The 53,631-nt window shown below is 70.9% G+C and carries 61 protein-coding genes, 1 tRNA gene and 1 pseudogene (1 of these 63 only partly in view); 42 read left to right on the top strand and 21 right to left on the bottom strand.

Annotated features, from left to right (window positions below; genetic code table 11):
• A protein-coding gene (locus HHX30_RS34010) for a response regulator transcription factor (protein ID WP_169987378.1) crosses the window boundary here: on the bottom strand, positions 1 to 166 show its start. Its footprint begins 548 nt before the window's first position; 166 of the gene's 714 nt are visible here — the first part of the coding sequence; its start codon is at positions 164 to 166; its stop codon lies beyond the left edge, outside the window.
• A gap of 249 nt (positions 167 to 415) precedes the next feature.
• Between HHX30_RS34010 and HHX30_RS34005 the strand changes: the two genes are divergently transcribed.
• From HHX30_RS34005 to HHX30_RS33955, 12 genes are all read left to right on the top strand, one after another.
• A complete protein-coding gene (locus HHX30_RS34005) occupies positions 416 to 664 on the top strand; it encodes a MoaD/ThiS family protein (RefSeq protein ID WP_169987494.1) in 249 nt (82 codons plus the stop codon).
• A gap of 201 nt (positions 665 to 865) precedes the next feature.
• Positions 866 to 1,546, top strand: a complete 681-nt coding sequence (locus HHX30_RS34000) for a DUF2993 domain-containing protein (protein WP_169987376.1) — start codon at positions 866 to 868, stop codon at positions 1,544 to 1,546.
• Positions 1,547 to 1,607: 61 nt separating this feature from the next.
• Positions 1,608 to 2,120: a sigma-70 family RNA polymerase sigma factor gene (locus tag HHX30_RS33995; protein WP_256862628.1), complete on the top strand. Its 513-nt coding sequence runs from the start codon at positions 1,608 to 1,610 to the stop codon at positions 2,118 to 2,120.
• Positions 2,117 to 3,022 (top strand): anti-sigma factor, encoded by a 906-nt coding sequence (locus HHX30_RS40955; protein ID WP_211593033.1) that lies wholly within the window; start codon positions 2,117 to 2,119, stop codon positions 3,020 to 3,022. The genes HHX30_RS33995 and HHX30_RS40955 overlap by 4 nt, the downstream gene beginning before the upstream one ends.
• 138 nt (positions 3,023 to 3,160) lie before the next feature.
• A complete protein-coding gene (locus HHX30_RS33985) occupies positions 3,161 to 3,526 on the top strand; it encodes a thioredoxin family protein (protein WP_249350740.1) in 366 nt (121 codons plus the stop codon).
• Between the two features lie 26 nt (positions 3,527 to 3,552).
• Positions 3,553 to 3,642, top strand: a complete 90-nt coding sequence (locus HHX30_RS43530) for a putative leader peptide (protein ID WP_310742276.1) — start codon at positions 3,553 to 3,555, stop codon at positions 3,640 to 3,642.
• 57 nt (positions 3,643 to 3,699) lie between these two features.
• Entirely contained in the window at positions 3,700 to 4,110 is a 411-nt protein-coding gene (locus tag HHX30_RS33980) for a DUF4395 domain-containing protein (RefSeq protein WP_169987372.1), read from the top strand.
• Positions 4,107 to 4,946: a sulfurtransferase gene (locus tag HHX30_RS33975; RefSeq protein WP_169987370.1), complete on the top strand. Its 840-nt coding sequence runs from the start codon at positions 4,107 to 4,109 to the stop codon at positions 4,944 to 4,946. Before HHX30_RS33980 ends, HHX30_RS33975 begins: the two co-directional genes overlap by 4 nt.
• A complete protein-coding gene (locus HHX30_RS33970) occupies positions 4,946 to 5,245 on the top strand; it encodes a DUF1416 domain-containing protein (RefSeq protein ID WP_169987368.1) in 300 nt (99 codons plus the stop codon). Before HHX30_RS33975 ends, HHX30_RS33970 begins: the two co-directional genes overlap by 1 nt.
• Positions 5,246 to 5,357: 112 nt before the next feature.
• A complete protein-coding gene (locus HHX30_RS33965; protein WP_169987366.1) occupies positions 5,358 to 5,585 on the top strand; it encodes an AbrB/MazE/SpoVT family DNA-binding domain-containing protein in 228 nt (75 codons plus the stop codon).
• Between the two features lie 4 nt (positions 5,586 to 5,589).
• Positions 5,590 to 6,009, top strand: a complete 420-nt coding sequence (locus tag HHX30_RS33960) for a type II toxin-antitoxin system VapC family toxin (RefSeq protein WP_169987364.1) — start codon at positions 5,590 to 5,592, stop codon at positions 6,007 to 6,009.
• Between the two features lie 30 nt (positions 6,010 to 6,039).
• A complete protein-coding gene (locus HHX30_RS33955) occupies positions 6,040 to 7,344 on the top strand; it encodes a hypothetical protein (RefSeq protein ID WP_169987362.1) in 1,305 nt (434 codons plus the stop codon).
• On the opposite strand, the gene HHX30_RS33950 is transcribed toward HHX30_RS33955, so the two are convergent.
• Genes HHX30_RS33950 through HHX30_RS33940 form a run of 3 tightly spaced genes read right to left on the bottom strand, consistent with a single transcriptional unit; the run spans position 7,298 to position 9,533 of the window.
• A complete protein-coding gene (locus tag HHX30_RS33950; RefSeq protein WP_169987360.1) occupies positions 7,298 to 8,200 on the bottom strand; it encodes a hypothetical protein in 903 nt (300 codons plus the stop codon). The two genes, HHX30_RS33955 and HHX30_RS33950, sit on opposite strands and share 47 nt — an antisense overlap.
• Complete coding sequence (locus HHX30_RS33945; RefSeq protein WP_169987359.1) at positions 8,197 to 8,874, bottom strand: DUF4352 domain-containing protein; 678 nt, start codon at positions 8,872 to 8,874, stop codon at positions 8,197 to 8,199. Before HHX30_RS33945 ends, HHX30_RS33950 begins: the two co-directional genes overlap by 4 nt.
• Entirely contained in the window at positions 8,874 to 9,533 is a 660-nt protein-coding gene (locus HHX30_RS33940) for a hypothetical protein (RefSeq protein WP_169987357.1), read from the bottom strand. The genes HHX30_RS33945 and HHX30_RS33940 overlap by 1 nt, the downstream gene beginning before the upstream one ends.
• A 145-nt stretch (positions 9,534 to 9,678) precedes the next feature.
• Between HHX30_RS33940 and HHX30_RS33935 the strand changes: the two genes are divergently transcribed.
• The 4 genes from HHX30_RS33935 to HHX30_RS33920 all read left to right on the top strand — a co-directional run bounded on the left by HHX30_RS33935 (position 9,679) and on the right by HHX30_RS33920 (position 17,046).
• Positions 9,679 to 11,607: a hypothetical protein gene (locus HHX30_RS33935; protein ID WP_169987355.1), complete on the top strand. Its 1,929-nt coding sequence runs from the start codon at positions 9,679 to 9,681 to the stop codon at positions 11,605 to 11,607.
• A gap of 219 nt (positions 11,608 to 11,826) precedes the next feature.
• Positions 11,827 to 14,916 (top strand): ATP-binding protein, encoded by a 3,090-nt coding sequence (locus tag HHX30_RS33930; protein ID WP_169987353.1) that lies wholly within the window; start codon positions 11,827 to 11,829, stop codon positions 14,914 to 14,916.
• Positions 14,917 to 15,074: 158 nt separating this feature from the next.
• Positions 15,075 to 16,349 (top strand): MurT ligase domain-containing protein, encoded by a 1,275-nt coding sequence (locus tag HHX30_RS33925; protein WP_169987351.1) that lies wholly within the window; start codon positions 15,075 to 15,077, stop codon positions 16,347 to 16,349.
• Positions 16,339 to 17,046: a type 1 glutamine amidotransferase gene (locus HHX30_RS33920; protein WP_169987349.1), complete on the top strand. Its 708-nt coding sequence runs from the start codon at positions 16,339 to 16,341 to the stop codon at positions 17,044 to 17,046. Before HHX30_RS33925 ends, HHX30_RS33920 begins: the two co-directional genes overlap by 11 nt.
• A 40-nt stretch (positions 17,047 to 17,086) precedes the next feature.
• Here the strand turns inward: HHX30_RS33920 and HHX30_RS33915 are convergent, their stop codons facing one another.
• On the bottom strand, positions 17,087 to 17,449 hold the full coding sequence (locus HHX30_RS33915; protein ID WP_169987347.1) for a DsrE family protein: 363 nt from the start codon (positions 17,447 to 17,449) through the stop codon (positions 17,087 to 17,089).
• A gap of 119 nt (positions 17,450 to 17,568) precedes the next feature.
• On the opposite strand from HHX30_RS33915, the gene HHX30_RS33910 reads away from it, so the two are divergent.
• The 9 genes from HHX30_RS33910 to HHX30_RS33870 all read left to right on the top strand — a co-directional run bounded on the left by HHX30_RS33910 (position 17,569) and on the right by HHX30_RS33870 (position 25,976).
• Positions 17,569 to 18,060 carry an FABP family protein gene (locus HHX30_RS33910; protein WP_169987345.1) on the top strand — a complete coding sequence of 164 codons (492 nt, stop codon included), beginning with the start codon at positions 17,569 to 17,571 and terminating at the stop codon, positions 18,058 to 18,060.
• Positions 18,061 to 18,457: 397 nt separating this feature from the next.
• The gene (locus tag HHX30_RS33905; protein WP_169987343.1) at positions 18,458 to 18,871 is read left to right on the top strand and encodes a Fur family transcriptional regulator; all 414 of its coding nucleotides are present in this window, start codon (positions 18,458 to 18,460) and stop codon (positions 18,869 to 18,871) included.
• Between the two features lie 84 nt (positions 18,872 to 18,955).
• Positions 18,956 to 19,792 carry an STAS domain-containing protein gene (locus HHX30_RS33900; RefSeq protein ID WP_311922978.1) on the top strand — a complete coding sequence of 279 codons (837 nt, stop codon included), beginning with the start codon at positions 18,956 to 18,958 and terminating at the stop codon, positions 19,790 to 19,792.
• The gene (locus tag HHX30_RS33895) at positions 19,792 to 20,157 is read left to right on the top strand and encodes an STAS domain-containing protein (RefSeq protein WP_169987339.1); all 366 of its coding nucleotides are present in this window, start codon (positions 19,792 to 19,794) and stop codon (positions 20,155 to 20,157) included. The genes HHX30_RS33900 and HHX30_RS33895 overlap by 1 nt, the downstream gene beginning before the upstream one ends.
• On the top strand, positions 20,154 to 20,555 hold the full coding sequence (locus HHX30_RS33890) for an anti-sigma regulatory factor (RefSeq protein ID WP_169987337.1): 402 nt from the start codon (positions 20,154 to 20,156) through the stop codon (positions 20,553 to 20,555). The genes HHX30_RS33895 and HHX30_RS33890 overlap by 4 nt, the downstream gene beginning before the upstream one ends.
• A 7-nt stretch (positions 20,556 to 20,562) precedes the next feature.
• Positions 20,563 to 21,558 (top strand): ATP-binding SpoIIE family protein phosphatase, encoded by a 996-nt coding sequence (locus HHX30_RS33885; RefSeq protein ID WP_169987336.1) that lies wholly within the window; start codon positions 20,563 to 20,565, stop codon positions 21,556 to 21,558.
• The gene (locus HHX30_RS33880) at positions 21,558 to 23,276 is read left to right on the top strand and encodes an ATP-binding protein (protein ID WP_169987334.1); all 1,719 of its coding nucleotides are present in this window, start codon (positions 21,558 to 21,560) and stop codon (positions 23,274 to 23,276) included. Before HHX30_RS33885 ends, HHX30_RS33880 begins: the two co-directional genes overlap by 1 nt.
• Positions 23,269 to 24,843, top strand: a complete 1,575-nt coding sequence (locus tag HHX30_RS33875; protein ID WP_169987332.1) for a fused response regulator/phosphatase — start codon at positions 23,269 to 23,271, stop codon at positions 24,841 to 24,843. The genes HHX30_RS33880 and HHX30_RS33875 overlap by 8 nt, the downstream gene beginning before the upstream one ends.
• A 65-nt stretch (positions 24,844 to 24,908) precedes the next feature.
• Positions 24,909 to 25,976, top strand: a complete 1,068-nt coding sequence (locus tag HHX30_RS33870) for a folate-binding protein YgfZ (RefSeq protein ID WP_169987330.1) — start codon at positions 24,909 to 24,911, stop codon at positions 25,974 to 25,976.
• Positions 25,977 to 26,048: 72 nt separating this feature from the next.
• Here the strand turns inward: HHX30_RS33870 and HHX30_RS33865 are convergent, their stop codons facing one another.
• Both HHX30_RS33865 and dtd read right to left on the bottom strand, forming a co-directional pair.
• Positions 26,049 to 26,567, bottom strand: a complete 519-nt coding sequence (locus tag HHX30_RS33865) for a VanZ family protein (RefSeq protein ID WP_169987328.1) — start codon at positions 26,565 to 26,567, stop codon at positions 26,049 to 26,051.
• A 37-nt stretch (positions 26,568 to 26,604) separates the two neighbouring features.
• Positions 26,605 to 27,030, bottom strand: coding sequence for a D-aminoacyl-tRNA deacylase (gene dtd, locus HHX30_RS33860; protein ID WP_169987326.1), 426 nt, complete (start codon positions 27,028 to 27,030; stop codon positions 26,605 to 26,607).
• Between the two features lie 45 nt (positions 27,031 to 27,075).
• Between dtd and HHX30_RS33855 the strand changes: the two genes are divergently transcribed.
• Positions 27,076 to 28,017, top strand: coding sequence for an asparaginase (locus tag HHX30_RS33855; protein ID WP_169987324.1), 942 nt, complete (start codon positions 27,076 to 27,078; stop codon positions 28,015 to 28,017).
• Between the two features lie 14 nt (positions 28,018 to 28,031).
• Here HHX30_RS33855 and HHX30_RS33850 read toward each other — a convergent pair whose 3' ends face one another.
• Complete coding sequence (locus HHX30_RS33850) at positions 28,032 to 29,636, bottom strand: DUF2207 domain-containing protein (RefSeq protein WP_249350735.1); 1,605 nt, start codon at positions 29,634 to 29,636, stop codon at positions 28,032 to 28,034.
• A gap of 110 nt (positions 29,637 to 29,746) precedes the next feature.
• On the opposite strand from HHX30_RS33850, the gene HHX30_RS33845 reads away from it, so the two are divergent.
• Both HHX30_RS33845 and HHX30_RS33840 read left to right on the top strand, forming a co-directional pair.
• Positions 29,747 to 30,163 (top strand): VOC family protein, encoded by a 417-nt coding sequence (locus HHX30_RS33845; protein WP_169987322.1) that lies wholly within the window; start codon positions 29,747 to 29,749, stop codon positions 30,161 to 30,163.
• Between the two features lie 51 nt (positions 30,164 to 30,214).
• On the top strand, positions 30,215 to 31,186 hold the full coding sequence (locus HHX30_RS33840) for a magnesium transporter CorA family protein (RefSeq protein WP_169987320.1): 972 nt from the start codon (positions 30,215 to 30,217) through the stop codon (positions 31,184 to 31,186).
• A 7-nt stretch (positions 31,187 to 31,193) separates the two neighbouring features.
• On the opposite strand, the gene HHX30_RS33835 is transcribed toward HHX30_RS33840, so the two are convergent.
• The 5 genes from HHX30_RS33835 to HHX30_RS33815 form a co-directional block, all read right to left on the bottom strand.
• Positions 31,194 to 31,553: a DUF2516 family protein gene (locus HHX30_RS33835; protein WP_310742274.1), complete on the bottom strand. Its 360-nt coding sequence runs from the start codon at positions 31,551 to 31,553 to the stop codon at positions 31,194 to 31,196.
• Positions 31,554 to 31,721: 168 nt separating this feature from the next.
• Positions 31,722 to 32,090 carry a hypothetical protein gene (locus HHX30_RS33830; protein WP_169987318.1) on the bottom strand — a complete coding sequence of 123 codons (369 nt, stop codon included), beginning with the start codon at positions 32,088 to 32,090 and terminating at the stop codon, positions 31,722 to 31,724.
• A 3-nt stretch (positions 32,091 to 32,093) separates the two neighbouring features.
• Entirely contained in the window at positions 32,094 to 32,528 is a 435-nt protein-coding gene (locus HHX30_RS33825; protein ID WP_169987316.1) for a helix-turn-helix domain-containing protein, read from the bottom strand.
• Positions 32,529 to 32,596: 68 nt separating this feature from the next.
• Entirely contained in the window at positions 32,597 to 33,511 is a 915-nt protein-coding gene (locus tag HHX30_RS33820; RefSeq protein WP_169987314.1) for a M56 family metallopeptidase, read from the bottom strand.
• Entirely contained in the window at positions 33,508 to 33,864 is a 357-nt protein-coding gene (locus HHX30_RS33815) for a BlaI/MecI/CopY family transcriptional regulator (RefSeq protein ID WP_169987312.1), read from the bottom strand. Before HHX30_RS33815 ends, HHX30_RS33820 begins: the two co-directional genes overlap by 4 nt.
• A 51-nt stretch (positions 33,865 to 33,915) precedes the next feature.
• Here HHX30_RS33815 and HHX30_RS33810 point away from each other — a divergent pair, with 51 nt between their 5' ends.
• The gene (locus HHX30_RS33810; RefSeq protein WP_169987310.1) at positions 33,916 to 34,434 is read left to right on the top strand and encodes an O-acetyl-ADP-ribose deacetylase; all 519 of its coding nucleotides are present in this window, start codon (positions 33,916 to 33,918) and stop codon (positions 34,432 to 34,434) included.
• A 17-nt stretch (positions 34,435 to 34,451) separates the two neighbouring features.
• Here the strand turns inward: HHX30_RS33810 and HHX30_RS33805 are convergent, their stop codons facing one another.
• From HHX30_RS33805 to HHX30_RS33795, 3 genes are read right to left on the bottom strand one after another with little or no spacing between them, the layout of a single operon-like run.
• Positions 34,452 to 34,976 (bottom strand): GNAT family N-acetyltransferase, encoded by a 525-nt coding sequence (locus HHX30_RS33805; RefSeq protein ID WP_169987308.1) that lies wholly within the window; start codon positions 34,974 to 34,976, stop codon positions 34,452 to 34,454.
• Positions 34,977 to 35,003: 27 nt separating this feature from the next.
• Positions 35,004 to 35,813, bottom strand: coding sequence for a class I SAM-dependent methyltransferase (locus HHX30_RS33800; RefSeq protein WP_169987306.1), 810 nt, complete (start codon positions 35,811 to 35,813; stop codon positions 35,004 to 35,006).
• Positions 35,810 to 36,559 carry an SDR family NAD(P)-dependent oxidoreductase gene (locus HHX30_RS33795; protein WP_311922980.1) on the bottom strand — a complete coding sequence of 250 codons (750 nt, stop codon included), beginning with the start codon at positions 36,557 to 36,559 and terminating at the stop codon, positions 35,810 to 35,812. The genes HHX30_RS33800 and HHX30_RS33795 overlap by 4 nt, the downstream gene beginning before the upstream one ends.
• 126 nt (positions 36,560 to 36,685) lie before the next feature.
• Between HHX30_RS33795 and mshA the strand changes: the two genes are divergently transcribed.
• From mshA to HHX30_RS33780, 3 genes are all read left to right on the top strand, one after another.
• Positions 36,686 to 37,999: a D-inositol-3-phosphate glycosyltransferase gene (mshA, locus tag HHX30_RS33790; protein ID WP_169987304.1), complete on the top strand. Its 1,314-nt coding sequence runs from the start codon at positions 36,686 to 36,688 to the stop codon at positions 37,997 to 37,999.
• 65 nt (positions 38,000 to 38,064) lie between these two features.
• On the top strand, positions 38,065 to 38,550 hold the full coding sequence (locus tag HHX30_RS33785; protein WP_169987302.1) for a YbjN domain-containing protein: 486 nt from the start codon (positions 38,065 to 38,067) through the stop codon (positions 38,548 to 38,550).
• Between the two features lie 39 nt (positions 38,551 to 38,589).
• Positions 38,590 to 39,333, top strand: a complete 744-nt coding sequence (locus tag HHX30_RS33780) for a phosphoglyceromutase (RefSeq protein ID WP_169987300.1) — start codon at positions 38,590 to 38,592, stop codon at positions 39,331 to 39,333.
• A gap of 200 nt (positions 39,334 to 39,533) precedes the next feature.
• Here HHX30_RS33780 and HHX30_RS33775 read toward each other — a convergent pair whose 3' ends face one another.
• Together HHX30_RS33775 and phoU are read right to left on the bottom strand one after the other, a co-directional pair.
• A complete protein-coding gene (locus HHX30_RS33775) occupies positions 39,534 to 40,088 on the bottom strand; it encodes a hypothetical protein (protein ID WP_169987298.1) in 555 nt (184 codons plus the stop codon).
• A gap of 57 nt (positions 40,089 to 40,145) precedes the next feature.
• Positions 40,146 to 40,805 (bottom strand): phosphate signaling complex protein PhoU, encoded by a 660-nt coding sequence (gene phoU / locus HHX30_RS33770; protein WP_169987296.1) that lies wholly within the window; start codon positions 40,803 to 40,805, stop codon positions 40,146 to 40,148.
• A gap of 103 nt (positions 40,806 to 40,908) precedes the next feature.
• On the opposite strand from phoU, the gene HHX30_RS33765 reads away from it, so the two are divergent.
• Positions 40,909 to 42,099 carry a sensor histidine kinase gene (locus HHX30_RS33765; RefSeq protein ID WP_396706236.1) on the top strand — a complete coding sequence of 397 codons (1,191 nt, stop codon included), beginning with the start codon at positions 40,909 to 40,911 and terminating at the stop codon, positions 42,097 to 42,099.
• Complete coding sequence (locus tag HHX30_RS33760; RefSeq protein WP_169987294.1) at positions 42,096 to 42,785, top strand: response regulator transcription factor; 690 nt, start codon at positions 42,096 to 42,098, stop codon at positions 42,783 to 42,785. The genes HHX30_RS33765 and HHX30_RS33760 overlap by 4 nt, the downstream gene beginning before the upstream one ends.
• A gap of 74 nt (positions 42,786 to 42,859) precedes the next feature.
• Here HHX30_RS33760 and HHX30_RS33755 read toward each other — a convergent pair whose 3' ends face one another.
• Positions 42,860 to 43,510: a copper chaperone PCu(A)C gene (locus HHX30_RS33755; protein WP_311922977.1), complete on the bottom strand. Its 651-nt coding sequence runs from the start codon at positions 43,508 to 43,510 to the stop codon at positions 42,860 to 42,862.
• Between the two features lie 257 nt (positions 43,511 to 43,767).
• Between HHX30_RS33755 and HHX30_RS33750 the strand changes: the two genes are divergently transcribed.
• From HHX30_RS33750 to HHX30_RS33740, 3 genes are all read left to right on the top strand, one after another.
• Positions 43,768 to 44,250 carry a CarD family transcriptional regulator gene (locus tag HHX30_RS33750; protein WP_030510364.1) on the top strand — a complete coding sequence of 161 codons (483 nt, stop codon included), beginning with the start codon at positions 43,768 to 43,770 and terminating at the stop codon, positions 44,248 to 44,250.
• Between the two features lie 17 nt (positions 44,251 to 44,267).
• Complete coding sequence (ispF, locus tag HHX30_RS33745) at positions 44,268 to 44,726, top strand: 2-C-methyl-D-erythritol 2,4-cyclodiphosphate synthase (RefSeq protein ID WP_169987292.1); 459 nt, start codon at positions 44,268 to 44,270, stop codon at positions 44,724 to 44,726.
• 192 nt (positions 44,727 to 44,918) lie between these two features.
• Positions 44,919 to 45,188 (top strand): GlsB/YeaQ/YmgE family stress response membrane protein, encoded by a 270-nt coding sequence (locus HHX30_RS33740; RefSeq protein WP_169987290.1) that lies wholly within the window; start codon positions 44,919 to 44,921, stop codon positions 45,186 to 45,188.
• A gap of 137 nt (positions 45,189 to 45,325) precedes the next feature.
• Here HHX30_RS33740 and HHX30_RS33735 read toward each other — a convergent pair whose 3' ends face one another.
• The gene (locus HHX30_RS33735; protein WP_169987289.1) at positions 45,326 to 46,831 is read right to left on the bottom strand and encodes a DUF2637 domain-containing protein; all 1,506 of its coding nucleotides are present in this window, start codon (positions 46,829 to 46,831) and stop codon (positions 45,326 to 45,328) included.
• Between the two features lie 423 nt (positions 46,832 to 47,254).
• On the opposite strand from HHX30_RS33735, the gene cysS reads away from it, so the two are divergent.
• The 5 genes from cysS (at position 47,255) to HHX30_RS33710 (ending at position 53,239) form a co-directional block, all read left to right on the top strand.
• Positions 47,255 to 48,649 carry a cysteine--tRNA ligase gene (gene cysS, locus HHX30_RS33730; RefSeq protein WP_169987288.1) on the top strand — a complete coding sequence of 465 codons (1,395 nt, stop codon included), beginning with the start codon at positions 47,255 to 47,257 and terminating at the stop codon, positions 48,647 to 48,649.
• Between the two features lie 22 nt (positions 48,650 to 48,671).
• On the top strand, positions 48,672 to 49,631 hold the full coding sequence (rlmB, locus tag HHX30_RS33725; RefSeq protein WP_169987285.1) for a 23S rRNA (guanosine(2251)-2'-O)-methyltransferase RlmB: 960 nt from the start codon (positions 48,672 to 48,674) through the stop codon (positions 49,629 to 49,631).
• A 51-nt stretch (positions 49,632 to 49,682) separates the two neighbouring features.
• A tRNA-Thr gene (locus tag HHX30_RS33720) sits at positions 49,683 to 49,758 on the top strand.
• Between the two features lie 473 nt (positions 49,759 to 50,231).
• On the top strand, positions 50,232 to 51,887 hold the full coding sequence (locus HHX30_RS33715) for a glycoside hydrolase family 44 protein (RefSeq protein WP_169987283.1): 1,656 nt from the start codon (positions 50,232 to 50,234) through the stop codon (positions 51,885 to 51,887).
• An 806-nt stretch (positions 51,888 to 52,693) separates the two neighbouring features.
• Positions 52,694 to 53,239: a GNAT family N-acetyltransferase gene (locus tag HHX30_RS33710; RefSeq protein ID WP_169987281.1), complete on the top strand. Its 546-nt coding sequence runs from the start codon at positions 52,694 to 52,696 to the stop codon at positions 53,237 to 53,239.
• 230 nt (positions 53,240 to 53,469) lie between these two features.
• On the opposite strand, the pseudogene HHX30_RS42165 reads toward HHX30_RS33710, so the two are convergent.
• Positions 53,470 to 53,631, bottom strand: a pseudogene (locus HHX30_RS42165) (glyoxalase/bleomycin resistance/dioxygenase family protein); the annotation flags it as partial.

Below are 53,631 nucleotides of genomic sequence, written 5' to 3'. Positions count from 1 at the left end.
CCAGCTCGCGGCGCGCGTCCACCAGGATGGCGTCGGCCGGGGGTATATCGATCAGCGCGGAGGCCTCGGCGGGCGCGACCCGCACCGAGTGAAGCAGCAGTCCGAGTGCCGGGAGCACCTCCGCCGACGGCTCCAGAGCGTTGGTCAGCAGGAGCAGATTGCTCACATGAGCCTCCTCGCACACCATGTCGGCTCGGCGCCGTTTGCAGCACTGGAAACCGCGACAGCCGTACAAACACGTAAGGACCCGGGGGCCACATCGCCCGAGTCCATTAATTCGTAGGGTAGCCCACACGAAGTTTGCGTCCAATGAGCGTCACCCGTGTGAACAACACGTCACGTGGTTTACCGCCGTAACGTGACGGTGACGGAGAGCTTCCGGCGGGTGGCGGAGAATCGAGAGGAGCGGCGCGTCATGGCCAGGGGAACGATCCGCTACTGGGCGGCGGCGAAGGACGCCGCAGGCGTGCCGGAGGAGGCGTTCGACGCCGAGACACTGGGGGACCTGCTCGCGCAGGTCTCACGCGACCCGGCCGTCGAGCGCGTGCTGCGCCGTTGCTCCTTCCTCGTCGACGGCGCCCCGGCGGGTACGCGCGATCCGGCGGCGATCGACCTGCCCGAGGGTGCCGTGGTCGAGGTTTTACCCCCCTTCGCCGGGGGATGAGCAGCACGTGCCTCTCCCGTCAATCTTCGCCCCTCGCGTCGCCCAGAGCGGCACCTCGCCGCGTTGTCATCGTCGCCCGTAGCCTCCGCTACGGCCTCCCCCTCCGCCTTGCGATGCACCACTCTGGACACCGCTCGTTCCGGGCGAATCTTGCCGGTCAAGGCACTACTCTGATCACAAAGGCGCCTTCGGAGGAGTCGGATGCGCAAATTGGTCGTGGCCGTGGCTCTGCTGGCCATCGTGCTCGTCGTGCTCGACCGGGTCGCCGTGGTCGGGGTGCAGCGTGAGATCGCCCGGCAGATCGAGGCGAAGTACGACCTGGCGCAGGCGCCGTCGGTGCAGGTGAAGGGCATACCGTTCCTCACCCAGGCCGTCTCGGGCCGCTACGAGGAGATCGCCATCGGTATCGACAAGGTGGAGCGGGAGGGCATCCAGCTCGAGCGCATCGACGCCACGCTGTACGGCGTCACCGCCCCGCTCTCCGATCTGATCCAGAACGCCGCGACCACCGAGATCCGGGCCGAGCGCGTGACGGGGACCGTGGTCATCTCCCGGGAGACCCTGTCGGCCCGCGCCCCCCGCGGCATCAAGGTCGAGGGCGCCGGAGACGACGCGCTCCGCGTCTCGGGCAACGTGACCGTGCTCGGCAACCAGGTGCCGGTCACCGCCGACCTGAAGATCCAGGTGGTGCAGGGCGGGATACGGCTCACGCCCACCGACGTGAAGATCGCGGGTGGCATCCCCGTGCCGAACGCCGAGCGGCTCATCTCGTTCACGGTGCCGGTGAAGAACCTGCCGCTCAACCTCAGGATCACCCGCGTGACATCGACGAGCGAAGGGCTCGCGGTGCAGGGCACCGCGTCCGATGTCCCCCTCCGCTGAGGGCCCGCGTGACGGCCGTCACACCGCTGAACCGTCAGGTCCCGGCGTACGTGATGAGGATGTGAGTCCAGCCGGAACCGCCGACGAGGAGCTCATACGCGCACTTTGGGAGGATCACGGAGGGCCGCTGTACGGCTACGTACTGCGGTTGACCGGTGATCCGGGCAGGGCGGAGGACGTGGTGCAGGAGACGTTGCTTCGGGCCTGGCGGCATCCCTCCGGGCTCCAGGGGCGCCCGGTTCGCGCGTGGCTGTTCACCGTCGCCCGCAACCTCGTCGTCGACCAGCACCGGGCCCGCAAGTCCAGGCCGCAGGAGACGGGCGACGAGGCGCTCGCCGTGCTGCCCGCCGACGACGAGCTCGAACGGGCCGTCGAGTCGTGGGGGGTCGCCGAGGCGCTGGCCTCGCTCAGGGCCGAGCACCGCGAGGTGCTCCTGGAGACGTACTACCGGGGGAGATCGGTGAAGGAGGCGTCGGAGATCCTCGGCATCCCGCCGGGAACGGTGAAGTCGCGGACCTACTACGCCCTCCGGGCGCTGAAACTCGCCCTGGAGGAACGGGGGCTGGCGCCATGACCTGCGAGGAGGTGCGGATCTCGCTCGGCGTGTACGTGCTGGGGGCGCTCGACGCCGAGGAGACCGCCGAGGTCGAGGCCCACCTGGAGACCTGCCCGGCGTGCCGGGCGGAGCTGGCCGAGTTGTCCGGCCTGCCGCCGCTGCTGGCCCTCGTGTCGGCCGAGGACATCGAGCGCGCCGCCGCGCCGCCGCGCGCCGTGCTCGACGGTGTCGTCGCGGGTGTTTCCAAGGGGGTTCCCGGGGGCGTGGTCGCGGCGGCGCTCCCGCCGGTCCGCGGCAAGCGTCCGTTCCGCGTGCTGCTGGCGCTCGCCGCGTCCGTCGTCGTCGCGGCGGTGGGCGGCACGGCGTGGTTGTCCGCGGCGCAGGACGCGTCGGACGGCACGACGTCGGTCGCCGCGGCGCCGGCCACGCAGAGCGACGTGGACGGGGCCGCTGACTCGGCGGCCGCCGGCCAGGCGCCCGCGGCGGAGCAGGACGTGCCGCAGGAGCAGCGGCTTTTCGACCTGAAGGAGTCGGCCGCGTCGTCGCCGGGACCCGAGCGGTCGCCGGGCGCCGTGGCGAAGAAGGTGGAGGATCCGCCCGCGGAGGCCACCGTCACCGCGCCGGCCGAGGCGCGCGGGCGCAGCGGCGACGCGCGCATCGCCGTACGGCTCGTCCCGTACGACGGCGGGACGCAGGTCGTCGCCAGGGTCGCGGGAGTGCCCGCGGGCACGGTCTGCACCTTGCGCGTGGTCGCGAAGGACGGCACGGTCTCGGCCCTCGGCAGCCGGACCGTGGGAGCGGGCGAATACCGCGGGCAGAAGATGGTCCTCGAAGGCTCGACGGCGTTGCGGCCAGGCCAGATCGCCCGCATCGAGCTCGCCGACTCGGGCGGCCACGTCCTGGTGACCGCCACGCCGTGACCTTCCCGTGATCTGGTACGGGAATCAGCCTTACCGGGCGTACGGTTGCACACCGTGATGGCAGGTGTCTTGACCCTCGTGGCCACGCTCGTCCTGGGCGTGGTCATCGGACTGGTCCTGAGACGGCGTGACGGGAGGATGCGGGCCGTGGAACACGCCCCGGTGACGAGCGCGGATCTCGGCGCCGACCTCGGCGAGCGCGCCACGCTGGTGCAGTTCTCGACCGCGTTCTGCCAGCCGTGCCGGGCGACCCGCCGGATTCTGGGCGAGGTGGCCGCCATGGTGCCCGGCGTCCGGCACGTGGAGATCGACGCGGAGTCGCGCCTCGACCTGGTCAGGCGCTTCGAGGTGCTGCGCACCCCCACCGTGCTCGTCCTCGACGAAGCGGGCAACGTCGTGAAGAAGGCGTCCGGTCAGCCGCGCAGGGCCGACGTGATCGCCGCCCTCGGCGCGGCCGTGGACAGCGCGTCTCATGGGCCGTCTCATCCATCGGACAAGGTGTGACAGATGCCGAGACGGAAGGTACTGTCATGACCATGACTCCCACGACAGAGCTGCTCACGAAGCGGCGCGCGGTGGACTTCTGCCGCGTCGCGACCTCGCTCTGTCGCATGGCCTGAGGGTGATTCCTGCGGCTTCGTGCCGCGTTCCAAGAATCCTTCAGGAGCATCCCCACGATGCAGATCGACCCTCGTGGCCCGCGTTTCGGCGCGGCCGTGACCAGCCTGGTCCTCGCGGCCGTACTGGTCACGCAGAATCCCTGGCTCCTCGCCGTGCAGGCGGTCGTCTTCGCGCTCGGCGCCGTTGACGCGTCGCCGTACGGGCTGGTCTTCCGCCGGTTCGTACGGCCGAGGCTGGGGCCGCCGGCCGAGACGGAGGACGCGGCGCCGCCGCGGTTCGCGCAGGCCGTCGGACTGGGGTTCGCGATGGTGGGACTGATCGGATTCGCGGCGGGGATCACCGCACTGGCCTTGGGTGCGACAGCAGCGGCACTGCTGGCCGCCTTCCTCAACGCAGCGTTCGGCTTCTGCCTGGGCTGCGAAACGTACCTGCTCATTCGCCGTCTACAACCTGGGAGAATCCAATGAGCCGCTCCGCCGTTCTGGTGGACGCCGACTGGGTCGAGGCCAACCTCGACACGCCGGGTGTCGTGCTCGTCGAGGTCGACGAGGACACCAGCGCCTACGACAAGGGTCACATCCGCGGTGCCGTGAAGATCGACTGGAGGACGGACCTGCAGGACCCGGTCCGCCGCGACTTCGTTGACAAGGCGGGCTTCGAGGCCCTGCTGTCGGCCAAGGGCATCGCCAACGACGACACCGTCGTCCTGTACGGCGGTAACAACAACTGGTTCGCGTCCTACGCCTACTGGTACTTCAAGGTCTACGGCCACGGCGAGGTCAAGCTGCTCGACGGCGGCCGTAAGAAGTGGGAGCTGGAGTCCCGCGAGCTGGTCGAGGACGTCGTGGAGCGGCCGGCCACCCAGTACGTGGCCTCGGAGCCGAACAACGACATCCGCGCCTTCCGCGACGACGTCGTCGCCGCGATCGGCAAGCAGAACCTGGTCGACGTGCGCTCGCCCGACGAGTTCACCGGCAAGCTGCTCGCCCCGGCCCACCTGCCGCAGGAGCAGGCGCAGCGCGGTGGCCACGTGCCCACCGCCCGCAACATCCCGTGGTCGAAGGCGGCCAACGACGACGGCACCTTCCGCTCCGACGACGAGCTCCGCGAGCTCTACTCCGGCGCCGGCGTGGACCTCGCCAAGGACACCATCGCCTATTGCCGCATCGGCGAGCGCTCCGCGCACACCTGGTTCGTGCTGCACGAGCTGCTCGACCAGCCCAACGTCAAGAACTACGACGGTTCGTGGACCGAGTACGGCTCGCTCGTGGGCGTGCCGATCGAGCTGGGGGAGGCCCGCTGATGACTACCCAGGGTTGCGCTGCTCCTGAGCAGACCGTCGCGCTGCCGGCCGGCATCGACCTGGCCAACCAGGCCGTGATCCAGGGCGTCGTGTCCGGCGCCGGCACGGCGTACGCCCGCCTGCTGGACCACAGCGGCGAGTTCACCGGCGAGGTCGTCGTCTCCGACGAGGGCATCTTCCGCTTCTTCGCCGCTCCCGGTCAGTGGACCGTCCGCATCATCGCCGGCGGCGGCGTCACCAAGGACGTCCCCGTCGAGGCCAAGCTCGGCGAGGTCGTCCAGCTCTCGGTCGCCGTCTGATCCACCGCCTCGCAGAAGGCCGGTGCGTTCCCGCGAACGCACCGGTCTTCTGCGTTTTCCTGGGGCGGCTAGTATTACGTGGTACATGTAATACGTGACGGGGACGAGCGCGATGCGACTGAACAGCAAGGGACAGGTAACCATTCCCGCCGAGATCCGCGAGAAGTACGGCCTGCACCCCGGCGACGAGGTCGACGTGATCGAAGTGGGCAACACCCTGCGGATCGTGCGCCGGGAGAGCAGCAGCACGCGGGGGCAGCGGGCCGCGCAGCGACTCCGGGGCAGCGCGACGACGTCCATGACCACCGACGAGATCATGGGACTGCTGCGTGACGAGTAACACCTTGCGTGTCGTTCGCGAGCAGGTCACCCTCGTGGATTCCTGCGTTCTGCTCGACGTCGCCACCGATGACCCCAAATGGGGGGCCTGGTCCGCCGACGCCTTGGCTCGGGTGCTGGACGAAGGACGGCTGGTTCTCAATCCGGTCGTGTACTCCGAGGTGTCGGTCGGCTACGCGAGCATCGAGAGCCTGGACGAGGCGTTGCCGCCCGAGGATTACGAGCGTGAGGACGTTCCCTTCGAGGCGGCCTTCCTGGCCGGCAAGGCCTTTCTCGCCTATCGCAGGCGCGGGGGCGGGAAAAGGTCGCCGCTGCCCGACTTCTTCATCGGCGCGCACGCTGCGGTGCGGAAATACCGGCTGCTCACTCGCGACACCGCCCGGTATCGGACCTACTTCCCCACAGTCGAGCTCATCACGCCTTAGGAGGAAGCGGGAGCCGATAACATGCGGCAGGTGTCCGGAACGTCCACACTGCCCGCCCCCCGCAGGTTCGCCTGGATGCTGTCGCCGTACGCGTTGCCGCTGCACGCCCTGCGGATCCTCGCGAAGTGCGCGCTCCCGCTGATCATCTGGTTCTCGCTCGGACGGCTCGTCCGGTGGTCGCTGCTCCTGCTGGCCGCGACCATCTCGCACGGCTCGTGGTACCAGGTCCGGCTGGTCCTGGTGATGTTCCTCTTCACGCTCGTCGTGATGACGTCGCTCGCCACGACTGTGGGCATGCTGTACGTCGTCCGCGAGGCGCTGGTGGAGACGCAGGCCAGGCGCGCGGGCGGCGAGGCCAAGGAGAGCCTGCTCAACGCGCTCAACCGGACCGCGCTCGTCTTCGCCGGCATCTACATGACCTGGGGGTTCGTCGCCGACGACGCTCGGGAATTCGCCGACATCGACCTGATGAGGCAGCCGGACCGCATCTTCATCGACGCGGGCACCGGTCAGGACAGCGGGGTGATGGTCGGCCTCGTCAGTCTGGACCCGAAGGTCTCCCTGGGGACGATGATCGTCGCCTACGCGGTCAAGTGGTACTTCGGCCGCCGCCACGAGGCGGGGGAGGGCCGCTTCTCCGGCATGCTCGCCACGTTCGGGGAGCTCGCGTTCGCGTTCTACGGACTCAACGCGGTCGCCGCCGCCGTGGGGGCGCGCTCCGACTGGATCGGCGACCGGTCCGCCGTCGCCGCCTGGCATGATCTCACCGCCAGGGCCGAGGAGAGCGTCCCGGGGTGGAAGCCGGCCTCGGAGTGGCTGGGCGGCGTGTGGCCGCACGTCATCGAAGCCCTCGCCATCCCGCTCGCATGGCTGACGGTCGGCATCCTCGTGTACGGCGCGTACGCGGAGGACACCCGGACCACGATCAGGGGGACCCGCCTGGAGCAGGCGGCGGCACACCTGGAGCGCACGCACGACTGGACGCGGCGGACGCTGATCAAGCTGAGCGACGGCTGGACCGCCCGCTGGATCCCGCTGCTCAACTCCCTGCGCCTGACGGCGCGCGGGGGCGCCCCGCTGTTCGGGCTGTTCGCCCTGTGCTACGTCGGGCTGCACATCGGTGGCGACTATCTCACCAGGGCGGGCCGCTATCTCACCGTGAGCGAGGAGCCGTACATGTGGTTCGTGACCGGTGAGCCGATCGTCTTCGTGACGGACCTGGTCGTGACCCTGGTGACCATGTGCCTGATCGCCGCCACGTTCGACATCGCCGCGACCCGCCACCGGCTCACCGGCGGAACCGCAGAACCTGATCCTCCCTCTCCGTCGAGCTGAAGGCGGCGTCGACGAAATCCTTGGCCGACTGATCGGGGACGTCCCGGTAGCTGCTCGGCCGCAGGAGGACCTCGGCCTCGTCCGCCACGGAACGCGGGACCACGCCCATCAGCTCCATCCGGTACGGCGTGCCGACCTTGTTCTCTTTCACGTCGGGGGGCGTCTCGTCGTTCACCGGTTCCGCCTGCCAGGTCCGGCCGCCGCGGTCGGTGAACGTGATCTTCGGGGCGCCGTGACGGATCGTGCCCTCGACGTCGAGCGCGGTGCGCGTGGCCACGATCTTCAGCCACTGACGGTCGGACGTGTCCGGCTTGCCGGTGGGATCCTTGATCTTCTCGACGGTCACCCGCCACGAGACGTGCTGCCAGACAGCCGCCTGGCCCGGCTGGACGACGTGCACGACGTCGCTGGGCCTGCCGTACTCGTACACCTCGTAGCCGAACCAGGTCGGCATCCCGACGGCCAGCACGACGGACAACGCCGTTCCCCCGATCAGGAGGCCCGTCCGCTTCGGGCGTGCCGGAGGCGCCTCGGCGACGGCGGGAGGAGGAACCACCGGCTCGGTCGCGAGAGCCGCGGGCGGTGGCTTGCGGTTCGTGCGCAGCGCGGGGAAAGGCTGCGTCGAGCGGTCCTCCCCTTGCCCCTCGCTTTCGGGCTCCGGCGGCGGCCAGACGCGCACGTCCCCCGGCGACGCCAGCGTGCCCGGAATGGGCACGGACGGAGGCGCCGTGGGTACGGGACGCGGCAGCGCGCCGGCGTAGGTGATGTCGGTGGGCTGCTCGGCCGGGGGAGCGAACCAGTCCCGGCCGTCCTGACCGTTTCTCGGCGGGGTTCCGCCCATGGGAGTCTCGGTCATCGGCTCTTGCTCACCAGTGAGTGGTACTCCTCCGCCTGCGAGACCAGGCGGGCGGCCGAGTCGTCGGACAGCCCGAGATCCACCTGGGCCTCGGGAGCGAAGGTGTCGACCACAATCGCGGAGTTGGGGGGGACGAAGACCAGGGCGGCGCCGGGCAGCGCGTCCTTGGGCACCTCGAAGACCAGGAGACCGCTGACCCAGAAGCCCGGCTGGATCCACCTGTTGAAGAGCGTGAGAGAGTTGTCCACCTTGTCGGTGGGACGGTAGCGGCGGCCGTCCTCGGTCAGCAGGAACGGCGGGCCCAGCGTGCTCAGCCGCATCGGTTCGCGGGTGCTGGTGGCGGAGACATCCACCAGGAGGAAGATGTTGCTCGTCTCCACCTTGGTCACCTTGTTGGAGTAGTCCGTGGTGTCCACGGCGCGGGCGGCCGTCACCGACTGGACCTTCACGGTGAAGCGCTTGGCCTCCACGGTCTCGCCGATGCGGCCCTTGTAGGTGATGAACGACAAGCGATCCTCGAAGGACATCGTGTGGTTCTGCTGCACGTAGACGGCCGCCGCCGCGAGCGCGATCCCCGCCACTCCGGCCGCGATCCGGCGCCCGGCGCCACGACGGGGGGGCCGGTCGGCCACGGAATGACGTGCGGCACGGCTGTCCGCCTGGGTGAGCGTCATCAGCTGTTCTCCTTCCGTACGGGAAGGGTGATCTGCGAGGTGATCTTCGGCACATACCGGCCGTCGTCGCCCTCCCAGTCGCCGACGAGCTGCCAGTAATGGGTCTGGTCGCGCGAGCCGATCTTCTCGTACACGAACGACCCCAGGTCGAGGCTGATCTCCGAGGGCGCGGTCGCGGTGGGGTCGAGTTCGTACTTCACCACGACGGTGGTGGTGATCCCTGGCTGGAGCTGCTTGCTCTCGATGCCGCGGCTCAGCACGGAGACCAGCGGGCCGTACTTGGTCTTGATCTCCGGGCGGGTCCGCAGGAGGGAACCGGCGAAGCCGGTCACCGGCAGGACCTTGTCACCGGGTTGGCGGATGATGCCGACCGAGGCGGTCTCCTTGCCCATGTTGGTGACCTTGAGGACGAGCTCCAGATAGCGCTTCGTGGTGCCGAAGTCGCCCTTCTCGGTGGTGTCGATCGCCTTGATGAACTGGGTGTGGAACTGCCCCTGGTCGATGGTGTCCCCGGGCGAGACCACGGGCGGGGGTTTCTGCGGGGCCTCCGTGAAGCCGCCGAACGCGGCGGTGACGCCGATGCCCACCACGGCCAGCGCGGAGGCGACCGGGACGAGGACCGGGCGTCGTCGGCGGGCGCCATTGGGGGATGACGTCATGGCAGTCGATCGTAGTACGACCACACTTGCCCCATTGGTCGCATTGGTTCGGTCCCCCGGGCGGAAATACGTCCGAATGGCGAGAAGCCCGCCCTGACAGGGCTTCCAGCTCCTACGCTGTGACGGAGGCGGACATGGAGGGCCCGTGGGCGACCCGCACCCCGAGCATGCCCAGTTGCAGGCGGACCGGATCTACCTGGGCTGGCAGTACGCACTGCTGTACCCGGATCCCGGGCCGCCGCCGAAGCGACCGGCCAGGGAGGACGTCACCGAGCCTCCGGTGGACACCGAGTGGGTCCACCGGGAGCGGCTGCAGAAGGACCTGCTCAACCGCCCGGTCAAGATTTTCCGTACGTTCATGGCCGTGGTGGCCGCGGGGATCCTGATCCTCGGCGTGACCGGGCTGCTCACCTGGTCGTTCGTGATGCTCGGCCTGGTCGCCGCGTGCGGCGTGGCCGCCATCTGCACCTACGCCATCCGGCAGGGCGACCGTACGGTCAACGAGCGGCTCGACGAGCGCCGCCGTAAGGCGCTGCGGGAGCAGGAGCGCCGCCAGCGGGAGATCGTCACCGCGCAGGAGGAACACGCCGCGAAATACCGCGACTGGGCCGAGAAGAAGAGCCGCTTCGACCAGCAGATCAACTGGTACGCCGTGGCGGTGCCCGACGAGATCGACCGCGTCGACGTGGCCGGGGGCACGCTGACCGGCTGGTCGGCGCTGGTGACGCTGATCGGCGCGACGCGCCTCTACAGCGGCGGGCACCTGACCGTGCTCGACCTGTCGGAGGGCGCGATCGCCAAGGACCTCATCGAGCTGGCGCGCCGGGGCGGGGACGACCCGCTCGTCTGGGTGCTCCCGGTGGACCTGCCCCGGCTCGACCTGGGCTCGACGCTCAAGCCGGAGGCGTTCGCCGACGTGCTCGCCCACGTGGTGAGCGTCAGCGAGGAGACCAGCAGGGACATCGGCTTCGACAACGCGATCCTGGAGCGCGTGCTGGAGGTCCTGGGCGAGAACGCCACGATCAGCCAGGTCACCGCCGCCCTGCGGGCCCTCGCGCAGGTGGGCGACCCGCGCGACGACATGAAGTGCGGCCTGCTCACGGCGACGCAGCTCGAACGCATCGGCACGCTGTTCGGCCGGGGCGTGGCCGACCGGGTGGTCATCGAGCGGGCCTGGGCGCTGGAATCCCAGCTGCGCAAGCTGGAGACGCTGGGCTCGGAGGCCGTACGGCTGCCGCCCGCGCGGCTGCGGGTCGTCAGCATGGACCGGCAGGCGGGGGTCTTCGGCAACCGGGTGCTCGGGACGTACGTCGCGACCGCGCTCACGCACATCCTGCGCCAGTCGCCGGCCAGCGAGCGGCCCTGGTATCACACGATCATCGTGGCGGGCGCGGACAAGCTGCGCGGCGACGTGCTCGACCGGCTCATGGACGCCTGTGAGACCTCGCGCACCGGGCTCGTGCTGACCTACCGCAGCCTCACCCCGACCGTGCGGGAGCGGCTCGGCCGGGGGCACGCGGCGGTCGCGTTCATGCGCCTGGGCAACGCCGAGGACGCCCGCGTGGCGAGCGAGCACGTCGGCACCGAGCACCGCCTGGAGCTCGCCCAGCTCACCGAGACGTTCAGCTCCACGGTCAACGGCCCGAGCGGCTTCTACACCTCCACCGTCGGCGAGAGCCGTACGGAGGGGGAGGAGAAGGGCGAGGGCGACCTGCGGGAGGACATCACCGAGTCGACCGAGTGGGGGCGGCGCGCGCCCACGGTCGCGGACGGGGTCCTGCAGCGGTCGCGGGAGTTCCTGGTCGAGCCGCACCAGCTGCAGCAGCTTCCCACGACCTCCGTGATCGTCACCTACTCGACGGCCGAAGGACGCCAGGTGCGCCTCGCGGACGCGAACCCGGCGATACTCACCTTTCCCAAGACGACGCTGGGGGAGTTCGAGGAGATCCGGCGGGCGGCCTTGGCGCCCGCGGAGCCCGAGCCCGAGCCGGAGCCGGAGGAGCCCTCGCTGCCCGACGTTCCCCCCAACCTGGGCCCTCCGCCGCCCCGCCTCGACTGGCGCAAGCGGCCATGAGCAGGCCCGCGTCCGCTGCCCGACGTGCCCCCGCTGCGCTTCTCCACGGTGGGCCCTCCGCCGCCCCGCCTCCACTGGCGCAAGCGGCCATGACCGCTCCCCAAACGTCGCATGCGGCCATGACACCGTCCGTTGCCGGTAAGGGCATCGTCAACACGGCTGTGCGCACGTGATCCTTGATGGAGTCTCTCCCCTGTTCGTCGTCAATCGAGGGGTCTCATGCACGCGTTCCCCCTGAGCGGGCCGTGGTACCGGATCCAGGCCATCACGGCGCCGTCGCGTAGTTCGTCCGCGGAGTGGGACTTCGTCACGGTGCTCCCCGCGGTCCTGTCCGCCGCGCAGCGCAACCGGCCGTTCGTCATCGGCTGGCTGTCGCGGGGTTCGGGTGCGCCGCTGGAGCTCATCACCAACGCGGGGCCGCTCACACCGCCCAAGCCGCCGCGGCGCGCGGCGACGGCGCCCGAGCCGCCGGTCACCGGTCCGCAGCCGCTGCTGTTCCCCGGCGGCGCGCGCGGCGTGGAGATCGGCGACGAGTGGCTGGCCGACCTCGCCGACCTCGTCTGGACGCCGTGCCCGGGCCGGCAGGCGCCGCCGCTCTACGGCAGGCGCGAGCCGGAGCCCGACGAGACCAAGCGGCCCACCTTGTTCGAGTCGACGCTGGTCACGCTCATGTCCCGGCCGTTCGCGTGGGTGGTGGTCGCCGAGCCGACCGACCTGCTCGACGCCGAGGTGGCCCATCTGCGCACCCAGCTCAACGTGCTGCGCCAGTACGGCGACGCCTCGGAGCGGTCGCGGTTCGACGCCGAGCGGGCCGAGCGCAGGATGCAGGAGCTGGACGCCTTCCGCGAGGCAGGGCTGTGGAACGTCCGGGTGCTCGCCGGCGCGGCCGGTCCCGACGAACTGCGCCAGATCGCGCCGGTGCTGGTCGGCTCCGTGGAGATGAGCCACCACCCCTACCGGCTGCGCAGCGCGATGTCGCTGCCCGCCCTGACCGGCGACGGCACCTGCGAGTCGGTCTACGGCTTCGGCGAGGCGCTGACCGTCGACCTCCAGGATTCGGCCGACGGCGCGGCGGCGCCGTTCGCGGCGACGGCCGGGGCCCTCGCCGCGCTCGCCGGGCTGCCGCGCCGCGAGGTGCCGGGCGTCCGGGTGCTCGACGCGGGCTTCTTCGACGTGACCAGCGAGGCCGAGGTCGAGGGCTCGGCGGAGACCGTCGACCTCGGCGCGATCGTCGACGGGCAGGACCGCGCGGTCGGAACGTTCCGGGTGCCGCTCGCCACGCTGAACCGCCACGCCTTCGTCACCGGCGCCACCGGCTCGGGCAAGTCGCAGACCGTACGTCACCTGCTGGAGCAGCTCACCAAAGCGGGCATCCCGTGGCTGGCCATCGAGCCGGCCAAGTCGGAGTACGCCGCGATGGCCGGCCGGGTCGAGCACCTCGCGCCGCTGACCGTCATCAACCCCTCGGCGCCCGACAACGTGCCGATCAGCGTCAACCCGCTCGCGCCCGAGCCGGGCTACCCGGTGCAGGCCCACATCGACATGGTCAGGGCGCTGTTCATGGCGGCCTTCGACGCCGAGGAGCCGTTCCCGCAGATCATGTCGCTGGCGCTGCAGCGCGTCTACGAGGCCAACGGCTGGGACGTGGTCACCGGCGGTGGCATCCCGGGGGCCGCCGTGCAGCCGGCCGTGCCGACCCTGGAGCAGCTCCAGCAGCACGCGCTGGAGGTCATCCAGGAGATCGGGTACGGCAACGAGGTCCAGGCCGACGTCGAGGGGTTCATCAGCCTGCGCCTGCGCAGCCTGCGGGTGGGCAGCGCGGGCCGGTTCTTCGAGGGCGGCCACCCGGCCGACATAGGCGGCCTGCTCCAGCGCAACGTCGTGCTGGCCATCGAGGACGTGGCCAACGACGAGGACAAGGCGTTCCTCATGGGCACGCTGATCATCCGCATCGTCGAGCACCTGCGGATGCGCGCCCGCTCCGAACCGCGGGGCGAGGACGGCGCGGGCGGCCTGCGGCACGTCATCGTCATCGAGGAGGCCCACCGGCTGCTGCGCGACCGGGGCTCCCAGCGGGCCTCCACGCACGCGGTCGAGCTGCTGGCCGGGATGCTCGCCGAGATCAGGGCGTACGGCGAGGGCATCATCGTGGCCGAGCAGATCCCGACCAAGCTCGTCTCCGACGTCGTCAAGAACACGGCGCTGAAGGTGGTGCACCGGCTCCCGGCCGAGGACGACCGGGCGCTCGTCGGCGCGGCGATGAACCTCAGCGAGGACCAGTCGCGCCAGGTGGTTTCGCTCCAGCCGGGCTTCGCCGCGGTGTTCGCCGACGGCATGGACCGCCCGCTGCGCGTCCAGGTGCCGCTGGGCGAGGACCGCGAGCGTGAGACGCTCGGCCCGGTGCCGCCGATCTGCGGGCGCCGCTCGGCCGCCTGCGGGCGCGAGTGCCGTACGGGGAAGGCCTGCACGCTGGTCGAGCTGCGCGAGGCCGACCTGCTCGCGGTGGCCCCGGAGTGGGCGTGGCTGCGGATCTGGACCGACACGGCCGTCCTGGCGTTCGTGACGAACCGGTCGCTGCCCGGCGTGCCGCGCGTGCTCGCCGACATCTGGGCGGAGCTGCCGGCCAAGCGGCGCGAGTGCCTGCTGGCCACGCTGGTCGAGCGGTCGGTCTCGCGCCGCGCCTGGTCGCTGCGCACGTGGTTCGACCCGGCGCTGCTCACCGAGAAGGCCGCCGAGGTCGCCGCCGGACTGCTCGCGGCCGGCCAGGCGGACGGCGCGGAGGGCGACCCGCCGATGCGGGCGGGCGACCGGCCGGGCGCCGCCTGGGTCATCCCGCAGGTCCGCTGGCTGCACGAGGTGGACCGGTTGTTCCCCTTCGGCCATCCCGCGCCCAACCTGCGCAGTCCCGCCCCGGCGATGGAGTATCCGCTGTTCGGCACCGACCCCGCCGGCCGGCCGTACCCCCACCAGGGGGTCAACGGCGCCGAGCCCGCCGAGGGCGGGGTCGCGGTCGGCGTGCGCACCGAGTTGCTCGGCCACCGCGCCAAGGCGCTGCGCCACCACCCGCTGTCGATGGAGGTGGACCGCAACCGCGCGCTGGCCTGGCGGGTCATCCTGGGCGACGACGAGCACGAGGGCATCCAGCGTGACGTGACGACGGTCGCCATCGGGGTCGAGCCGCGCGAGCGGGTCAAGTACGTGGCCCAGACGATGAGCGCGGGCTGGCTGGAGACCGTGCTGTCCTGGCCACGCCGTTTCGTCCTGCCGTTCGACGGCGACACCCCCGCCGAGCTGTCCTTCGGCGCGTGATCTCGTAGTTGGTCGCACGCACTACCCCTGACCTGGGCCCGAGCACTCCGTGATCATGTACAAACTTCGGCTGTACGCGTCCTGCCTGGGCGAAAGCCGTACGTGATCTTGCAGATCCGCGGAATCGCCCGCCTCAGGAGGGGCATTAGGATCGCGGCATGAGTCAGCTTCCGTTGCGGGCGCAGCTCGCCAGCGCCCTGGGCCGCACGGCCGCGACGCTGTCCAGGGCCACCGGGCGTGGCGACGGCTCGGTGATCGGCGGCAGGGTCGGCCTCATGCTGGAGCCCGACCTGCTGCGCAAGCTCGCGGCCGACCGCAAGCTCGTCCTGGTCAGCGCCACGAACGGCAAGACCACGACGACACGCCTGATCACCTCGGCGCTGCAGGAGCTCGGCGACGTGGCGACGAACGCCTTCGGGGCCAACATGCCCGCCGGGCACGTGTCGGCGCTCGCCTCCAACAAGGACGCGCCGTACGGCGTGCTGGAGGTCGACGAGAAGTACCTCCCCGAGGTCCTCGGCACCACAGAGGCCGGCATCGTCTGCCTCATGAACCTCAGCCGCGACCAGATGGACCGGGCCGCGGAAATTTGGCTGCTGGCCCAGAAGTGGCGCCGCGCGCTCGCGGGCAGGCCCGTCCACGTGATCGCCAACTGCGACGACCCGCTGGTCACCTGGGCCGCGTCCGCCGCGGTCGGGGTCACCTGGGTGGCGGCGGGGCAGCGCTGGCGGGAGGACTCCTGGTGCTGCCCGGAGTGCGGCGGCCCGCTCGACCGCGCCGGGTTCGGCAACGGAGGTCAGGGCCTCACCCCGGCCCAGATGGCCGACACGAACTGGGCGTGCCGTGAGTGCACCTTCCGCCGGCCCCAGCCGAACTGGGTGCTCGACGGGGAGTACGTGACCGACCCCCGGGGTCAGCACTGGCGCCTGGACATCCAGCTTCCCGGGCAGGCCAACCGGGCGAACGCCGCCGTCGCGCTGGCGGTCGCCGCGACGCTCGGCCTCGATCCCGCCCGGGCGCTGCCCAGGCTGCGTATGGTCACCTCGGTCGCCGGGCGTTACACGACCGTCGAGCGGGACGGTCGCTCGCTGCGGCTGCTGCTGGCCAAGAACCCGGCCGGCTGGCTGGAGGCGTTCGACGTCGCCGACCCGGCGCTGCCGATCATCCTGTCGGTCAACGCCCAGGGGCCGGACGGCCGCGACACCTCCTGGCTGTGGGACGTCGACTACCGCATCCTGCGCGGCAGGCCCGTCCTCGTCACCGGCGAGCGCCGCCTCGACCTCGCGCTGCGGCTGGCCGTGGCCGAGGTGCCCTTCCAGCTCTGCGACTCGTTCGAGCGGGCGGTGGCGGCGCTGGCGCCCGGCAAGATCGACGTGATCGCCAACTACACCGCGTTCCAGCAGATCCGAGCGGAGTTCGGCCGTGCAGTCTGAATTGTCCATCGTCTGGATCTATCCCGACCTGCTCAGCACGTACGGGGACCAGGGCAACGTCCTGGTGCTGGAGCAGCGGGCCCGGGCCCGGGGCATCCGGACCAGGACCGTCCACGTGCGCTCGTCCGACCCCGTGCCGCAGCAGGGCGACGTCTACCTGATCGGCGGCGGCGAGGACCGGCCGCAGATCCTCGGGGCCGAGCGGCTGCGCCGCGACGGCGGCCTGCACGCCGCGATCCAGCGCGGTGCGGCCCTGCTGGCGGTCTGCGCCGGTTACCAGATCATGGGCACGGTGTTCGGCGGCGAGGAGGGCCAGCCGGTGCCCGGCCTCGGGCTGCTGGACATCAGCTCGGGCCGCGGCGAGCGGCGCGCGGTCGGCGAGCTGGCCGCGGAGGTCGACCCCGCGCTGGGGCTGCCCACGCTGACGGGGTTCGAGAACCACATGGGTGTGACGAGGCTCGGCCCCGGCGTGCGCCCGCTGTCGCGGACGATCGTCGGCACCGGTAACGGCGACGGCACGGAGGGCTGCTACGCGGGCCGCGTCGTCGGCACCTACCTGCACGGCCCGGCGCTCGCGCGCAACCCCGCGCTGGCCGACCTGCTGCTGAGCTGGGTGACCGGACCGCTGCCGCCGATCGACGACAGCTGGTATCAGGCGCTGCGCGACGAACGCCTGCGCGCGGTGCTGCCCAGCTGACGCGGTGCTGCCGAGCTGACCGGCCGGTGAATCCGGCCGGTCAGTAGATCAGCGCCTGCACGCCCTCGCCCAGGGCCTCCTCGACGAACGTGGAGGCCCCGGCGATGCGTACGCCGTCGATCACGTCGTCGACGGTGATGCCCCTGCGGGCCGCGCACTGGGTGCACAGCGTGACCCTGCCGGCCGCGAGCACGGCGTCGAGCATGTCCTCCAGCGGGGCGGCCTCGGCCAGAGTGAACTCCTTGGCCCGTCCCGGCAGCGCGAACCACGAGGACTCGCCCGTCAGCCACAGCGAGACCGGGACTCCGCTCGCCAGCGCGGCCGCCGCGACCGTGAACGCCTGGTTGCAGCGCTCCGGGGCATCCGCCCCGGCCGTCACCTTGATCACCAGTGATCGTGCCATAGCCGAAAGCCTAGTCCGCCGGGGTCGGCGCCGCGCTGCGGCCTGCCGTACAAGTTGGGCAATCCGCACATGCCGCGCATGGTGCGAGGGGCCGTTCGCGCGGCTCTAAGCTCGTGTCCATGGACGTACATCCCGACCTCGAGCCGATCGCCTTCCTCCTGGGCCGCTGGGAGGGGGCCGGGGTGATCGGCTATCCCACCATGGAGAGCGCCAACTTCGGCCAGGAGATCGTCTTCGGGCACAACGGGAAGCCGTTCCTGACCTATCAGAGCCGCACGTGGCTGCTCGACGCGGAGGGCGTCAAGGTCCGGCCCCTGTCCACCGAGACGGGGTTCTGGCGGATCCAGCCCGAGCGTCAGATCGAGGTGTGCCTCGCGCACCCGACCGGCATCGTGGAGATCTACGTGGGGGAGGTCGTCTTCCACAAGATCGAGCTGCGTACGGACGTGGTGGCGCGGACCACGACGGCCAAGGAGTACAACGCGGGCCACCGGCTCTACGGCCTGGTCGACGGCAACCTCATGTACGCCTACGACATGTCGGCGATGGGGCATCCGCTGCAGTCGCACGCCTCGGCGGAGCTCAAGCGGGTCGGCGACTTCGACGAGTAAGGGGAAAAGAAAGAACCCCGGGCGCGCTCCGCCTCCTGAAGAAGCGGGCCGGCTGGACCATGGCCGGGGACGGAAGTCGTCCACAGCCGCCGGCTGCCCGGGGTTCCGGTGTCTGTCGAGGATTCGCCGGGACGTCGTACGACATCCAGACGGAAGGCCCAGATGGACGAGTCCTAGCGGACAGCCACCTCGCTAGCCCAAGAATGATCAACCATTGTTTGGACCACCTCCCTTCTGCGTGCCTTCACGCTATGCGAGCGGCGCGGGCGCGGGCAAACGATTAATCCGGCGAACTCGCCTCTCCTTCTGCGACGGCCGGGGAGATGCACCCCGGGCACGGCCAGGGAGTGCTCCCATGTAGGGCATGTTTCGTCGGGCACGACCTAAACTCTGGGGCATGGCCGAGACTTGGCACGAGGAGCTGCGGGCGCGCGGCTACCGGATCACCCCCCAGCGTCAGCTCGTGCTGGAAGCGGTCACCGAACTCGGGCACGCCACCCCCGAGGACATCTGTTCGCGCGTGCAGCGGACGGCGAGGGGTGTCAACATCTCGACCGTCTACCGGACCCTGGAGCTGCTGGAGGAGCTCGGGCTGGTCACGCACACGCATCTCGGGCACGGCGCCCCCACCTATCACCTCGCCTCCGAGGCCGACCACGTCCACCTCGTCTGCCGGGGCTGCGGCGAGGTGACCGAGGTCGCTCCCGGCATGGTGGACGGCCTCGTCTCCGCCCTCGACACCGAGCTCGGGTTCGCCACCGACGTCCGTCATCTCACTATCTTCGGCAATTGTCGTAAATGCCGTCTTTGACGGTTATGGCCCGCTTTGGGAGCGTTGACCTGGGGCCGGTAGCGTGTCGAGTGGAGCAGCACGCCGATTCGTCAGGAGATGAGGGTGAGCGTTCCCGCGGAGGCCGCCAGGCGGCGCATTGTGGATCTCTTCCTGTCCAGCGAGGAGCGCCTGCTCCGGCGGTGGACTCAACTGTCCGGAGCGTCCCCAGACGAGCTCCGTGACCTCTACCAGGCGTTGCGCACCGCGATCAGCGGCGAGGAAGGAGACCTGGCCGACGTACGCGGGCTGCTCGCCGAGCTCTCCCGCGCACGCGTCCGCCAGGGGTACACGCCCTCCGACACCGCGCGGCTGGTGTTCTCCCTCAAGGAGGCGTTGTACGAGGTGGTCGAGGACGACGGGGGCCCGGAGGCGCTGCGCGGCTTCGTGTGGTTCTCCCGGCTCGTCGACGATCTCGGTCTTTACACCTTCGAGACCTACTCCGCCGCCCGCGAGAAGATCATGCTGGACCAGGCCGAGCAGCTGCTCGAGCTGTCGACGCCGGTGGTGAAGCTGTGGGAGGGCATCGTCGCCGTACCGCTCGTCGGCACGCTCGACTCGGCCCGCACCCAGGTCGTCATGGAGAAGCTGCTGCAGACCCTGGTCGAAACGGGCTCGGAGCACGCGGTCATCGACATCACCGGCGTGCCGGCCGTCGACACGCAGGTCGCCCAGCACCTGCTCAAGACCATCGTCGCGGCCCGCCTGATGGGCGCGGAGTGCGTGATCTCCGGCATCCGCCCGCAGATCGCGCACACGATCGTCACGCTGGGCATCGAGTTCGGCGACATCGTCACCAAGGCCTCGCTGGCCGACGCGTTGTCCTACGCGCTGAAGCGGAGTGGCGTGGAGATCACGGGTGCCGCGCGGACGCGGGTGGCGGTCAGGGCGGAGCGCGGCTGATGGAACGTGTGCCGATTCTCAAGCTCGGCGACATCCTGATCGTCTCGATCCAGATCGACCTGGACGACCAGAGCGTGCTGGCCCTGCAGGAGGATCTGGCGGACATGGTGGTCTCCTCGGGAGCGCGAGGGGTCATCATCGACATCACGGCCGTGGAGATCGTCGACTCGTTCATCGGCCGGATGCTCTCCACGATCGCCGCGATGACCCGCATGCTCGACGCCGAGACCGTGGTGGTCGGCATGCGTCCCGCGGTGGCGATCACACTCGTCGAGCTCGGCCTGTCGCTGGGCGGCGTGCGGACGGCGCTCAACCTGGAGAAGGGCGTCGCCATGCTGGAACATGTCAGGGGCGCCGCCGGGTGAGCGGGCCCCAGGAGCTGCCCATCGTCACCAACGGTGACGTCGTGCTCGTACGTCAGCAGGTCAGAAGCCTCGCGGCCGAGATAGGGCTCTCCCTGGTGGAGCAGACGAAGATCGTAACCGCCGCCAGCGAACTGGCCAGGAACGCCCTCGTGCACGCCGGAGGCGGCCGGGTGCTCATCCAGGTGCTGGAAGGCGGGCGACGGCCCGGGCTACGGCTCGTCTTCAGCGACGAGGGGCCGGGCATCCCGGACGTCGACCAGGCGCTGACCGAGGGCTGGAGCACGGCGGGGGGGCTGGGGCTCGGGCTGAGCGGGTCGCGGCGGCTCGTCGACGAGTTCGACCTCGTCTCCGCTCCCGGCGAGGGCACCCGCGTGACAGTGACCAAGTGGGCCCGGTGACGCGGAGATGACGCACCGGCACGAAGACATCTGGGTCCGCACCGACGACCCGAGTGTGATCGGCGCGGTGCGCAGGACGGCCGTCGCGCTGGCCACCGCCGCCGGATTCGACCAGAACCGCACCGGGCAGGTCGCCGTGGCGGTGACCGAGGCGGTCTCTAACCTGGTCAAGCACGCGGAGGAGGGCGCCGTGCTGGTACGCCCCCATCCGGAACGGCCGGGCGCGATCGAACTCGTGGCCGTGGACAGGGGCCCCGGGATCGCCGACCTCGCCCGCGCCCTGCGGGACGGCTACTCCACCTCGGGCACGCTCGGCATCGGCCTCGGGGCGATCGCCCGCATGGCCACGGGCTGGGACGTCCACTCCATGCCCGGCAGGGGGACCGTGCTGGTCCTGCACTTCACCAGGGACGGCCTGCACGGCCCGCCGCTGCGGGTGAGCGGGCTGCGCCGCCCGATCGGCGAGGAGAGCGTCTGCGGCGACTCCTACGCCTTCTCCGACGCGGGCGACGCGATCAGCGTGCTCGTCTGCGACGGGCTCGGCCACGGCGGCGCCGCCGCGCACGCCTCCCGCGAGGCCGTGCGGATCTTCATGGAGGATCCGCACGCCCCTCCGACCGCCGCCCTCGAACGCCTGCACCGGGGGCTGGGCCACACCCGGGGCGGTGCGGTCGCGGTGGTGCGAATCCGCCGCGAGAGCGTCACGTTCGCCGGGCTGGGCAACGTCTCGGGCTGGATCGCCCACGCCCAGGGCCGCCAGGGGATGATCTCGATGCCCGGCATCGCCGGGCACAAGGGCAGGCGCCCCCGGCAGTACGAGTACGCGCTGCCGCCGCACGCCACGGTGGTGCTGCACACCGACGGCCTCACCGACCGCTGGGATCCGGCCTCCTTCCCCGGGCTGTTCGCCCATTCCCCGGCCGTGGTGGGCGCGACCCTGCTGCGCGACGCGGGCAGCCGCAGGGACGACGCCTGCGTCGTCACCGTGAAACAGGGGCAGTGATGGGCGAGGTTCTCACCCGCGCGGAGATCTGCAGGGAGCAGGACGTCTTCGCCGTACGGCAGCTGGGCCGCCAGATCGCCGAGCTCGTGGGACTGGAATCACAGGACCAGATCCGGGTGGCGACCGCGCTCAGCGAGATCGGCCGCGAGGCGCTGGCGTACGGCGCGCAGAGCGACGTCGTCTTCGACCTGCGCGAGGATCGCCTGGTCATCACGGTGAACTACCACGACGACGCCGACGTGCGGCCGGGCGAGGGCCTGAAGCTGGCCGGCCGTCTGGTCGACCAGGTCGCGCTCTCCACCGAGGACAGGTGCGTCACGCTGGTCAAGCGGGTGCCCGAGCACGCCAGGCAGGGTGTGGCCGGACAGAGGGGCCGGTCGCTCGACGGCATCCGCGAGGAGCTGGCCCGCCGGGCGCCGCCCGGCACGGCGCTCGACGTGCTGCGCGAGCAGAACAGGGAGCTGGCCGGCACTCTGGAGGAGGTGCTGCGGCTCAACGCGGAGCTGACCGAGACCAACCAGGGTGTGTTGGCGCTGTACAACCAGCTGTCGGCCGAGCTGGAGGAGACCAACCGCGGCGTCGTGGCGTTGTACGCCGAGCTCGACGAGAAGTCGTCCCAGCTCCGCCAGGCGGCCGAGGCCAGGCAGCGGTTCTGGGCCAACGTGAGCCACGAGCTGCGGCTGCCGCTGACCTCGATCATCGGCCTGGTGAGGCTGTTGCTCGGCTCGGGCGCCGAACCGCTCACCGAGGAGCAGAAGCACCAGATCACCTTGGTCGGCAGCTCGGCGGAGACGCTGCTGGCGCTGGTGGGCGAGCTGCTCGACCTGGCCAAGGCCGAGTCCGGACGACTGGACCCACAGCCGTCGATGGTGGACGTGGTCGCCCTGGCCGAGCGGCTGCGCATGACGCTCCACCCCGCCGGGCGGGCCGAGGGGGTCGAACTGTCGGTCGACGTGTCGGACGAGGTCGGCGAGTTGTTCGTCGACGAGACCATGCTGACCACGATCCTGCGCAACCTGCTGTCGAACGCGCTGAAGTTCACCGAGTATGGAGAGGTGCGGCTGACGGTCGTCGTGGACTTCGCGACGGCGGAGGCGGTCTTCACCGTCACCGACACCGGGGTCGGCATTCCCTCCGAGTACCTGGAGCGCGTCTTCGAGGAGTTCTTCCAGGTGCCCGGGTCGCTGCAGCTCAGAGCGAAGGGCACCGGCCTCGGCCTGCCGTACGCCCGCAGGCTCGCGGAGGCGATCGGCGGCTCGCTGGAGCTGGACAGCAGGCTGGGCGAGGGCACCACGGCCACGCTGCGGGTGCCGCACCGGATGACCACGCCGGAGGTGGGCCGGGCGCTGGTGGCCGACGACGACGAGGGGTTCCGCGCCGTGGCGCGGCGCATGCTCTTCGGGTTCGCGGCCGCGGTGGACGAGGCCGCCGACGGGATCGAGGCCCTCGGCATGATGCGCGAGAGTCCTCCGGATGTGGTCCTGATCGACCTGCTCATGCCGCGCCTGGACGGTACGGCGCTGCTGCACGAGATGACCGAGGACGAGACCCTGCGGGGCATCCCCGCGGTCGTCGTGTCCGTGGTGTCCGAACATCCGGTGACGGCCCACCCGGTGCTGCCGAAGTACGGACTGCGCAGGGACCAGCTGCTGGAGGCGATCCGGGAGGCCGTGCGCGACAAGCAGGAGCACACGCGGGGGAGGGGAGCCCATGATTGACGCCGCGGCGACGGTGCTGGTCGTCGACGACGTCCCCACCAAGCGGTACATCCTGGCGAGCTGGCTGCGCCGCGCCGGACACCGGGTCGTCGAGGCCGGCGGCGGCGAGGAGGCGCTGGCCGTCGTCGACGCGCTCATGCCCGACCTCGTCGTCCTCGACGTACGGATGCCCGACCTGAGCGGCATCGAGGTGTGCGAGAAGATCAAGGCGAGCCCGCGGACCGCCTCGATCCCGGTGATCCAGGTCTCCGGGAACGCCATCACCCCGGCCGACCGGGCCGAAGGGCTGGAGCGCGGGGCCGACGCGTACCTGTCGGAGCCCATCCAGCCCGACGAGTTCACCGCGACCGTCCGGGCGACCCTGCGGTACTACCGGGCGCGGCAGCGGGCCGAACGGATGGCGGCGCGGCTGAGCGAGCTGGCCGAGATCACGCTGGCGATGAACGAGGCCGAGGACTTCGAGCGGCTGCTGGCGGTGGCCGCCGAGGGGTGCTCCCGGCTGCTGGAGCGTTACTCGCGGGTGCTGGCGGCCCCGCCGGACGGGCAGCTGCGCAGGTTCGCGGCCCGGCCGGGCGAGCCCGCGGCGCCCAGGCCGGTCCACCCCGACACCCTGGAGCGGCTGAGCACCATCTCGATCGGCGAGTCCACCGGCGTGCGGGTGTTCGAGATCGACAACGAGACCTGGGCCCGCGTCGTCCCCGACAGCGACGTGGTCGCGCACGTGTCGGGCGTGCTGTGCCGTACGAAGACGGGCCGGTCCCCGGTGTTCCTGGGGGTGGAGACGGGCTCGCCGCTCGGCGGCGAGGAGCTGAGCCTGCTGCGGCAGCTCGGCCAGGCGCTGGCGCTGGCGGTCGACGCGGCCCGCGCCTACGCGGAGGAGCACTCGATCTCGCTCATGTTGCAGCGCAGCCTGCTGCCCGCCGAGATCCCCCGGACCCCCGGCCTGCTGGTCAGCGTGCGCTACCGGCCCGCGGTGGACAACGTGGAAGTGGGCGGCGATTTCTACGAGGTGCTGCCCCTCGGCGATCGGGTGCTGGTCGCGCTCGGCGACGTGCAGGGCCACTCGCTGCACGCCGCCACCGTGATGGCGGAGCTCCGCAACGCGCTGCGGGCGTCGGTGATCGACGCCGTCGACCCGGCCCGGTCGATGGCCCTGCTCAACGCGGTCCTGCGGCGTTACCACCCCGGCATGACGGCGACCGTCTGCCTGATGCTGATCGACCCCGCGACGGGGGAGAGCGAGATCGTCAACGCCGGGCACATCCCGCCGCTGCTGGCCGGGAAGGGGGCGGCCTATCACAGGTTCGGCAACCTGCTGCTCGGCGTGGCCGACGAGCAGTATCGGGTGGACCGGGTCCGGCTGCCCGAGGACGCCACCGTTCTGCTGTTCACCGACGGGCTGATCGAGGACCGCGACAAACTGCTGGACGAGAGCCTGGAGGTCGCCCGTCAGCAGGCCGAGGGGGTGGGCGACGACCTGGAGGACTTCTGCGACCGGCTGATCGCCACCTTCGGCGCCCGCGAGGACGACGTGGCGCTGGTCGCCCTCCGCCGCGTGCCGTTCTGACGGTTGTCCACAGGGGAGCGGGGCGTCGCCACGACGGCGGTGGGGGACCGAATAGCCTTGGACGCATGCGGAGCCCATTGCTTGACACACACGGCGCGGTGGCCGCGCAGGCGCCGGACGAGACCGTCGCGGCCCACTACGGTGATCCCTTCGCCGAGCAGCGGGCGCTGGCCGGCGGGCGCGCGCTGGTCGACCGGAGCAACCGCGAGGTCGTGCGGATCAGCGGGCCCGACCGGCTGAGCTGGCTCAACAACCTCAGCTCGCAGAAGCTCGACACGCTCCAGCCGGGCACGCCCACCCAGACGCTGCTACTCGACCCGCAGGGCCGCGTCGAGCACCATCTCACGCTCGTGGACGACGGCGAGGCCGTGTGGGCCCACGTGGAGCCCGGCACCTCGGCCGAGCTGGTGGCCTTCCTGGAGAAGATGCGGTTCATGCTGCGGGTCGAGATCGCCGACGTCACCTCGGACTACGCGGTGGTCTCGGTCGGCCCGCCCGCGTCGGCCGAGAGCCCCGCCGCGACCGGTGTGACCGTGGAGGGCGCCGTCGCGATGGGCGGCGACGTGCTCGTGCCGCGCGAGCGGCTGGGCGGCCTTCCGGACGAGCTGGGCCTGCGGCCCGCCGGTCTGTGGGCCTACGAGGCGCTGCGCATCGCCGCGCACGTGCCCCGGCTCGGGTTCGAGACCGACCACAAGACGATCCCCCACGAGGTCGGGTGGATCGTGGCGGCCGTCCATCTGAGCAAGGGCTGCTACCGGGGGCAGGAGACGGTCGCCCGGGTCCACAACCTCGGCCATCCGCCCCGCCGCCTGGTCTTCCTGTATCTCGACGGCAGTGTGGACGAACTGCCCCCGCACGGCGCCCCGGTGACCCTCGGCGTCGGCACGCCGGTCGAGGCCGAGCCGGAGGCCGCCGTGGAGGGCTCCGCCGAGCCCGGCCAGATCGGCTTCGTGGGTTCGTCGGCCCGCCACTACGAGCTGGGCCCGATCGCCCTCGCGGTCGTGAAGCGGACGGTGCCGGTGGACATCGACCTGCTGGCCGGCGGCGTCGCCGCGAGCCAGGAGGTCGTGGTGCCGCCGGACGCCGGGCGGAACGTGAAGATCGACCCCGCTCTCCGCCGGCGCATCCGATAGCCCCCGGCTAGGGAGAGTGTCTGACGACTGCTGCCCGTCGCGCAGCAGGGCCATGATTTGTCAGGACACGACCTAACGGCGAGCCCACCACGGCCGGGTGCAGAGCGCGGCGAGCACGGCGCCCGCCGCGTTCAGGATCACGTCGTCCACGGAGCTCACCCGGCCGAGCCGCAGGCCGAACTGCAGGAGTTCGACGGCGAGCGACGCGGTGGCCGCGACGGCGGCCACCGCCGCGAGCGAGGCGAAGCGCGCGGAGCGGACCGGAAGCATGGCGCCGAGCGCGGAGAAGACCAGGAGGTTGCCGCCGATCTGCACTACGGCCGCTCCCGGTGTCGACACCGCGAGCTGGCCCGCCAGGTCCACCAGGGGGACGACGTGCACCCCCTCCTCGGTCCCCGGTGTGAGGATCATCCATATCCAGGGGGCGGTTCCGGCCACCATGACCACGTCCGCGGCGGCCGTACGGCGGGGGGCGGGATGGCCCCGGCGAACGCGGTGACGGGTGAGGAGCAGGACCGCGAGAACGGCCGCGGGAACGGCGCAGACGGCCGCGATGACGACGTGTCCCCACGTGCCCCACGCCTGTTGCATCCGATCATGATGCCAGGCCGGGGTGCGGGCGTGGCGGTCAGACGTCCACGACGAGGGTGATCGGGCCGTCGTTGGTGAGGGTGACCTTCATGTCGGCGCCGAAGACGCCCGTCTCCACCCGCGCGCCGAGCGCCCGCAGCTCGGCCACCACGGCCTCGACCAGGGGCTCGGCCACCGGGCCGGGCGCGGCGGCCTGCCAGGTGGGCCTGCGGCCCCTGCGGGCGTCGCCGTACAACGTGAACTGGCTGATCACCAGCAGCGGCGCGTCGATGTCGGAGCAGGACTTCTCGCCGTGCAGGATCCGCAGCCCCCACAGCTTCGCGGCGAGCCTGGCCGCCTCGGCCCGGCCGTCGGTGTGGGTGACGCCCACGAGCACGAGCAGGCCGGGCTCGTCGATGGCGCCGACGATCTGACCCTCCACCACAACGGACGCGGAGCTGACCCGCTGAACGACCGCACGCATGGCCCCGAATTCTGCCACGTCCGGGGGCTTCGTAGACTGCGGGCCATGACGGAGATGCTCGTCGAGGTGGTCCGGTCGGGGTTCGTCGAGTCGGTGCACCGGGCACGCGTACACGTGATCGGGGCGGACGGCGCCCCGGCCCTGGTGTGCGGCGACACGTCGAGCCTCGCGTCGCCGCGCTCGGCCATGAAGCCCCTGCAGGCGCTCGCGATGGTCCGGGCCGGCCTGCCGCTCGAGAACGAACTGCTCGCGCTCGCCGCCGCGAGCCACAGCGGCGAGCCCTTCCACATCGACGGCGTACGGAAGATCCTGGCGGGCGCGGGTCTGGACGAGACGTTCCTGCACTGCCCCGAGGACCTGCCCCTCGACGAGCAGGCGCGCCGCCAGGTGCTGCGGGAGCACGGCGACGCCCGCCGGATCCTCATGAACTGCTCGGGCAAGCACGCGGCGATGCTCGCCACCTGCGTGGTCAACGGCTGGCCGGTCGACGGCTACCGCCATCCCGGCCACCCGCTGCAGCGAGCCATCCGCGCCACAGTCGAGGAGTTCACCGGGGAGCGGGTCGCGGCGACCGGTGTGGACGGCTGCGGCGCGCCGTTGTTCTTCGTCTCGATGGCGGGGGTGGCGCGCGCCTTCCGCGGTCTCACGCTCGCCCCGGCCGGCACCCCGGAGCGGCGCGTCGCCGACGCGATGCGCGCGCATCCCGAGTGGACGAGCGGCACGACCCGGGCGGAGAACCTGCTGATGCGGGCCGTCCCCGGGCTGCTGGTGAAGTCGGGCGCGGAGGCGTTCGACGCCTTCGCCGACGCCGAGGGCCGGGCCGGCGCCGTGAAGATCGTGGACGGCGGCGGCCGGGCCCGCGTGCCGGTCACCGTCGCCGCGCTGCGCGCCGCCGGCATCGACGCCCCTGAGCTGGCCGGCCTCGCGACCGCCCCGCTGTTCGGCGGCGGGGTCCCGGTCGGCGAGGTGAGGGTCCGTCCCGCCTGACGGCTGCCGGGGATTTACAGGGAACGGAACTGGCGGGAGGTCGAGATCGCCCCGGAGGTGGTCATGACGAACGTCCGCATCGAGTCGGCGAACCTGGACAGATCCCACTCGGCCGGGCCCTGGTACCAGTACAGGTGGTCGGTCTGCCGTCCGTCGCCGTTGAACGAGCTGACCACCCGTGCCCACCGGTCCACGCTGTCGAAGATCACCGCGTACGGCAGGTAGCGGGAGAACAGTTCCACGCGCTGGCCGGCGGGGACGTCGTCGACGTTCGCCCCGGTGAGGTACTCCCGGAACCCGAGTGTGTGCGCCAGGGCCGCGGCGCCCTTCGCGGTCTTGGCCGGCATGTACTGGGCGCCGAAGGCCAGCGCGGCCCCCGCGATGATCAGGGCGAGTCCCAGCAGGCCGTACGTCGTGAACCAGGCGAGAAGGACGGTGGCGGCCACTCCGAGCGCGACGACGGCCAGGCCGAGGGTCGTCCAGCGGGACCGGGTGGAGTCGGGCCGCCGCGCGAACCAGCCCTGCGCCACGACGTCCTGGTACAACGCGTCGCGCACCGTCGCCAGGCGGGCGGCGAACGACCCGTGCAGTTCGGACAGCAGCACCCGGTCGCGGCCATCGAAGATCGCGTCGTAGAGGGCGCGCTCGTAGGGCAGCAGGTCGCCGATCCGGGCGCCGGGCAGCTTGACCAGGCACCAGTCCGGGGTGTCGTAGGTCTGCCGCGGCTGCTCGTCGATCCGCAGGTAGTTGCGCACGGCGAGGTCGACGATCGTCGCGGTCACGTCGACCACGTCGGCTTGTTCGTCGAACAGCGTGCCGATCTGCCCCGGGCGCACGCCGTCCGGCGGGCTGAAGTGCCCGTTGCGGTGGCCGCTGACCGGGGCGGACTCGCTGCCGACCACGCGGGCGTCGCGGCCCCGTGTCCAGTACAGCAGCCCCACGCCGCCCAGCAGCAGCACCAGCAGCGCCGCCAGGGAGCCGCCGGTCACCGCGTTCAGCGTGAACGCGGTGGACAGTTCGAACCTGCGCTCCAGGATCGGCCGGGCCCCCGTCGCACCCTTGGGGTAGCCGACGACGACCGTCAGCGTCTGGCCCTCCCCGAGGCCCTGCTGCTCGAAGGTGGAGGTGGCGCCGGTCTCCTCCACCGAGGCGCCGGTGCAGGCGATGGCCGCGCTGAGCTCACCGGCGAAGCACGACAGGTTCTGCACCCGGCCGGGTCCGGTCACGGTGACGACGGCGTCCTGCACGGGCCCGGACACCGCGAACCAGCGCAGTTCCTCGCCCGACGCCGTGGGCGTAACGGCGCCGGTCACGTCGTACTCCACCGTGCCCTTGAAGGTCAGGGTCTTCCCGTCGTACGAGCCGCCCTTGACGTTCGAGATGCGGTAGACGCGGTCGTGGCCGTCGTCGTAGCGGGTCCGGGTGGGCGGCGTGCGCCGCACCGTCTCGCCGGCGGGGGTGACCGTCTCCTTCACATGGAGCACGCCGTTCTCGCGGAGCTCCATCGTCACCTCGTCCTTCGCCAGAGGCGCGGAAGCCGCAGTGACGGCGTGCGCGGGGGAGGCGGCGAGGACGGCGAGCAGTGCCGCCAGCCCGAGCCGGCGCGCGAGATCCACCATGAGCCGCAACCCTATCGGTCCCGTTACTCCAACAGTGATCGGATATGCGCCACCGGACCGGTCAGGAATCGAGAAGCGCGGCGGACACCGCCGTCCGTAGCGTTGTGGGCATGGAACTCACTCTTCACTACTGCTACATCACGGTCGACGACGGCGACGCGGCGCTCGCCTTCTACCGCGATGTGCTCGGCCTCGAACTGCGCAACGACGTCGGCTACGAGGGCGCCCGCTGGCTGACCATGGGCCCGTCGTCGCAGCCGGACGTCAACATCGTCCTGGAGACCGTCAACGCCGACCCGACCGCCTCCCCGGAGGACCGCGCGGCGCTGAGCGACCTGCTCGCGAAGGGCAGGCTGCGCGCCGTCGTCTTCGCCACCCCGGACTGCGACGCGACCTTCGAGAAGATCCGCGAATCCGGGGCCGAGGTCCTGCAGGAGCCGATCGACCAGCCGTACGGCGTCCGCGACTGCGCCTTCCGCGACCCGGCGGGCAACATGATCCGCTTCCAGCAGCTCGCCAAGGGCTGACGCGACGGCGCCCCTTCGGGGGCGCTCGCCGGATCGGTAGGGTAGCCGTCCATGGGACACACCCGGCTCTACCGGAACGGGAATCTGGAGGCCGAGGGCTTTCCGGTCGCCGACGTCTCCGAGCACGTCAAGGACCCGTCGGCCGTGGTGTGGTTCGACATGTGCGCCCCCACCGAGGAGGAGCTGCAGGCCATCAGCGAGGAGCTGGGGCTGCACGCCCTGGCGGTGGAGGACGCGCTGCAGCGCCGGCAACGGCCCAAGCTCGACGTCTACGACAGCCACATGTTCCTGAGCGTCTACGCGGCGGCCTTCGACGCCGGGTCGGGCCGGGTGCGGGTCGCGCCCGCGGCCGCCTTCGTCACGAAAAACGCGCTGGTCACCGTACGCCAGACGGACGACTTCTCCGTCGAGCAGGTGATCCGGCGCTGGGACGAGGGGACGGACCTGGCCCGGCACGGCGTCGCGTTCCTGCTGCACGGCCTGCTCGACTACGTGGTGGACAGCCACTTCGAGACCGTCGAGGCCATGGACGAGCAGGTGGAGGACCTGGAGGAGACGGTGTTCGGCGACCGGCCGGTCGGCCCGGAGGACCAGCGGCGCACGTTCGAGCTACGCAAGAGCCTGGTCACGCTGCGGCGCATCGTGATGCCCATGCGGGAGGCCGTGAACTCCCTTGTGCGGCGCAACGGCCTGATCGGCGACGGCGAGATGGCGCCGTACTTCCAGGACGTGTACGACCAGGTGCTGCGGGCCACGGAGTGGACGGAGTCGCTGCGCGACCTGGTCAGCAACATCCGCGAGACGCATCTGACCATGCAGAGCAACCGGATGAACCTCATCATGAAGCGGGTGACGAGCTGGGCGGCGATCATCGCGGTGCCCACGCTGATCACCGGCTTCTACGGCCAGAACATCCCGTTTCCCGGATTCGGGCATTCGTGGGGCTTCTGGGCGTCCGCCGCGCTGATCGTCCTCGCCTCGGCCACGCTCTACCGGGTGTTCCGGGCCCGCGACTGGCTCTGAGCGCGGGTCACCAGGGACCGTACGGCCCCTGGTTGCCACCGCCGCGGTAGCCGTTGACCGCGGGCTTCACGTCGGCGAGGTAGATGCCCGCCGCGATGACGGCGGCGATCGTGAAGATGTTGGGCAGCCCCATCCCCATGCCCATGTAGTTGATCGCGCCCGCGAAGGTGAACAGCGTCGCGAGACCGAGGATGATCAGCCAGAGCGGCTTGGTCTGCTTGCCGGCCGCGGGGAAGGCGCGCGAGGGGATCCGCAGGGCGTGCACCAGCGCCCAGCCGGACAAAACGAAGGCCCCGACGGAAAGCAGCCAGAAGATGATGTCGAGGATGCCGTACAGCCCGAACAATGGACTCTCCCACACGGTCACGGTCGCTGACGCCCCCAGACTAATGGGCGGCGCCGACACGTGGCGCGGGCGCCGGAGGCCGGTCTCCGGGAACATCCCGCCCGCACGGAGAACAGGCGGTGACGGCGGCGGCCCGCCTCCCCGTGCGGGAAGGCGGGCCGCCGAGGTGTCACTCGCGCGGGGCGCGGATCAGCTCTGGGCCGCGGTGGTGGTGCGGGTGCGGCCGGTCGAGGTCCGCTTGGCGGTGGTCTCGGCGGCGATCGCCGGCTCGGCGGTCTCCGAGACCTCCGTCAGCTCCAGCGCGGCCTCGCCGCTCACGCGGCTGACGACCTTGCGGCCACGCGTGGCCAGGTCGTCGTACAGCCGGGTGAAGCGGGCGGCGGCGGCGTCGGCGTACCCCTTGGCCTTCTCCGGGAGGTCCTTGGCGACGGACTCGGCCCTGTCCTGCACGGTGCTGGCGTAGGCGCGGGCCTTCTCCACGGCGTAGTCCCCGGCGCCGGTGAGCGCGTAGAACGGCTTGGACTCCGTGATCTTCTTGGCCTGGGTCGTGATGGTCATGGGTTATCCTTCCCTCGAATCCGGTGCAATGCCGTCGCGCGGGAGAACCGGGCCGTCCCCGAGATGCTCAGCCGATTGCGGCGGCTGGGCGGTGTCGGCCCGGTTCTCCTTGCGGAACGATTCGTAGATATCGATCAACACCTGACGTTGCCGCCCGGTGAGTGTGACGTCGGCCCGGATCGCGGTCAGCACGTCACTGTGCGGCTCGCGGTCCTCGATGAGGCCGGCCTGGACGTAGAGCGCCTGGGCGGAGATCTGCAGACCCTTCGCGATCTGGTTCAGGATCTCCGCGCTCGGCTTGCGCAGGCCCCGCTCCACCTGGCTCAGGTAAGGGTTGGACACACCGGCCTGCGCGGCGAGCTGACGAAGCGAGATTTTCGCCTGCTGCCGTTGCTGGCGGATGTACTCACCGAGCGAGGTGACCTTGGGCAGTTCCATACCCCCAGTCTGCCTCGCACTGCTTGCAATTGCAAACTGACCGGATAACGCCAGCTAGCACCCAAGGTTCAGCCAGGAAGCAGCCAAAGCAGCGGGGCGCTGGTGGCGAGCATCACCGATCCGGCCAGGATCAGGAAGCGGTGGGTGATCGGGAGCGCCACCTCGGGCCGTACGAGCCGGTCGACCCGGGCCATCACGCTCGACGGCGCGGACGCGCCGAGCGCGCCCTGCGGCGTGGGCAGCGCGGCCGAGGTGCCGAAGCGCAGCAGCGCGGTGGCCAGCCTGCGCGGGCAGCACCGCTGCCGGGCGCGGTCGTCGGCGGCCATCTCGACCAGCAGCTCGACCGACTCCTGCGCGTCGCTGACCAGCTTCGACCAGGGCAGCGCGCGGCGTAGCGCGGCGAACGGCAGCAGCACCAGGTCGTGGCGCTCGCGCACGTGGGCGGCCTCGTGCGCCAGCACGGCCTCCAGCTCCGCGGACGACAGCAGGTGCAGTGTGCCGTCGCTGATGACGACCTGCGATTTCAGTCCGGGCAGGCAGTAGGCGGCGGCGCCGGGGAAGTCGACCACCCGCACCCCGGGCACGGCCGGCTCGTCCCGGGCGACAAGCGCGAGCAGCAGCCGGTGGCGGCGGCGGGCCCGCAGCGTCTGCGCCCCGGCCGCGAGGGGCAGGGCGATCAGTACGGCGAGCAGCGACAGGCCGGCGACCAGCGCGGCCAGCCGGAGGTAGTCGTGTGGCGTCCGCACGCCGAACTCCACGCTCAGCAGGAACTCACCGAGCCCGTGGACGACGCCCTTGCGATAGGGGTCGAGCGCGAAGGCGAGCAGGGCGCCGGTGGAGGCGAGCCCCCAGGTCAGCCCCAGCGACTGCCACAACAGGATCGCCGTGCGCGGGGCGCGCCAGGTCCAGCGCGCGAAGGTCAGCCGCCACGCCGCGACCGCGCAGATCATGGCGAGTGCCGCTAAGACCGCCGCCGCGATCACTCTTCCTCCAGCTCCGTGAGGGCTTTCAGCAGGATCTCGGCCTCCGATCCGGAGACGGCGCGGGCGAAGCGGGTCAGCGCCGCGTCACGGTCGCCGGTCATGTCCAGGGCTTCGAGCATCAGCTCGGCGACGTACGCGTCACGGCTCGCGGCGGGCTGGTACCGCCACGCGCGGCCGTCGCGGGTCCGGGTGAGGAAACCCTTGCGGGACAGCCGGTCGAGCACGGTCATCACGGTCGTCGGCGCGAGGTCGCGGTCCTCTATGAGGCGTCCCACCTCGCGGGCCGTCAGCGGGGCGTTCTCCGCCCAGAGGATGTCCATGATGCTGCGTTCGAGCTCTCCCAGTCCCTTCACGTCTTTAAGCCTACTCGGGGTAGTACTACGTCTTGTAGAGAGGTGAGAGGCATGAGAATCGTTCTGGTCGAGGGAGACATCACCGAGCAGCGGGTCGACGCGATCGTCAACGCCGCCAACTCGTCCCTGATGGGCGGCGGAGGGGTGGACGGCGCCATCCACCGGCGCGGCGGCCCCGAGATCCTGGAGGAGTGCCGGGCGCTGCGCGCGTCCCGGTACGGCAGAGGGCTGCCCACCGGTCGGGCCGTCGCCACCACCGCGGGCCGCCTGCCCGCGCGGTGGGTGATCCACACGGTCGGGCCCGTTCACTCGCGGAGCGAGGACCGATCCCATCTGCTCGCCTCCTGCTATCGGGAGTCGCTCGTCGTCGCCGACGCGCTGGGCGCCGGCACGGTGGCGTTCCCCGCGATCTCCACGGGGATCTACCGGTGGCCGGTCGAGGACGCCGCCCGCATCGCGATCACCGCGGTACGGCAGGCAGCCCCCGCCGTGGTGGAAGAGGTGCGCTTCGTGCTGTTCAGTACCGCAGCCTATGCGGTGTTCGAAACGGCCCTGCAGGACATCGGATAAGCATTCGGCCAAAACTTTCACAGCCACTTGAGCATGTAGATCTCGTCGCGGTCGTCACCGGGGGCCACCCGGATCGAGCGGGGCACCCGGCCGACCTCCCGGTAGCCCACGCTCGCGTAGAAGCGGTCGACCCCGGTGCCGCCGCGGCAGGTGAGCTGCAGCGCCTCCAGGCCGAGCGACCTGGCGGCGTCGTCGGCGGCGAGCAGCAGCGCCCTGCCGTAGCCCCTGCCCTGGTGCTTGGGGTGGACCATGACCCGCAGCAGCCAGCGCCAGTGCGCCCGCAGGCCCGAGCCGTTGTCGCCCAGGATGAGCCAGGCGCCCACGCCGTCGTCGTCGAAGCCGGCGAGGAGGCTGTCGGGAGCCGCCGGCCCGCCGGCGGAGCGGGTGCGGGCGAACGCCTTCTCCGCGGTCGGCCTGATGTCGTCCGGCGTCACGGGAGGCACGAAGCCCACCGCGCCGTCGGCGTTGGTCACCTCCGCCCAGCAGCTCAGGAGCTCCTCGAAGAGCTCGGGGGTCATCTCCGGGTCGAGGACGAAGCGCATGGCCGGACGTTATCAACCGCCCCGTCGTCAACCGCGGGGGGAGACGCTGCTCCAGGGCAGGGTGAGTTCGCCGAGCCGCCAGCGCCCGGGACCGCCGGTCGGCGGCGTCGCCTCCACCGGCCAGTCCCGCGCCAGCAGCTCGGCCGTCCTCGTCCAGCGCTGCCGGGTGCCGTACGCGCCGAAGGAGGCGCAGGTCGCCCAGGCGCGGTCCCAGTCCGTCAGGAACGCATGGATCCGCTCGCCGGGCACATTCCGGTGGATCAGCGTCTTGGGCAGGCGTTCGGCCAGGTCGGAGGGGCGGTCGAAGCCGGTGAACCGGGCCGCGAAGGTGAGCGTGCGCGGCCCCCGCGCACCGAGCGCCACCCAGGTCGCCCGGTGGCCGACCTCCGAGCAGGTGCCCTCGACGAGCACGCCCAAGGGGTGCAGACCGGCCCGCAGCCGGTCCCAGTGCTGCCACGCCTCGGCCTCGCCGTACTGCCGCAGCACGTTGAAGGCGCGCACGATCATCGGCGGGCGGGGCACCGGCAGCTCGAAGCCGCCCCTGACGAACGTCAGCCCCTCCCGCTCGTACGGCTTGGCCGCCTCGACCCGCTCGGGGGCGATCTCCACGCCCACCACCTCGACGGTGGGGCAGACCCGGCGCAGCCGCGTGAACAGCTCGGTCGTCGTGGTGTGGGACGCGCCGTAGCCGAGGTCCACCACCAGCGGCGCCGTCCCCGCGCGGGCCGAGCGCAGCAGCGGGCCGTACACGGCGGCGATCCAGCGGTCACAGCGGCGCAGCCGGTTGTGCCCGGTGGTGCCCCGCGTGACCGTCCCGACGGGCCGGACCGGTCTCATGTCCCCGACGCGACCCTGTGCACCTTGTGCTGGGCCGCCTGCGCACGCGGCCGTACGACCAGCCTGTCGATGTTCACGTGCGGCGGGCGGGTCACCGCGAAGGCGATCACGTCGGCGACGTCGTCGGCGCTCAGGGGATCGGGGACGCCCTCGTAGACCTTGGCGGCACGCTCGGCGTCGCCCCGGAAGCGGGTCAGGGCGAACTCCTCGGTCCTCACCATGCCCGGCGCGATCTCGACGACCCGCACCGGGTCGCCGCACAGCTCCAGGCGGAGGGTCTCGGTCATCGAGGTCTGCGCGTGCTTGGCCGCGCAGTAGCCGCCGCCCCCCTCGTACGAGACCAGCCCGGCCGTCGAGGTGAGCATCACCAGCACGCCGTCCCCCGACTCGATGAGCTTCGGCAGCAGGGCCCTGGTCATGCGCAGGGCGCCGAGCACGTTCACCTCGTACATCCGCTGCCAGTCGTCCACACGGCCGCCGGCCACGGGTTCGAGGCCGAACGCGCCGCCCGCGTTGTTCACCAGGACGTCGCAGCGCTCCAGCGAGGCGGCCAGCGCGTCGACCGACGCCTGGTCGGTCACGTCCAGCGTCACCGGGCGCACGCCGGGCACATCGGACGCCAGCTTGTCGAGCCGGTCCCGCCGCCGCGCCGCCGCCACGACCCGGTATCCCTCCGCGGCGAGCCGGCGGGCCGTCGCCTCGCCGATGCCGCTGCTGGCCCCGGTCACCACCGCGGTCCTGACCACGGGCTCGGCCGCCGCGGGATTGGTCATCGTCACGCTTCCGTCCTTCCACGCTGCTCCGATGGGCAGCCGACATCCTCTCAGGACCCCCGGTGCTCACCGATGTCGGGGAATCCAGTGATGATTTTGATGGTTATAAGCCTTTCGGAGGTGGTTCGGGTGTCGGTGTTACGGCGTCGGGTCAACCGCGTCGCGACCATCAGCGTGCACACGTCCCCGTTGGACCAGCCGGGTACCGGGGACGCGGGCGGCATGAACGTCTACATTCTCGAGGTCGCCAAACGTCTCGCGGCGCTGGGCATCGAGGTGGAGATCTTCACCCGGCGGACCGCGCGTGACCTGCCTCCGGTCGCCGAGCTGAGCCCGGGGGTGCTCGTGCGCCACGTGACGGCCGGGCCGTACGAGGAGCTCGACCGCGCCGACCTTCCGGGGCAGCTGTGCGGCTTCCTGTCCGGCGTGCTGCGCACCGAGGCGATGTACGACCCCGGCCGGTACGACGTGATCCACTCGCATTACTGGCTGTCGGGCCAGGTGGGCTGGCTGGCCAAGGAACGCTGGGGCGTGCCGCTCGTGCACACCATGCACACCATGGCCAAGGTGAAGAACCTCCTGCTCGCCGAGGGCGACAAGCCCGAGCCGGCGATGCGCGTGCTCGGCGAGGAGCAGGTCGTGGAGGTCGCCGACCGCCTGGTCGCCAACACCGCCGCCGAGGCAGAGGAGCTGATCAGCCTCTACGGGGCGCCGCGCGAACGGGTGGCGGTCGTCAACCCCGGCGTGAACCTCGCCGTCTTCCAGCCGGCGTCCAAGGGCGCCGCCCGCCAGCGCCTCGGGCTGCCGCAGGACGCTCACGTGCTGCTGTTCGTGGGCCGCATCCAGCCGCTCAAGGCCCCTGACGTGCTGCTCAAGGCCGCCGCCCGGATGCTCGTGGAGGATCCCTCGCTGCGGTCGCGGCTCGTGGTGGCCTGCGTGGGCGGGCCCAGCGGCAACGGCCTCGCGCGTCCCTCCCTGCTCAGCGACCTCGCCGCCGAGCTGGGCATCGCCGACGTCGTACGGCTCGCGCCGCCCGCGCCGCAGCGGGAGCTGGCCGACTGGTACCGGGCCGCCGACGTGACCGTGGTGCCGTCGTACAACGAGTCGTTCGGCCTGGTCGCACTGGAGTCGCAGGCGTGCGGCACGCCGGTCGTCGCGGCCGCGGTCGGCGGCCTGCGCACGGCCGTCAAGGCGGGCGTGTCCGGCGTCCTGGTGGAGGGACACGACCCGCACGACTGGGCCCGCGAGCTCGCCCTGCTCGCCGGGCGGCCCGACCGGCTCGCCGGGCTCGCCGAGGGCGCCGTGGGGCACGCCACGGCCTTCGGCTGGTCGGCGACCGCCGCCCGGCTGGCCGAGGTGTACGCCGGCGCCATGGCCCAGCTCCACCGGACCCCCATCGCGGTCAACTCGTAGGAGTGCCGAAAGGGCTCCCCGCGCAGCAGGGCATGGCTTTTGGAACACGACTTAGGGTGGTCCGTATGAGACCGGATCTGGAAGCCGTCATCGCGTCGGCGCTGGAGTCCGCCGAGCTGTCCTACGAGCGGCCGAAGCCGGGCGCGTTCCTGGTCAGGCTGCCGGGCCAGCACAAGCTCGCCACCCTGACCTGGCTCGTCGTCGGCGACCAGGCGCTCAACATCGAGGCGTTCTTCTGCCGGCAGCCCGACGAGAACCACGCCGAGTTCTACCGCTGGCTGCTGCACAAGAACGGCTCGACGTACGGCGTCCACTTCGCCGTCGACGCCACGGGCGACGTGCACCTGGTGGGCCGGCTGCCGCTGGACGCGGTCACCGAGGAGGAGATCGACCGGGTCCTCGGCTGCGTGCTCACCTATTCGGACGAGTCGTTCGACCGCGCCCTCGAACTGGGCTTCGCGACGTCCATCAGGCGCGAGTGGGAGTGGCGGGTCAAGCGCGGCGAGTCGCTGGCCAACCTCCGGGCCTTCGCGCGGGTGGTCGAGTCCTGACCAACGGGACGTCTGCCGTACGCCGATAGGATTGGCGCCATGGCGACTTTGGTGCTGCTGCGGCACGGCGAGAGCGAATGGAATGTCAAAGGCCTGTTCACCGGCTGGGTGGACGTCACACTCTCGCCGACCGGCGAGGAGGAGGCGCGGCGTGGCGGGCAGCTGCTCCTGGAGACCGGGATCCGGCCCGACGTGGTGCACACCTCGGTGCTCACCCGGGCCATCAGGACCGCGAACATCGCGCTTGAGGCGGCCGACCTCCTGTGGCTCCCGGTCAAGCGCTCCTGGCGGCTGAACGAGCGCCACTACGGCGCGCTCCAGGGCAAGGACAAGGCGCAGACCCGCGCCGAGTTCGGCGACGAGCAGTTCATGCTGTGGCGCCGTTCGTACGACGTGCCGCCGCCGCCGATCGCCGACGACGACGAGTACTCCCAGGTCGGCGACGGCCGCTACTCCCTGCTGCCCTCGGAGCTGTTGCCGCGCACCGAGTGCCTCAAGGACGTCGTCGTGCGGATGCTGCCGTACTGGTACGACGAGATCGTCCCGGACCTGGCGGCGGGCCGCACGGTGCTGGTGGTGGCGCATGGCAACTCGCTGCGCGCGCTGGTCAAGCACCTGGAGGGCATCAGCGACGCGGACATCGCGGGCCTGAACATCCCCACCGGCATCCCGCTGCGCTACGAGCTGGACGCCGACTTCCGCCCGGTGGGCAAGGGCGAGTACCTCGACCCCGAGGCCGCCAAGGCCGCCATCGAGGCGGTCGCCAACCAGGGCAAGAAGTAACCCTCACGTCTGTCACGAACGCCGCGTCCCATGCGAGGGGCGCGGCCTTCGGTCATTTGCAGACGACCGGCTTCTTCGCCGTGCCGGGAACACCATGACGAGGAGTTCGACGGCGCCGTCCGGGGGATCGGGCATCCGGGTCGCCAGCGTGCGGCCGCGCAGGTGGACCCTGACGCGGTACGAGTCCGGGCCGCGCGTGGTCAGCCCTCTTCAGCGTCGGTCCCTCGCGGCCCAGCACCAGTGACCCGGACGCCAGGCGCTGCCGTACGGGTCTGACCTTCGGGCGGTGCCGGGAACGCGCCGCGCAGGCCCGCTCCTTCCGGGCGACGTACGCGTCTCGCCAGCGCGCACAGGTGGCGTCCCTGATCCAGGACCGCCTTGTCGGAGACCTCGTCCCACCGCTCCAGGCCTGAGTTGTACCGGTGGTTGTTGTGGCTGCGGACGGCGCGGAGAAAACGCTCCTCCGCCACGCTCAGGCCCTTGGCGGTGCCGTCGCCGAATCCGGGACAGCCGAGCTCCCACTGCGCGCGCACCTTCCCCGGCGGGGCCGGCGCCGCCGGGAGCAGCACCGCGGTCACCGCCAGGACGGCCGCCGTCACGCGGACGACCGGGCCGCGGCGTACGAAAACGCGCCGGGGAGCGCGTACGGCGAGCAGGACGAGGAACGGCGGAAGGCAGCCGTAGAGCCCGAGCCCGATCTGCCGGGACAGCAGCTCGGGCGGCCCCCACACGTCCAGGCACGCGGGGCCGAGCAACGCGAAAGCCCCGGCCCCCCGAGGACCGGGGCTTGCGCGCCCCCGTACGCCGCCGCGTCAGCCGGCGAGGGCGTCCGCGTCGCGCGTACCCGTGACGAGGTACACGACGTCGCGCGCGACGCGTACGGCGTGGTCGGCGTACCGCTCGTAGTACCGGCCCGCCAGCGTGATGTCGATGGCGGCCTCGATGCCGTGCTCCCAGTCCTTGGAGAGCAGGACGCGGAACAGCCGCCGGTGACGGCGGTCCATCGCGTCGTCGTCCTCCTCCAGTTCCTTGGCGAGATCGATGTCGCGGGAGGCGATGCAACTGCCCGCCTTGGTGATCAGGTTCTCGGCGATGGCGCCCATCTCGACGAAGGTGTCACGCAGCTCGGCGGGGATGGCGGACTCGGGGTGACGCATCCGGGCGAGCTTGGCGATGTGCTCGGCCAGGTCGCCCATGCGCTCGAGGTCGGCGGCCATCCGCAGCGCGGTGATGACGGTACGCAGGTCGACCGCCACCGGCTGCTGCGTGGCCATCAGCTCGAAGATCGAGGCCTCGAGCTCCTGGTGCAGCCGGTCGACCTCGGCGTCCTGGGAGATGACGCTCTCCGCCAGCTGCAGGTCGGCGTCGAGCAGGGCGGTCGTCCCCCTCGACATGGCCGACCGCACCAGGCGGGTCATCTCCACCAGGCGGTCGGTCAGGGCTGCAAGATCTTCGTGATAAGCGTCGCGCATGGCCGCCACGCTACGCGCGGGCCGATGAACGAATTCCGACCGCCGGATGAACTTTTCCGGAAACAGGGAGTCCGGCCAGGTCGGGCAGGTGGACCAACCCGAAATGCCGCCTAGGCTGCTGAATGTGAACGAGTTGCTGGCGAGCTTGGCGGCGATGGGCGGATTCGTCGCCGGCTCTTTCGTCATGCTCGCGATCCGGCGGCAGGGGGACAAGCCCCGCATCCCGGAGCCGGTCGACGACGGCCTGCCTCCGGGAGTGGCGTCGGTGCTCGCCGTGCTGCCCTCCTCGGCGGTCGTGCTCGACCGTGAGGACCGGGTGCTGCGCGCCAGTTCGGCCGCCCGCGCCTTCGGCCTCGTACGCGGGGAGTCCCTCATGGCCGCCGAGCTGCTCGCGCTGGCCAGGAAGGTCCGCAGGGACGGCGAGATCCGCGAGAGCGAGATTGAGACGGCGGGCCGCAAGTTCGGGCAGGAGTCCACGTCGTTCGCGGTGCGGGTGGCCCCGCTGGGCTCCCACGGGCAGGTGCTCGTGCTCGCCGAGGACCAGACCGAGCGGCAACGCGTCGAGGCGGTGCGCAGGGACTTCGTCGCGAACGTCAGCCACGAGCTCAAGACGCCGGTCGGCGCGCTGAGCCTGCTCGCCGAGACCATCCAGGACGCGGCCGACGACCCCGAGGCCGTGAAGCGGTTCGCCGGCCGGATGCAGCACGAGGCGGCCCGCCTGACCTACCTGGTGCAGGACCTGATCACGCTGTCGCGGATCCAGGGCGGCGAGCCCATCCCGGCGCCCGAGCAGGTGCCCGTGGACGAGGCCGTCCACGAGGCCATCGACCGGTGCAACACGAAGGCGTCGGCGAAGGACATCACGCTCGTCGCGGGAGGCACGGAGGGCCTGAAGGTCTGGGGCGACGATGAGCTTCTCGTCACCGCGCTGCGCAACCTCATCGACAACGCCGTCGCCTACAGCCCCGAGCACACCCGCGTCGTCATCAGCGCCAGGCCGGCCGGGAACGCCGTCGAGGTGAGCGTGAGCGACCAGGGCATCGGCATCCCGGAGACCGCGCAGGAGCGCATCTTCGAGCGGTTCTTCCGGGTCGACGCCGCCCGGTCGCGGGCCACCGGCGGCACCGGCCTCGGCCTCGCGATAGTCAAGCACGTGGCGGTCGCGCACGGCGGCGAGGTCACGGTGTGGAGCAAGGAAGGCTCCGGCTCGACCTTCACTCTTCGCCTTCCCGCGTTCGGCGGTCAGGCGGTCCCCGTACCAAGCACGACCATCCCCCAGGAGGCCGCTAAGTGACTCGGGTACTCGTCGTCGAGGACGAAGAGTCGTTCTCGGACGCCTTGTCGTACATGCTCAGGAAAGAGGGGTACGAGGTCGCGGTGGCGACCACCGGTCCGGAGGCCCTGGACGCGTTCGACCGCAACGGCGCCGACCTCGTCCTGCTCGACCTGATGCTCCCGGGCCTGCCCGGAACGGAGGTGTGCCGCTCGCTGCGGCAGCGTTCCAAGGTGCCCGTGATCATGCTGACCGCGAAGGACAGCGAGATCGACAAGGTCGTCGGCCTGGAGCTGGGCGCGGACGACTACGTGACCAAGCCGTTCTCGTCCCGCGAGCTGGTGGCGCGCATCCGCGCCGTGCTGCGCAGGCAGGGCGACGTGGAAGAGGTGGAGTCGGCCGTCCTGACCGGGGGACCGGTCCGCATGGACGTCGACCGGCACATCGTGGCCGTGCGCGGCCTGCAGGTGCAGCTCCCGCTGAAGGAGTTCGAGCTGCTCGAGGTGCTGCTGCGCAACGCCGGGCGGGTGCTGACCCGCGGTCAGCTCATCGACCGGGTCTGGGGCGCCGACTACGTGGGCGACACCAAGACGCTCGACGTGCACGTGAAGCGGCTGCGGGCCAAGGTCGAGGCCGACCCGTCCAACCCCCGCTGCATCCTCACCGTGCGCGGCCTGGGCTACAAGTTCGACCCCGCCGACGACTGAGTCCGTACGGGCCCTTTTCGCGCTCAGGAGCCCCTGTCCGGCCGGACAGGGGCTCCCGCACGTCTACACGGTCGCTACTCGGCGCCCGCGGCGGGCGACTCGGAGGCGGCCGCTCCGGTGGCCTCCGGGATCGCGGTGTCGGACGGCGCCGGGCTGCCCGTGGCGAGGGGCGAGGCGGTGGGGGCGGCCGTCGGCGCGGGCGGCAGCGTCGCGAACTCGCGGCTGCGGGCGACGACCGGCACGTCGAGCGCGACGTCTCCGGCGTTCTTGAACTGGAGCGTGAGCTTGATGCTCTCCCCGCCGCGCAGCGCCGTCTTCAGGCCCTCGACGGTGACCCCGGGGGTCTTGGCGAGCGTGCCCGGCTGGAGGTCGATGGGGCTCTGCACCTTGACCGAGGTCGCCTTCTGCTCCTCGGGGACGATGCTGGTGAGCTGGTCGGCGGTCCCCGTGCTGTTCAGGAGAGTCAGATAGAGCGGCGCCGAGTTCCCGGCGGCGAGCTGCTGGCCGGAGTCCGGCCCCAGGATGAACGCCTGCGGGATCATGACGCCGTTCTTGCCGTAGGCCTTGCCGGGGCCGTCGCCGTCGAAGAGGACGCCCGCCTCGTTCGGGGCGTACGGCGCGCCGGTGTTGGCGTCGAAACCGGCGCCACACGCGGCCAGTGCAGGGATGGCGGCGGCGAGGAGCGCGGCAATGGCGATCGCCCTGCGACGGCTGCTACTGGTCACGGTTCGAGGTCTCCTTGGTACGCACGTGTATGGGCAGCAATCACCTTATCCGCGCCGGTCACCGGTCCGGCGTCGGCTCCCGGTCCATGGGCCGCAGCAGTGCAGGTCACCTGGTATGTCCTATATGTCGATTCACAGAGTGGATGGCTTGTCAAGCCCCAAAACGAGGCTTTGACCTGCAGTTATGTTTCTTTCACTGTTCCGGGAGGCGGTAACCGCGTGGTACTCTGGAGTACAGCGGAAGGGGTACTCGTCACATGACTTTCCAGGTCGGCGACACTGTCGTCTACCCCCACCATGGGGCTGCTCGGATCGAGGCCATCACGACCCGAACCATCAAGGGTGAGGAAAAGACCTACCTGGTGCTGAAGGTCGACAAGGGCGACCTGACCGTACAGGTACCAGCGGAAAATGCCGAGCTCGTCGGTGTGCGCGACGTCGTCGGCCAAGAAGGACTCGAGCGGGTGTTCGACGTGCTGCGCATGCCGCACACGGAGGAGCCCACGAACTGGTCCCGCCGCTACAAGGCCAACCTTGAGAAGCTGGCGTCGGGGGACGTAAACAAGGTGGCCGAGGTGGTGCGCGACCTGTGGCGGCGCGACAAGGAGCGCGGCCTGTCCGCCGGTGAGAAGCGCATGCTCGCCAAGGCCCGCCAGATCCTTGTCAGCGAGCTCGCGCTCGCGGAGAAGACCAACGAGGACAAGGCGGAGGCCCTGCTCGACGAGGTGCTGAACTCCTGAACATCACATCGCCAAGGGTGGGCATCGGGGTCGATGTCCACCCTTTTGCGTCCGGTAGGGAGCTCCACCTCGCCGGACTGTTCTGGCCGGGCGAGACCGGGCTGGCCGGCCATTCCGACGGTGACGCGGCGGCGCACGCCTGCTGTGACGCGCTGCTGTCGGCCGCCGGCCTCGGAGACGTGGGGGCGCTCTTCGGCACCTCCGACCCGCGCTGGGCGGGCGCCGCGGGCGTGACTCTCCTGGAGGAGGCGGCCCGCCAGGTGCGGGCGGCCGGATTCGAGATCGGCAACCTGGCCGTCCAGATCATCGGGAACCGCCCGAAGGTCGCGCCTCGCCGTGCGGAGGCGGAGAAGGCCCTCGGGGCCGCCGCAGGGGCGCCGGTGAGCGTCAGCGCGACCACGACCGACGGCCTCGGGCTCACGGGGCGCGGCGAGGGCGTGGCGGCCATCGCGACCGCCCTGATACTCCCGGCGTGAATGTCCCGTTCCAAGCGGACATGCCAACCTGAATGAGACCAGGAGCGTCTCACTAACACGTGGGCGGCGGCTCGGACCAAGGCGCGGAATCGAGCCGCCGCCCTCTTTTTTCTTTCATGGGACGCATATTTCCCTTCCATGGGGTATCCCACAGTCCGAGGATGAAAGGGTCACCCTCATCGGGAGGTCGATATGACAATCGAGTCCATTCTCGGCGCCATCGTCATCGGTGCGGTCATCGGCGCTCTGGGCCGCCTGTTCCTGCCGGGCCGGCAGCCGATCGGCTGGCTGCTCACGATCGTCGTCGGTATCGTCGCGGCGCTGATCGGTACGGCGATCGCCCAGGTCCTGGGCGTGGCCACGACGGATGGCATCGACTGGATCGAACTGGTCATGCAGGTCGTACTGGCCGTCGTCGGTGTCGGCATCGTCGCCGGTCTCCGTCGAGGGACGCGGGTGTAACGCACTCGCTCGGTAGGGCGGCCCCCGCCCTCACCCCGTAGCGCGCACAGGCCCGTCCGGCTCCCCAGCCGGGCGGGCCTGTGCGCTGTGCGGCTCGTCGCACGGCGGGCGCGCGTGGCGTGTTGCGTGGCCCGTTGTCAGGCGGGCGGGCGTGGCGTGCTGCGCATCCGGCCGGAGGGAGGTGCGATCGGAACGCCGCCCTCACCGGCTTCTTCCGCGGCGTCCTGCTCGCCGCGCTCCGCGGCCTGCGGCGAGCGTCTCCCGCTCACCTCGTCCGGGTCGGCGCTGTCCCGAGCATGGGCGGGATCGGGCACGTCCCTGATCTGGCGGAGCGGCTGGGTGTCGACACCCGACTCGTCCTCGGGCCGATCCGCCTCGATGCCGGCGGAGTCGTCTTCCGGTTTCGGCCGGGGGTGCACGAGGACGTCGCCGGTGTGCGGCCGTACGAGGTCGCCCCAGCGCACCGGGCGGTTCCGGCGGGGCTCCCGCGCCGGGCGGTCATCCGTTTCGGCATCCGTTTCGGCATCCGTTTCGGCATCTGGCGTGGGCGCGGCGGGCGTCTCGGCAGGCTCCGTGTCGCGAGCGTGCTCGTCCGTCGCCGTCTCGTCTGCCACCGTCTCGTCTGCCACCGTCTCGTCTGCCACTGGCTCGGTCGCCGGCTCGGCGTCCGCTCGCGGGGCGGGTCGCGGGGCCTGCTCGGTCACGGGCGGGGTGCCGGGCGCCGCAGTCGGAGGTACGACCGGCAGGGCCTCGGCCTCGTCCGGCACCTGGTCCGTCGTTCCCGGTTCGGCCGCGGCGGCGGTCTCCTCGATCGCCTCGTGCGGCAGTCGTACGCCGTCCTCGTCGGGGGCGGGGGCCGCGGCCTCGTCCTCGGGCTGCGGAGGGGTGGCGGGCAACGGCGGGGCGTACTCGGGAGGCGCGACGGTCTCGGACACCGGGCTGACCGGCAGCGGGGGGACATAGTCGGGGGGCGCCACGGCCTCGGGGACCGGCTGCAGGGGTGGCGCCCCGTACTCCTCGGTGACGGCGTGCTCCTGCGTCACGGCGTGCGCGGGGGCGGGCCGCTCCTGCACGGCCACCGGATAGGGGGCGGTGGCGGCGGCCCGGGGCTCCCGCTCGCCGTCGAAGGGCACCAGGTCGTCGTCGGTGTCGCCGTCCAGGTCGGCCCGGTTGGTGCGCACGTGCTTCAGCAGGAGCAGCAGCAGCCACAACCCGACGGCGAGCATCACCCAGGGCAGTAGCGCGACGACGAGAGCGGTGACGTCGGGATCGAAGGCGACGCCGACGGCGGTCGCGGCGTTCGCGGCGGCGGCTGACACCAGGAGCAGGATCAGGACGAAGCCCGCCTGCAGCCGGACCAGGAACCGCGCGGCCCGCAGTAACGGCACGCCGACCAGGGCGACGACCAGCAGGACGTCGAACGCCGCGGGATACAGGTAGGCGAGCCGGGGCTCGGCCCGCCCGGAGACGGCCAGAGCCCGCAGGTCGTCGAAGGACAGCGCGCAGGCCACCCCGGCGAGCACCGCGAGGGCGGCACCCGCGAGGCCGATGGCCAGACGCCGCAGCACCAGCGGGATTCCGGAGGGGGTGGTTCGAGACGGGCGGGAGGCCGTGCCTGCCGCGCCGGGGGGAGTCACGTCCATGGCGTTTCGAGCCTACAGAATCGGAGTGACGATTGATCGCACCTGCGTGATCACCCGTTTCGTGTCGGAGGCGGGGGGTAACGGCGGAATCCTCCGGCGCGGCACCGCCGGGCGTGCGGGGACCTCGCGGGATCGTGGGCGTGGGTCTCGCCGGAAGCGACGCGGCATCTGCGGGACGCTCCCGCCGCGTCCTTCCGCCGGGCGCCTCGGGTCGCGGCGTGCGGTCCCGTTACGGTGCGTGTCCGGCAGGCGCGAAGCTGGACGCTCGACGGTCACGCCGACTGCCGTACGGGATCGTTACGGATTTTGTTTCGGGTTATATCGGGACTTATGTGCCAGAAGTTTCCATGATCGGCCACACCATGCCGTTCACAGGCGCCCAAGTAGCCCTGTGCCATGCCGTCAGGCGTTAGCCTTGCCTTCGTGAGCCTGCACCTCTACGACACCAGCACGCGTACGGTCCGTGAATTCGTACCGGTCGAGCCCGGCCGGGTCTCGATGTATCTGTGTGGTGCGACCGTTCAGGCTCCGCCGCACATCGGGCACATCAGGTCCGGAGTCAACTTCGACGTTCTCCGCCGGTGGCTGACGCGGCAGGGCTACGACGTGACCTTCTGCCGCAACGTCACGGATCTCGACGACAAGATCATCTGGGTCGCCGCCCAGGAGGGCGTGCCCTGGTTCGTCGTGTCCGAGCGCAACCAGCGCGCCTTCACCTGGGCGTACGACCAGCTCGGCTGCCTGCCGCCGACCGTCGAGCCCCGGGCCATGGGCCACGTGCCCGAGATGGTCGAGCTGATGCGACGGCTGATCGACAAGGGGCACGCGTACGCGTCTGGCGGCGACGTCTACTTCGACGTGGTCTCCTACGCCGACCGGTACGGCAAGCTCTCCAACCAGAAGCTAGAGAACATGCGGGCAGCCGCGGACACCGAGACCGACTCGCGCAAGCGCGACCCGCGCGACTTCGCGCTGTGGAAGGGCGCCAAGCCCGGTGAGCCCACGTGGCCGACGCCGTGGGGCAAGGGCCGTCCCGGCTGGCACCTGGAGTGCTCGGCCATGGCGACCAAGTACCTCGGCGGCACGTTCGACATCCACGGCGGCGGGGTCGACCTGATCTTCCCGCACCACGAGAACGAGATCGCCCAGTCGCAGGCGGCGGGCGACGGCTTCGCGCGCTACTGGCTGCACAACGGCATGCTCAAGCTCGGCGGCGAGAAGATGAGCAAGTCGCTCGGCAACTCGCTGCTGATTCCCGACATGCTCCGCAAGGTGCGCGCGGTCGAGCTCCGCTACTACCTGGTCGCGGCACACTACCGCTCGGCGATCGACTACTCCGACGAGGCGCTCCAGGAGGCGGCGGCCGGATACCGCCGGATCGAGGGCTTCGTCACGCGGGCCGCCGAGGTGATCCACGACGTGGACGCCGCCGCGCCGCTGCCCCAGGCGTTCGTGGACGCGATGGACGACGACCTGAACGTCTCGCAGGCGCTCGCCGTGATCCACGAGGTCGTCCGCGAGGGCAACGTCGCGCTGGCGCAGGGCAACAAGGAGCAGGTCGCCCGGCTGCTCGCCGAGACGCAGAACATGCTCGACGTGCTCGGCCTCGACCCCAGGTCGGAGCAGTGGCGGTCGACCGGCGACTCGGGGCTGCGTGAGGTCGTGGACGCGCTCGTGGCCGTGGCGCTGGAGCAGCGGCAGGCCGCGCGTGCCCGCAAGGACTACGCGGCGGCCGACGCGATCCGCGACCAGCTCGCGGCGGCCGGGATCGTGGTCGAGGACACCCCGCAGGGTCCGCGATGGGAGCTGGCACAGTAGGCGTGGCCCTACGCTAGAGACCATGGCGGGAAGGGCTTCAGGGAAGCCGTCGAAGAAGCAGGGGCCGACCAAGGGCACGGGCGGCAAGGTCAGGCGCTCCCTTGAAGGCAAGGGAGCGACGCCGCCCGCGCACATGCGGCACTGGTACAAGGACAAGGCGCGCGCCGAGCGGATCGAGCGCGAGTCGCGGGGCGGTGGGAGTTCGGCCTCCCGTGCGCCGAGCCGTACGCGCCGGGAGGACGCCCCCGAGGTCATCGGCGGACGCAACCCCGTGGTCGAGGCACTGCGTGCCGGCGTCCCCGCCAGCGCCCTGTACGTGGCGCAGCGGGTCGACAACGACGACCGGGTCCGCGAGGCCATCAAGATCGCGGCTGACCGTGGCATCGCGCTGCTCGAGGTCAGCCGGGACAAGCTCGACCGACTGACCGAGAGCACCGTCCACCAGGGCATCGGCCTGCAGGTCCCGGCGTACGACTACGCGCACCCGGAGCAGCTCGTGGAGCGGGCCAGGGACGCGGCCGAGGTGCCGCTGATCGTCGCCCTGGACGGCGTGACCGACCCGCGCAACCTCGGCGCCATCGCGCGTTCGGCGACCGCCTTCGGCGCGCACGGGCTGCTCGTGCCGTCCCGCCGCTCGGCGGGCGTCACCGCCGGCGCCTGGAAGACCTCGGCCGGCACGCTCGCGACCCTCCCCGTCGCCCGCGCGTCGAACCTCACCCAGACCCTTCAGGCGTACCGGGAGGAGGGCCTGTTCGTGGTCGGCCTCGACGGCACCGCCACGGTGGACATCGCGGACGTCGAGCTCGCGACCGAGCCGCTCGTCGTGGTCGTCGGTTCGGAGGGCAAGGGCCTGTCCCGCCTGGTCAGGGAAGCGTGCGACCAGATCGCCCGGATCCCAATGAACGCCGCCGCCGAGTCGCTGAACGCCGGTGTGGCCGCGGGGATCGCCCTCTACGAGGTCGCACGCCTCCGCCGCCGGTGATTTCACCGTGACGGTAGGGCCCTCGGCCCACTAAACTCGTCTGGGTAGCAGGCCGCCTTAGCTCAATCGGCAGAGCATCTGTCTTGTAAACAGAAGGTCTGGGGTTCGATTCCCCAAGGCGGCTCCAGCTCAGAGGCCCTCTCCGCCGTGGAGAGGGCCTCTCTTGCTAACGGCCCACCCACACCGTTCGGCCGCGCTGAACTGGCGGTTGTTCCTGCCCGACAGCTGGGACGATGCGCTGGCCGCTGACGAGCAGGAGGCGGAGCGGATCGCCCAGCGGCGGCAGCGCTGTGCGAGTCCCGAGCAGGTGCGCCACCGAGGTCCACCCAGCCCACGAAGTCGATCTGCAGGTCGCCGTGCAGTCGAGAGGCCGAATTCGTGGGCTGTGTGCAACTTTCAGGCTGTCCTCTTGAACCGCGGCCGGGTCGTTACCGGGCGGCCAAGGCTTGACCAGGAGACGCACCACGTCAGGGTGGCCAAGATTTCTTGGTACCGCCTGGCCGCCCGCCTCCGCGCGACTGCAGCGCCTTGACTCGCGTGAAGCATCCGGTCAGGCTCCTCGATTGTTGACCGATGGATCGATTGACGGGAGCGTCGAGGATGGGTGCTCAACGGCGGCGGAAGCTGCGATCGGCCACGACGCTCGGCGTAGCGGTCTCCTTCGTGGCGGGGACGTTGACCGCCCAGGCGGCCCTGGACCCGGCTGTGGCCGCAGCGGGCCCGACGTTGTCGGTGGACCTGTCCGCCGCCCGGCACGCGATCAGTCCGGACATCTACGGCATGAACGGCGCCGACCCGGCGTTCGCCGCCGAGATCGGCCTGCCGGTGGCGCGCTGGGGCGGCAATTCGAGCACGCGTTACAACTTCAAGAACCACACCTACAACACGGGAAGCGACTGGTACTTCGAGAACATCGTCGCCGGGCCCGACAACACGGTCGAGGCGTTCGTCAAGACCAACCGGGATCGCGGCATCAAACAGGTCGTCACCGTCCCGATGAGCGGGTGGGTGGCCAAGGACTCGCCCGCCCAGCACCCGTTCGCCTGCGGATTCCCCGCCAGCCGGTTCCCCGCTCAGGACGGATTCGACCAGTGGGACGCCGGCTGCGGCAACGGCAGGCTCAACAACGCGAACCTCACCGGGGCGGTGCCCGAGGACACCTCGATCCCGGTGGACGCCTCGTTCGACGGCGAGATGGTGTCGCATCTCGTGAGCCAGTTCGGCAAGGCGGCCCGCGGCGGCGTGTCGATCTACGAGCTCGACAACGAGCCGGTGCTGTGGAATTCGACCCACCGTGACGTGCACCCCGAGGCGGTCTCGTACGACGAGCTGGGCAGCAAGAGCACCGCGACCGCCGCGGCCATCAAGGCCGCCGACCCGAGCGCGGCGGTGCTCGGCCCGTCCGGCTGGGGATACTGCGAGTGGGTCGCGTCCGGGGTGGACGGATGTGCGCCGGGCGCCGACGCGGCCGCGCACGGCGGGCTCAACCTGTCGCAGTGGTTCCTGAAGAACATGAAGGACTACAGCGACGCGCACGGCGGCAAGCGCATGCTCAACTACTTCGACCAGCACTACTACCCGCAGATCAACGGCGGGAAGGACCCCGAGTCCAACGCGTGGCGGCTGCGGTCCACGCGTTCGCTGTGGGACCCGACGTACGTCGAGGAGTCCTGGATCGGCCCCACGGGCGTGAACGCGCCGCCGCTGCAGTTCATCCGCAAGATGAAGGAGTGGGTCGCGCAGTACTACCCCGGCACGAAGACCGCGATCACCGAGTACAACTGGGGCGCGCTGGACGACATCAACGGCGCCCTGGCGCAGGCCGACGTTCTCGGCATCTTCGGGCGCGAGGGTCTCGACCTCGCCACCATCTGGGGCGAACCCCAGCCGACGCAGCCCGGCGCCTACGCGTTCCGGATGTATCGCAACTATGACGGCGCGGGGAGCCGATTCGGCGACGTGAGCGTGTCGGCGGCCAGCAGCGATCAAGGGCGGCTGGCGGTGTACGGGGCGCAGCGCTCGCGCGATAAGGCGCTGACCCTGATGGTGATCAACAAGACCGGCGGTGAGCTGACCTCACCGTTGTCGATCGCCGGACTGCACGGCAACGCCACGGCGCAGCGGTTCACCTACAGCCCGGCTGATCTCAACTCGATCGTGCGCGGTGACGATCTCAAGGTGCACCAGGGCCGGGTCAATGCGACGTACCCGGCGAATTCGATCACCCTGCTGGTCTTGCCGGGGCATCGGCGTTGATGGTTCCCAGGAGGGAGCGGCCCAACAGGTGCTCGTGTCGAATGTGGACGCCGGTGGACATCGCCGATCTTGCTTGTAAACAGCGCGGCGCCCGGACGACAGAGGGGCCTTGACCACCTATCTGGTGAAGAACTCGCCGGTCAGTGCACCAGCCGGCGACCGGGGCCACCGTCCGATGAGCATCAGGTGAACGAGCTGATCGCCGGGTGGAATCCGTTCCGCCCGGCGATCAGTGAAGCTGAGCCGGTTGAATTCGGTCGCGGCCGTGGAGGAACTTCTACGGGACGCTCCAAAGGAACCACAGGTTGTACTGGTAATCACAGCGATACCAGGTCCAAAGGTGGTTCTGGACGCCGTAGTCCCCGTAGCGATAGCAGTCGTACGAGGAGTAGTAGACGTTACGAAGCGTATCGGCGTGCGCGGGACCGGCGTTCGCGCCGACTGCCAGCCCACTGACCAAGGCGCCGGCGACGGCTAAAGCTCTGATTTTCCGCACTTACCCTCCTTGCAGCGGATGTCGTGCCGGACTTCCACCGCGAAGCATTGCAGCGCGGGCGATATCAGTACAGGTCACGTTATTCGTCGGTGTTCCCCGACGAGGTGATCTGCGGCTATACCGGACAAGGGCTGAAACTTTCCCTGCAGATCTTCCGCGCTGACACTCGGTCTTGTGCCGACCGGAGAACCTGGCCCGACCACGAGCGCCAGGCTGACCAGGTTGCGTCCACCACGAACCGTTGAGCAGGTCGACGTCCGTCTCCTGCGGTCATCTCCGGTCTTGGTCGGCACGGGGTTAGGTTTGTCCGGTGGGGACCTACGAGGATCTACCGGCGGAGTTGGTGACCGAGCGGCTGCGGTTGCGGCGATGGGTGCCGTCGGATGCCGAGGAGTACCGCGGGTTATGGCTGGAGCGGGATCCACGAGTGCCTCCGGTACGGCGGATCGACGCCGAGGGACGCCCCACGGTCGAGGACATGCGCGGCCGGCTCTTCGACAACCCGCTGATGGCGCATCAGGGGCTCGGGTTGCTGCCGATCGAGTTGCGAGACACCGGTGAGTTCATCGGATACTGCGGACTGACTGTCGGCCAGGCATCTTTCGACGAACCTGAGATCGCGTACGAGCTGGCACAACGAGCTCACGGCCATGGTTACGCGACAGAAGCCGCCCGTGCGGTCATCGAAGCCGCGGCGCGAACGGGACGCCGACGCCTCTGGGCGACCGTGCGGGAGTGGAACGCACCCTCGTTCCGCGTTCTCGAGAAGCTCGGCTTCCACCGGAGCGGCCGCATCACCGAGGACGCCGAACACGGCAACACGATCTGGATGACGCGCGTACTCGATGCGAGGTAGAGACGTGAGCACCGACCGCGATCCACTCTCCGAAGAGCACCCATCAGGTGATCTTGTCAGTTTCATCGGGCGCCAACCGGCCGGCCGCACCTGAGCGGCCGACGCCGGCCAGGTGAGCCATGCCTGCCGCAGCGGCCACCGGTGCGTCTCGGGATCACCGGCTCACGCTCGGCTCGTCCTGGATCGTTGATCACGCTGGTGATGGCCGCCGGGGCGTCTTTCCGTCTTGCCTAGCAGCAGGACTTGCTCGCGCTCGCCGCCTCCATTTCGGCGTCGTCGGTGGCGCGGCGGACGGAGTCGGTCTGCTTGGTGAGGGTGTCGGCGTCCGCCTTGACCACGTACACCTCCCAGGGCTCGCCGCCGGGGCCGTGGACCCACACCTTGTCCTGAAG

Source organism: Microbispora sp. H10836 (genome assembly GCF_012999525.1).
GTDB lineage: Bacteria > Actinomycetota > Actinomycetes > Streptosporangiales > Streptosporangiaceae > Microbispora.
This window is presented reverse-complemented; position numbering and strand designations above follow the sequence as displayed.

What these genes read in the sequence shown, in the direction of transcription:
- HHX30_RS34005 (WP_169987494.1), top strand. Translation starts at nt 416, where the DNA reads ATGGCCAGGGGAACGATCCGCTACTGGGCGGCGGCGAAGGACGCCGCA.
- HHX30_RS34000 (WP_169987376.1), top strand. Translation starts at nt 866, where the DNA reads ATGCGCAAATTGGTCGTGGCCGTGGCTCTGCTGGCCATCGTGCTCGTC.
- HHX30_RS40955 (WP_211593033.1), top strand. Translation starts at nt 2,117, where the DNA reads ATGACCTGCGAGGAGGTGCGGATCTCGCTCGGCGTGTACGTGCTGGGG.
- HHX30_RS33985 (WP_249350740.1), top strand. Translation starts at nt 3,161, where the DNA reads ATGCGGGCCGTGGAACACGCCCCGGTGACGAGCGCGGATCTCGGCGCC.
- HHX30_RS43530 (WP_310742276.1), top strand. Translation starts at nt 3,553, where the DNA reads ATGACCATGACTCCCACGACAGAGCTGCTCACGAAGCGGCGCGCGGTG.
- HHX30_RS33980 (WP_169987372.1), top strand. Translation starts at nt 3,700, where the DNA reads ATGCAGATCGACCCTCGTGGCCCGCGTTTCGGCGCGGCCGTGACCAGC.
- HHX30_RS33975 (WP_169987370.1), top strand. Translation starts at nt 4,107, where the DNA reads ATGAGCCGCTCCGCCGTTCTGGTGGACGCCGACTGGGTCGAGGCCAAC.
- HHX30_RS33970 (WP_169987368.1), top strand. Translation starts at nt 4,946, where the DNA reads ATGACTACCCAGGGTTGCGCTGCTCCTGAGCAGACCGTCGCGCTGCCG.
- HHX30_RS33965 (WP_169987366.1), top strand. Translation starts at nt 5,358, where the DNA reads ATGCGACTGAACAGCAAGGGACAGGTAACCATTCCCGCCGAGATCCGC.
- HHX30_RS33950 (WP_169987360.1), bottom strand. Translation starts at nt 8,200, where the DNA reads ATGACCGAGACTCCCATGGGCGGAACCCCGCCGAGAAACGGTCAGGAC.
- HHX30_RS33945 (WP_169987359.1), bottom strand. Translation starts at nt 8,874, where the DNA reads ATGACGCTCACCCAGGCGGACAGCCGTGCCGCACGTCATTCCGTGGCC.
- HHX30_RS33940 (WP_169987357.1), bottom strand. Translation starts at nt 9,533, where the DNA reads ATGACGTCATCCCCCAATGGCGCCCGCCGACGACGCCCGGTCCTCGTC.
- HHX30_RS33930 (WP_169987353.1), top strand. Translation starts at nt 11,827, where the DNA reads ATGCACGCGTTCCCCCTGAGCGGGCCGTGGTACCGGATCCAGGCCATC.
- HHX30_RS33925 (WP_169987351.1), top strand. Translation starts at nt 15,075, where the DNA reads ATGAGTCAGCTTCCGTTGCGGGCGCAGCTCGCCAGCGCCCTGGGCCGC.
- HHX30_RS33915 (WP_169987347.1), bottom strand. Translation starts at nt 17,449, where the DNA reads ATGGCACGATCACTGGTGATCAAGGTGACGGCCGGGGCGGATGCCCCG.
- HHX30_RS33910 (WP_169987345.1), top strand. Translation starts at nt 17,569, where the DNA reads ATGGACGTACATCCCGACCTCGAGCCGATCGCCTTCCTCCTGGGCCGC.
- HHX30_RS33905 (WP_169987343.1), top strand. Translation starts at nt 18,458, where the DNA reads ATGGCCGAGACTTGGCACGAGGAGCTGCGGGCGCGCGGCTACCGGATC.
- HHX30_RS33895 (WP_169987339.1), top strand. Translation starts at nt 19,792, where the DNA reads ATGGAACGTGTGCCGATTCTCAAGCTCGGCGACATCCTGATCGTCTCG.
- HHX30_RS33885 (WP_169987336.1), top strand. Translation starts at nt 20,563, where the DNA reads ATGACGCACCGGCACGAAGACATCTGGGTCCGCACCGACGACCCGAGT.
- HHX30_RS33880 (WP_169987334.1), top strand. Translation starts at nt 21,558, where the DNA reads ATGGGCGAGGTTCTCACCCGCGCGGAGATCTGCAGGGAGCAGGACGTC.
- HHX30_RS33875 (WP_169987332.1), top strand. Translation starts at nt 23,269, where the DNA reads ATGATTGACGCCGCGGCGACGGTGCTGGTCGTCGACGACGTCCCCACC.
- HHX30_RS33870 (WP_169987330.1), top strand. Translation starts at nt 24,909, where the DNA reads ATGCGGAGCCCATTGCTTGACACACACGGCGCGGTGGCCGCGCAGGCG.
- HHX30_RS33865 (WP_169987328.1), bottom strand. Translation starts at nt 26,567, where the DNA reads ATGCAACAGGCGTGGGGCACGTGGGGACACGTCGTCATCGCGGCCGTC.
- dtd (WP_169987326.1), bottom strand. Translation starts at nt 27,030, where the DNA reads ATGCGTGCGGTCGTTCAGCGGGTCAGCTCCGCGTCCGTTGTGGTGGAG.
- HHX30_RS33855 (WP_169987324.1), top strand. Translation starts at nt 27,076, where the DNA reads ATGACGGAGATGCTCGTCGAGGTGGTCCGGTCGGGGTTCGTCGAGTCG.
- HHX30_RS33850 (WP_249350735.1), bottom strand. Translation starts at nt 29,636, where the DNA reads ATGGTGGATCTCGCGCGCCGGCTCGGGCTGGCGGCACTGCTCGCCGTC.
- HHX30_RS33845 (WP_169987322.1), top strand. Translation starts at nt 29,747, where the DNA reads ATGGAACTCACTCTTCACTACTGCTACATCACGGTCGACGACGGCGAC.
- HHX30_RS33840 (WP_169987320.1), top strand. Translation starts at nt 30,215, where the DNA reads ATGGGACACACCCGGCTCTACCGGAACGGGAATCTGGAGGCCGAGGGC.
- HHX30_RS33830 (WP_169987318.1), bottom strand. Translation starts at nt 32,090, where the DNA reads ATGACCATCACGACCCAGGCCAAGAAGATCACGGAGTCCAAGCCGTTC.
- HHX30_RS33825 (WP_169987316.1), bottom strand. Translation starts at nt 32,528, where the DNA reads ATGGAACTGCCCAAGGTCACCTCGCTCGGTGAGTACATCCGCCAGCAA.
- HHX30_RS33810 (WP_169987310.1), top strand. Translation starts at nt 33,916, where the DNA reads ATGAGAATCGTTCTGGTCGAGGGAGACATCACCGAGCAGCGGGTCGAC.
- HHX30_RS33805 (WP_169987308.1), bottom strand. Translation starts at nt 34,976, where the DNA reads ATGCGCTTCGTCCTCGACCCGGAGATGACCCCCGAGCTCTTCGAGGAG.
- HHX30_RS33800 (WP_169987306.1), bottom strand. Translation starts at nt 35,813, where the DNA reads ATGAGACCGGTCCGGCCCGTCGGGACGGTCACGCGGGGCACCACCGGG.
- mshA (WP_169987304.1), top strand. Translation starts at nt 36,686, where the DNA reads ATGGTTATAAGCCTTTCGGAGGTGGTTCGGGTGTCGGTGTTACGGCGT.
- HHX30_RS33785 (WP_169987302.1), top strand. Translation starts at nt 38,065, where the DNA reads ATGAGACCGGATCTGGAAGCCGTCATCGCGTCGGCGCTGGAGTCCGCC.
- HHX30_RS33780 (WP_169987300.1), top strand. Translation starts at nt 38,590, where the DNA reads ATGGCGACTTTGGTGCTGCTGCGGCACGGCGAGAGCGAATGGAATGTC.
- phoU (WP_169987296.1), bottom strand. Translation starts at nt 40,805, where the DNA reads ATGCGCGACGCTTATCACGAAGATCTTGCAGCCCTGACCGACCGCCTG.
- HHX30_RS33765 (WP_396706236.1), top strand. Translation starts at nt 40,909, where the DNA reads ATGCCGCCTAGGCTGCTGAATGTGAACGAGTTGCTGGCGAGCTTGGCG.
- HHX30_RS33750 (WP_030510364.1), top strand. Translation starts at nt 43,768, where the DNA reads ATGACTTTCCAGGTCGGCGACACTGTCGTCTACCCCCACCATGGGGCT.
- HHX30_RS33740 (WP_169987290.1), top strand. Translation starts at nt 44,919, where the DNA reads ATGACAATCGAGTCCATTCTCGGCGCCATCGTCATCGGTGCGGTCATC.
- HHX30_RS33735 (WP_169987289.1), bottom strand. Translation starts at nt 46,831, where the DNA reads ATGGACGTGACTCCCCCCGGCGCGGCAGGCACGGCCTCCCGCCCGTCT.
- rlmB (WP_169987285.1), top strand. Translation starts at nt 48,672, where the DNA reads ATGGCGGGAAGGGCTTCAGGGAAGCCGTCGAAGAAGCAGGGGCCGACC.
- HHX30_RS33715 (WP_169987283.1), top strand. Translation starts at nt 50,232, where the DNA reads ATGGGTGCTCAACGGCGGCGGAAGCTGCGATCGGCCACGACGCTCGGC.